Genomic DNA, 57,671 nt, shown 5'->3' with positions numbered 1-57,671 from the left:
CGTCATGCCACACGCGCGGGAAGTCGGAGCGGACGCGCGCCGGGGCCGCTTCGTCGGGATGCAGCCAGGTGGGGTCCGCGTGCGCGCCCAGGTCCCAGGGCGACGCGGACGTGTCCTTCGGGTCGTAGCACTGGGCCACCTCCGTGAGCGCGCGCTGCACGGCGAGCTTCGCGTCGAAGTGGCAGCCGCACCCGGCCCAGACCCGCCCGTGCGTGGACGACCCCACCAGCGCGGCGAACACCGGGATGCCCAGGTCGTGCGTGAGATCGATCACCCACAGCCGCAGGCCCAGCGTCCGGTAGTGCGCCTCCACGGACGTGAACCACGGCTCGTCGAAGCTGGCCAGCGCCACCCGGGGACGGCGCAGGCGGTTGTACCACCAGAGCGCCACCGCATCGCGCTCCACCAGCTCCAGGAACCCCTGGAGGATGGCCTCCTCCACGCAGTTGCCGGCCGCGTTCCCGTTGGAGTTGAAGTGGCAGAAGGGCCCGCCCTCGGGCGTGGGCGCGAAGAGGTACGCGAACGACGTGGGCACGTAGCGCCGCGCGCCGTGCGTGAGCGACCACGCGGGGCTCCAGTCCATGGGCTCATCCGCGTAGGGCCGGGGCACCGCCAGGCGCGCGTCGCGGTGCGCGGCGCCGTCAGGCCGGTTCGCGAGCTGCGTGGCGCCGTCAGGCCGGTTCGCGAGCTGCGTGGCGCTGAAGTGCTGGAGCACGGCGGGCGGCACGGCCTGGGGGCCCAGCGAGGACGCGGTGGCGTGGACGCGGGGCTCGTCGCCCTGGAACACGGCGCTGTAGCGCTCCAGCGCCTCGCCCAGGGCGCCCGCGCGGGCCTGGACCTCGGTGCGGCCCTTGCCGCTGGCCACGCGGTGGAAGTCGTCGGAGGCGGGCGCGTCCGTCCACGGACACACGCGGAAGATGGCGGACTGGATGTGGCCCAGCGGCGCGTCCCCCGGCACCGGGCGCAGGTCGCTCACCACGCCCGTCACCGGGCTCACGAGGTGGCGGTGGCGCTCCCACGTCTCCTCGGGCGTGAGGACGCGGTGGCCGCCGTCGTCGGTGAAGCGCTTGGGGCGCGAGACGAGCTCCAGCGGCTGACGGGCCCGCGCCTCCATCCAGCCCGGGTCCCCGCAGTCCGGGCACTGCGGGCGCCGCGTCACCGCGTGCGAGTCCAGCTTCCAGGTGGCGAAGTCGAGCGTCCACAGCCGCGAGTGCCGCGCCGCGTCCGCGCCCGCCTCCACCACCCAGCGCGCCACGAGCGTCGCCGCGAAGGACAGGCCCGCCTGCACCGTCGTGGGCAGGGCCGTCCGCGACGGCCGCGTCCGTCCTCCCCGCCGCGCGAGGTACTGCTCGATGGGGCGGTTGGCCCGAAGCCGCGCCGTGAGGCACGTCCAGCACGCGCCGTCCCCGGGGGCGAAGACGGGGCCCGCGTGACAGGCGGTGCCCGCGACCTTCACCGGCAGGAACGCCGCCCCGGCAGCGCGGGCCGCGCGCGCGAGCCCGAGCGCCTCCGGTGACAGGTAGTCATCCACCAGCAGGACGTGGCGCTCCGCGTCCTCGCGCACGTCCAGGCCGGTGTCTCCCAGCGCGTCCACCAGCCGCTCGGCGTCCTCGCCCGCGACGGCGCGCACGGCGACGGGCGTGTCCAGCAGCCGCCCGGCCGCGAACGCCGCGTCGATGCCCAACGCCTCCCAGAAGCCGGCGACCTCCGCGTCGAACACGTCCGCCGCCTCCTCCACGTGCCCGCGCTCCTCCAGGAGCGACAGCACGTAGAGCACCTCCGGCGCGGACAGCTGTCCCTCCACCTGGGCGATGACCTGGGCCACGGTGCGCTCGCCATCCAGCAGCGGGACGACGCGCGCGTGCGGCTCTCCCTCCAGCAGGAACTGGGCGCGCTCACCGACGAGGAAGACGCGCCGCGCATCGAGCACCTCGGCGCGCAGGTGGGGCTTGATGCGGAGGACTCGGTTCATGAGCGGGAGCCCGAGCCTACCTGTCGCGCGAGTCGGTGGATACGACCCGGGACGTGCGGGGGCCGCGCGGGCCCGCGTGCTAGAAAGCCGCGCATGGCCCGCATCCCCCCGGCGCAGCGCGAGCGCGTGTCTTCCTTCCCCGTCCCCGTCCGCCCCGCGCGCCTGCCTGGCCGCGTGGAGGTCACCCTGGTGCTGCGCCCCGGCGTGCCCCTGCCCACGGTGGAGGAGCTGTGCGCGGCGCCCCCGCGCCCTCCGCTCAGCCACGAGGCCTTCGAGGCGAAGTACGGCACGGCGAAGAAGGACTTGGCGGCGGTGGAGCGCTTCGCGAAGGAGCACCGCCTGCGCATCCTCTCCGTGCAGCGCGACCGGGGGCTCGTGCGGCTGGAGGGCCCGGCCGCGGCGATCCGCAAGGCCTTCGGCGTGGACCTCAAGCGCTTCGCCCAGGGCAAGCGGTCCTTCCTCTTCCACAGCAAGCCCGTCACGCTGCCGCGCGCCCTGCGCGACGTCGTGGAGGGGGTGCTCGGCCTGGACACCCGCCCGCGCGTCACCCACAGCTCGGCGTCGCTGCCCGTGCCCGCGGAGTCGGCGAAGCAGCTCGGGCTGCGCTCGTATCCGGCCGGGCAGGTGGCGAACCTCTACCGCTACCCCTCCACGCAGGGGGCGGGGCAGTGCGTGGGCGTCATCGAGCTGACGGGCGGCTACAAGCCGGAGGACCTGGAGGCCTACCTGTCCTGGATGGGCGTGGAGCGCGAGCCGCCGGTGAACGTGGGCCCCAACAAGCCGGGCCTCGGCGTCTCCTCCAACGCGGAGGTCACGATGGACGTGGAGCTGGTGTCCGCGGTGTGCCCGCAGGCGCGCGTCGTCGTCTACAACGCGGGCTCCAAGGACTACTCGCTGAGCGACTACCACCGCGTCTTCGCCATGGCGATCAGCGACCGGACGAACCGGCCGTCGGTGCTGACCACCAGCTGGTCCTTCTACGAAGGCACCCTCATCCAGCAGGACGAGGAGGCCGCCTTCGAGCGCCTCTTCAAGGAGGCGGCGCTCCTGGGCATCACGGTGTGCGCGGCCTCCGGAGACCTGGGCTCGCAGGTGCCCGTGGAGGGCGGCTCGCCCACGGGGGCCATCACGCTGGCGGCGCCCAGCTACCCGGCCGCGAGCGCGCTGGTGCTGGGCTGCGGCGGCACGACGCTGGAAGCCGAAGGCGACCGCATCGTCGCGGAGTCGGTGTGGAACCGCCTGGGCGAGGCCATGACCATGGGCTCCTTCGGCCCGACGGTGTCGGCGGGCGCGAGCAGCGGCGGCGTCAGCATGATGAACGCGCTGCCCCCGTACCAGGAAGGCATGCCCGTGCCCGTGCAGGTGACGACGGCCTGGAAGGACGGCGTGTTCCAGCGCACGACGCGCACGCCCGGACGGGGCGTTCCCGACGTCGCGGCCAACGGCGACCTGCACACCGGCTATCAAATCGTCTTCAAGGGCCAGCGGGGCGTGGCCGCGGGCACCAGCGCCGCGGCGCCCATGTGGGCCGCGCTCGTCACCCGCCTCAATGAGGCCCTGGGCGAGCGCGTGGGCTTCCTCAACCCCCGGCTGTATGCGTTGGTCCGCGCGGGCGAGCCCGTCGTCCGCCCCATCACCCGGGGCGGCAACGGCGCGTTCTTCGCCAGCGAGCGGCAGGTGTGGAACGCCTGCACCGGCCTGGGCTCACCGGACGGTGAGGGCCTGCTCGCGGGCCTGCGCAAGCTCCAGGCCCGCGAGGCCTGAGGGACGCGGCGCCGTGGGGCGGCCGCGTCCTTCCCCGTGGCTATTCGAGGATCCGCTCCATGCGCAGGTACGGGCGCTCGGCGGGGATGTTGCGGCCCCGGCAGACCTCCAGGAACTTGTTCGATTCGATCATCTGCGGCGCCGTCTCGTCGTACTGGAGCACCATGACGTGGCGCAGCCAGGGCTCCTGGCCCATGGCGTAGACGAAGGACTCGCGCGGCTTCAGGTGGTTGAGGATCTCCGTGGCGCGCGCGGAGTCGGAGCCGTTGAGCCGGCGCGACTGGTCCATCTTGCGCGGCAGGGGGTTGCTGAGCAGCGGGCCGTACATCCAGCTCATCGGGCCGCCCTCGCACTCCATGCCCAGGTAGAGCGCGTCCAGCGGGCCCACCAGCTCCTGGAGGTGCTCGTACATCCGGGGCTCCAGCGCGTTGGAGTCCGCGGCCATCAGCATCGCGCGGCCGCCCAGGCGCACCAGGTGCGCCGTCTTCGCCTGCACGGACAGGTCGCTGTGCTCGCCGATGAAGGGGATGCCCATCAGCGAACCGCCGGGGATGCGGATCTCCTGCAGGTCGTCGATTTCAACGACGTTGCGGAAGCCCGTCTTCTCCAGCATCAGGCGCAGCGACGGGTCCGCCAGCGAGAACGCGTTGGAGCGCGGCACGACGATGGTGCCGATGCGGTGACGCAGCTGGATGAGCGTCTCCATCATCAGGTGGTCGGCGTGGCCGTGGGTGATGAGGACGTAGTCGATCTTCTCCGGCAGGTCCGCGTGGGTGAAGCGCGCGTGCTCGGTGGGGAACTCGTAGCTGATGACGGGGTCGGTGAGGACGGACACCTCGCGCGTCTCCATCAGCACGCACGCGTGGCCGAAGTAGCGCACGCGCACGCCGGGGCCCGTGTACGGCTCCGGCTTGCGCGGGGCGGCGTCCGTGAAGAGGTCCGCGAACGCGTCCGCCGCGGAGGTCGGCACGCCCAGCATCTCCGCCACCTGCCCGGGGCTGCCCGGCGTGTGGCGCATGCGGAAGAGGGCGTCCAGGCCCTCGTGCCGGAAGGGCACCTGGAGCCACAGCGGCGTGTCCCCTTCGAGCCGGGGCGTGCTGAAGACGTACTTGCGCGCGTCGCCCGTGACGCGCATCAGCGACACGCTCTGCGACGACTCCTTGTAGAGGCCGCTGCGGTAGAGCAGGGGCTCCATGATGCGGGCGTTGGCCCGGTGGGCCAGGTCGTACGTGAGCTCCACGTAGCCCCGGAGCATGTCCGGCACCTTCGCGTAGAGCGGCTCCAGCGACTCACCCTTGGAGCTGGCCAGCAGCTGCTCCAGGTCCGCCAGCGCCTTGGCGTAGGCCAGGAAGTCCGCGTGGTCCTTCATGGTGCGGTCCAGCAGCGCCTTCACGTCCCCCACGCGCGACACGGGGTGGTTGATGAAGGGCCCGCCCATCAGCGCCGGGTTCTGCAGCGCGGCGACGTGCACGTCCGGGTTCGCGACGAACGACTGCATCAGCTTCAGGTGCAGCCGCGTGACGAACAGCGGCGCCGTCGCGGGCGACAGCAGGTACCACCAGACGTACCACTGGTTGAACAGTGGCTCGATGGCGACATCGGGCTTCAGGTACATGGGGCGCTCGAGCATGAGGAGGTCTCTCGGGTGCCGTCCGGAGCTTCATGACCCGGAGCGGATGGGATGTTGCTGCGAGTGAGGGGGAGCAGGCATCCGGCTTCCTCCGGAACCCGCTCGCACCCCGCCAATGTTGATGATTCACGGGATGACTTCAAGGCGGGAACACCCCGCCCGGGTGCACGGCTTCTCCGAATCCATGTTTCACGTCGGGGATTTTGACCGCTATTTCCTGGAAACACGGGGTTATCGCTGAGTTCGCATGCAGATTCCCAGAGAATAGCAAGAAGCACCGGCATGACATTTCTCGCTGGGTTTGTTTGCGGATACCATTATCCCCCTTGTGCGTGGGCGTGACCGACCTCCCCCGGTTCCTGCCCGGCGCCGCCAGCCATCCAGAGGAAGTCCACCATGCTTTTGGCGAGCCACGCGCCTGCCCATGCGACGTTGCTGGACCTGCTTGACGAGCGGGTCCTCCAGGCAGCGGAGAAGCGGCTCTACACCTTCCTGGAGGACGGCGAGGAGTCGGCGCTGACGTACGCGGGCCTGCGCGAGCGCGCGCGGGCCATTGGCGCGGCGGTGCAGGAGCACGGCGGGGCCGGTGAGCGGGTGATGCTGCTCTATCCGCCCGGGCTGGAGTACGTGGCGGGGTTCTTCGGGTGCCTGGCCGCGGGAGCGGCGGCGGTGCCCGCGTACCCGCCGGACCCCATGCGGCTGGAGCGCACGCTGCCCCGGCTGCGGGCCATCATCCAGGACGCGCGGGCGACGGTCGTGTTGACCACGTCGTTCGTGCTGTCGATGGTGGAGTACCTGTTCGAGCAGGCCCCGGAGCTGCGGGGGCTGAAGTGGGTGGCGACGGACACGGTGCCGAACGACGCGGCGGCGGCGTGGAAGGCGCCCGCGCTGAAGTCGGACTCGCTGGCGTTCCTCCAGTACACGTCCGGCTCCACGGGCACGCCCAAGGGCGTGATGCTCACGCACGGCAACCTGGTCCACAACCTGGGGCTCATCCAGCACGCGTTCGAGGCGCGGACGGACAGCGTGGCCATCATCTGGCTGCCGCCGTACCACGACATGGGGCTCATCGGCGGCATCATGCAACCCCTGTACGGGGGCTACAGCGCGGCGCTGATGTCGCCCCTGAGCTTCCTCAAGCGGCCCATGGCGTGGATGGAGGCCGTGAGCCGCTTCGGGGGCACCATCAGCGGCGGGCCCAACTTCGCCTTCGACCTGTGCGTGCGCAAGAGCACGCCCGAGGAGCGGCAGGCGGTGGACCTGAGCCGCTGGGAGGTCGCCTTCACCGGCGCGGAGCCCATCCGCCCGGAGACGCTGGAGCGCTTCCTGGAGGCGTTCGGCCCCAGCGGCTTCAAGCGCGAGGCCTTCTACCCCTGCTACGGGCTGGCGGAGGGGACGCTCATCGCCTCCGGAGGCCGCAAGTCGGCGCCGCCGCTGTTGATGACGCTGTCGAGCAGCGCGCTGGAGCAGCACCGCGCGGTGGCGGTCGGCGCGAGCGAGCCCGGGGCCCGGACGCTGGTGGGCTGCGGCCAGACCATCCTGGAGCAGCAAATCGCCATCGTGGATCCGGACACGCGCGAGCGGCGCGCGCCGGGGGAGGTGGGCGAGGTCTGGGTGTCCGGCCGGAGCGTGGCCATCGGCTACTGGGGGCGGGAGGAGTCGTCCCAGGAGACGTTCCAGGCGCGCATCGCCCAGGAGGACTCGCTGCCGTACCTGCGCACGGGCGACCTGGGCTTCCTCATGCCGGACGGTGAGCTGTACGTCACCGGGCGGCGCAAGGACCTCATCATCCTGCGCGGCCGCAACCACTACCCCCAGGACATGGAGGCGACGGTGGAGGTGGGCCACCCCGCGCTGCGGCCCGGTGGCGGCGCGGTGTTCTCGGTGGACGTGGGCGGCGAGGAGCGCGCGGTCGTCGTGCAGGAGATCGACGTGCGCAAGCTGGGCGGCCTGCGCCAGCAGTTCGAGGCGGCGGACGCGGCGATCGGCGTCATCCGCCAGCGGCTGGCGGAGCTGCACGAGGTGCAGGCGTACGCGGTGGTGCTCATCGAACCGGGGAGCCTGCCCAAGACGTCCAGCGGGAAGGTGCAGCGCCACGCGTCCCGCGCCGCGTTCCTCAACGGGACGTTGCAGGAGGTGATGGCGTGGCGGGAGCCGCCGCCCGAGCCGCCCTCCGGCTCCGGCCCTGGATCCGGTTCGGGTCCGGGCTCCGCGGGCACTGGCGGCGCTGGTGGCGCTGGCGGCTCCGCGGGCTCCGGAGCCACCGGGGCGCCTTCGCGCGGAAGCACCGCGGCGGCCGTGGCGCCGGTGACGAAGGCGGGCGCGGAGACGGCGGAGGCGCTGGAGGCCTGGCTGCGCGACGTGGTGGCCCGGCACCTGCGCGTGCGCCGCGAGGAGCTGGACCTCCAGGCGCCGGTGACGCGCTACGGGCTGGACTCGCTGGCGGCGGTGGAGCTGGCGCACGAGGTGACGACCGGCACGGGCCTGACGGTGCCCATGGAGGTGATGCTCCAGGGGCCGAGCATCGCGTCGCTGGCGCGGCAGCTCATCGCGCTCCGCGAAGCGCAGGGGCCGGGCCGCACGGCGCCGCGCCGCCTGGACGTGACGGGCGACCGCGAGGTGTCCTTCGCGCAGGCGCGGCTGTGGTTCCTGGATCAGTACGCGCCGGGCGACGTGGCCTACAACCTCCCGGCGGCGGTGCGGCTGGAGGGCGCGCTGGACGTGGTCGCGCTGGAGGAGACCCTCGCGGCGCTCGCCCAGCGGCATGACGCGCTGCGGACCACCTTCCGCACGGAGGATGGACGTCCGTTGCAGGTCGTCGCTCCGCACGCGGCGCTGCCGCTGGAGCGCGTGTCCTTCGAATCCCTGCCGGAGGCGGAGCGCGAGGCCGCGGCGTCGTCGCGGGCCCATGAGGAGGCGCGCCGTCCGTTCGACCTGTCGCGCGGGCCGCTGGTGCGCGCCACGCTGCTGACGCTGGACATGCGCACGCACGTGCTGGTGCTGGTGATGCACCACGCGGTGTCGGACGGCACGTCGATGGCGGTGCTCGTGCGTGAGCTGTCCGCGCTCTACGCGGCGCTGCGCGAGGGCCGACCGTCGCCGCTGCCGGCGCTGCCGCTGCGCTATGCGGACTACGCCGACTGGCAGCGGGAGGGGCTGGACGGGCCCGCGCTGGAGAAGCGGCTCACGTACTGGAAGCGGCAGCTCTCGGGGGCGCCCCGGCTGCTGGAGCTGCCCACGGATCGGCCGCGCTCCGTCGTGCGCGACGCGCGCGGTGAGCGCCTCCCGGTGGTGTTGGAGCGGACGCTGACGGACGCGGTGCGGACGCTGGCGGTGCGCGAGGGGGTGACGCCCTTCATGGTGCTGCTCGCGGGTTTCCAGGCCGTGCTCGCGCGCCATGCGGGGCAGGACGACGTCAGCGTGGGCACCGCCATCGCGGGAAGGGACCGGGCGGAGTTCCAGGGGCTGGTGGGCTTCTTCGTCAACACGCTGGTGATGCGCACGCGGCTGTCGGGCGCGCCCACGTTCCAGCAGCTCCTGGGCCGCGTGAGGGAGACGGCGCTGGGGGCGTACGCGCACCAGGACGTGCCGTTCGAGAAGCTGGTGGAGGCGCTCCAGCCCGCGCGCGAGCGGGGCCACACGCCGCTGTTCCAGGTGATGTTCATCCTGCAAGGCGCGCAGGTGGGCGCTCCAGTGCTGCCGGGCCTCCAGTCGCGCCTGCTGGACGTGCACACCGGCACCGCGATGTTCGATCTCACGCTGTCGCTCTCCGAGTCCGCGCAGGGCCTGGAGGGCTTCCTGGAGTACGCCACCGACCTGTTCGACGCGGACACCGTCGCGCGGCTGGCCGGACACCTGCGCGTGCTGCTCAAGGCCGCGGTCGCGGATCCGTCGCGCCCGGTGGACGCGCTGCCGCTGCTGGACGCGGCGGAGGCGAAGCACCTGCTGGCGCTGGCCCAGGGGCCCGTCACCGACTTCCCGGCGGAGGCCACCATTGCCTCCCTCTTCGCGGCGCAGGTCCTCCGCACGCCCGACGCGGTGGCGCTCATCGTCGGGGACACCCGGCTGACGTACCGCGAGCTGCGCCAGCGTGCGCGGGCCGTGGCGCGGGAGCTGCGCGCGCGCGGCGTGGGTCCGGAGTCGGTGGTGGGCCTGTGCGTGGACCGCTCGGTGGAGCTGGCGGTGGGGCTGCTCGGCATCCTGGAGGCGGGCGCGGCCTACCTGCCGTTGGATCCGGGATACCCGGCGGAGCGGCTCGTCTCCATGTGGCAGGACTCGGGCGCGCGGGTGCTGGTGGGCCCGCGCCACCTGGACGGCGTGCTCCCCGTCGCGGAGGCCCAGCGGCTGGTGTTGGAGGCGGGGCCGGAGGCAGGCGAGGCGCCAGCGGGCGACTTCCCGGACGCGGCCCCCCGCGAGTCGGACTCCGGCACGCTCGCGTACGTCCTCTACACCTCCGGTTCGACGGGGCGGCCCAAGGGCGTGCTCGTGCCGCACCGGACGGTGATGAACTTCTTCCGCGCGATGGACGCGCACGTCTCGCCGCGCTCGGGCACCTGGCTGGCGGTGACGAGCATCTCGTTCGACATCTCCGTGCTGGAGCTGCTCTGGACGTGGACGCGCGGCTTCCAGGTGGTGCTCGCGCCCGTGGGGCTGGAGCCCGTCGCGCTCGCCCAGACGCTGGAGCGGCACGCGGCCACGCACCTGCAATGCACGCCGTCGTATGCGCGCGCGCTCGCGGAGGAGCCCCGCGCGCTGGAGGCGCTCGGCGGTCTGGGCCAGCTGCTGGTGGGCGGTGAAGCACTCCCGGGTGCGCTCGCGGCACGCTTGCGGGCACGGGTTCCAGTATTGCTCAATATGTACGGGCCCACCGAGACGACGGTGTGGTCCTCGACGCATCGCGTGGAGGCGGAGCGCTCCGGCACGGTGTCGTTGGGGAGGCCGCTGGCCAACACCGGCCTGCACCTGTTGGACGCGCACCTGCGGCCCGTGCCCATGGGCGTCCCCGGCGAGCTGTTCATCGGGGGCGACGGCGTGGTGCGCGGCTACCTGGGCCGCCCGGACCTGACGGCGGAGCGCTTCGTTCCGGATGCGTTCGGTGGGACGCCGGGAGCGCGGCTGTACCGCACGGGGGATCGCGCGCGGTGGCGGACGGACGGGACGCTGGAGTTCCTGGGCCGCGTCGACCATCAGGTGAAGGTGCGCGGCTTCCGCATCGAGCCGGGCGAGGTGGAGTCCGTGCTGGGGCAGCACGCGGGCGTCGCGGCCTCGGTGGTCGTCGCGCGCGAGGACGTGCCGGGCGACGCGCGGCTGGTGGCCTACGTGGTCGCGAAGCCCGGACCGTCGCTGGTGGAGTCCGCGGTGCGCGAGCACGCACGGCGCCTGTTGCCGGAGTCGATGGTGCCGTCGGTGGTGATGGTGCTGGACGCGCTGCCGCTGACGCCCAACGGCAAGGTGGACCGCGCCGCCCTGCCGGTGCCGGAGGCCCCGCGCGCGGAGCACGGCTTCGTGGCACCGGGCACGCCCACGGAGGTGCTGCTCGCGGGACTGTGGGGGCAGTTGCTGCGCGTGGAGTCGGTCGGCTTGCACGACGACTTCTTCGCGCTCGGCGGCCACTCGCTGCTGGCCACGCGGTTGTCCTCCGCGGTGCGGGCCGCCTTCCAGGTCGAGCTGCCGGTGCGCGAGCTGTTCGACGCGTCCACGCTGGGAACGCTGGCGGCGCGCATCGACGCCATCCGGCTGGGACAGGCCGGGGTGCTGGGGCCCGCGCTGCACGCGGTGCCCCGCGACGGCGCGCTCGTGCCGTCCTTCGCGCAGCAGCGCCTGTGGTTCCTGGAGCAGCTGGAGCCGGGCAATCCCGCGTACCACATCCCCGTGGCCGTGGAGCTGGAGGGCGCGCTGGACGTGGGCGCGCTGGAGCGCGCGTTCGAGGCGCTGGTGCAGCGGCATGAAGCGCTGCGCACCACGCTGGTGGCGCCGGAGGGGCAGCCGTTCCAGGTCGTGGCCGCGCCGTCGCCGGTGCCGCTGGTGGGAAGGGACCTGTCCGCGCTGGAGGACGCGAGCGCGGAGGTGCGGCGCCTGATGGCGGAAGAGGCGCGCCGTCCGTTCGACCTGGCGCGCGGGCCGCTGCTGCGCCTCACGCTCTTGAAGTGCGCGCCCACGCGGCACGTGCTGCTGCTCACGATGCACCACGTCGTCTCCGACGGCGGCTCCATGCTGGTGCTGGTGCGGGAAGTGGCCGCGCTCTACGAAGCCTTCGTGGCGGGGCACGCGTCGCCGCTGCACCCGTTGCCGCTCCAGCCCGCGGACCACGCGGCGTGGCAGCGGGCGTGGCTCCAGGGTGAGACGCTGGAGGCCCAGCTCGCGTGGTGGCGGACGAAGCTGGAGGGCGCGTCGCACGTGCTCGCGCTGCCCACGGACCGGCCGCGTCCGGTGGTCCAGACGGCCGCGGGGGCGACGTTGCCGGTGCGCCTGTCGCCCGGCCTGACGGACGCCGTGCGCGCGCTGGCCCGGCGCGAGGGCGTGACGCCCTTCATGGTGCTGCTGGCGGCGTGGCAGGTGTTGATGGCGCGCCACGCGGGGCAGGACGACGTGCTGGTGGGCACGCCGGTGGCCGGGCGGGATCGCGCGGAGCTGGAAGGGCTCATCGGCCTGTTCGTGAACACGCTGGTGCTGCGGGCGAGGCTGGGGGAGGACCCGTCGTTCCGGGAACTGCTCCAGCAGGTGCGTGAGACGACGCTGGGCGCGTACGCGCACCAGGCGGTGCCGTTCGAGAAGCTGGTGGACGCGTTGCAGCCCCAGCGCGACCTGAGCCGCTCGCCGCTGTTCCAGGTGATGCTTGCGCTCCAGGAGGATCCGCTGCCGGAGCTGCGCCTGCCGGGGCTGTCGCTGCGGATGCTGGAGGAGGAGGGCGCGGGCGCGCAGTTCGACCTGAAGCTGTCGCTCACCGACGCGGCCTCCGGCTTCACGGGCACGCTGGAGTACAACACCGACCTCTTCGACGCGACGACGGTGGCGCGGTGGGCGGAGCACCTGGACGTGCTCCTCACCGCCGCCGTGGCCCATCCGGAGACGCGGGTGAAGTCGCTGCCGCTGATGTCGGGCGCGGAGCGCCACCTGCTGCTGGTGGACTGGAACGCCACGCAGCGTGACTACCCGTCGGACGTCACGCTGCACGGGCTGGTGGAGGCGCAGGTCGCGCGCACGCCGGACGCGGTGGCGGTCGACTTCGAGGGCCTGCGGCTGACGTACCGGGAGCTGGACGCGCGGGCCAACCAGCTCGCGCGGCACCTGCGCGAGCACGGCGTGGGGCCCGAGGTGCGCGTGGGCGTCTGCGCTGAGCGCTCGCTGGAGCTGGTGGTCGCGCTCCTGGGCGTGCTCAAGGCGGGCGGCGCGTACGTGCCCATCGACCCCTCGGCTCCGGCCGAGCGCCTGACGTACCAGGTGCAGGACTCGGCGGTGGCGGTGCTGCTCACGCAGCAGCACCTGGTGGACGTGCTCTCCGTGGGGGGCACGCCCGTGGTGTGCCTGGACTCGGACTGGGCCCACGTGGAGCGCCTGTCCTCGGAGCCGGTGGAGTCGGGCGTCGGGCCGGAGCACCTGGCGTACGTCATCTACACGTCAGGCAGCACGGGCCGCCCGAAGGGCGCGATGAACACCCACGCGGGCATCTGCAACCGGCTGCTCTGGATGCAGGAGGCCTACGGGCTGGAGCCCCGGGACGTCGTGCTGCAGAAGACGCCCTTCAGCTTCGACGTGTCGGTGTGGGAGTTCTTCTGGCCCCTCCTCACCGGAGCGCGGCTGCTGGTCGCCCGGCCCGGTGGGCATCAGGACGCCGCGTACCTGGTGGACGTGATGGCGCGCGAGGGCGTCACGACGCTGCACTTCGTGCCGTCGATGCTCCAGGTGTTCCTGGAGCAGCCGGGGCTGGAGCGGTGCACGGCGCTCCGGCGCGTGGTGTGCAGCGGTGAAGCGCTGCCGCTGGAGCTGAAGGACCGCTGCCTGGAGCGGCTGGGCGTGCCGCTGCACAACCTCTACGGCCCCACCGAGGCCGCGGTGGACGTGACCTTCTGGGCGTGCGAGCGCGACGACGGGCGCCGCAGCGTGCCCATTGGTCGGCCGGTGGCGAACACGCAGATCCTCATCCTGGACACGGCCCTGGAGCCGGTGCCGGTGGGGCTCGCGGGCGAGCTGTACATCGGCGGTGTGCAGGTGGGCCGGGGCTACCTGGGCCGCCCGTCGCTGACGGCGGAGCGCTTCGTGCCCAACCCGCACGGGGCCCCGGGGACGCGGCTGTACCGCACGGGAGATCAGGCCCGCATCCTGGCCGACGGCAGCATCGAGTACCTGGGCCGCCTGGACTTCCAGGTGAAGGTGCGCGGCTTCCGCATCGAGCTGGGCGAGGTCGAGTCGGCGCTGGGCCAGTGCGAGGGCGTGCGCGAGAGCGTGGTGGTGGTGCGCGAGGACGCGCCGGGCATCAAGCGGCTGGTCGCGTACGTGGTGGGACAGTCCGACGCGCGGGTGTCGGTGGAGGGCCTGCGCGCGGAGCTGAAGGCGCGGCTGCCGGAGTACATGGTGCCCGCGGCCTTCGTCGTCCTGGAGGCGCTGCCCCTGTCGTCGAACGGCAAGGTGGATCGCAAGGCCCTGCCCGCGCCGGAGGCAGGGACAGAGGTCACGGAGTCCTACGAGGCACCGAGGACGCGGACGGAGGAGACACTGGCCGGAGTCTGGGCCCGTGTGCTGGGCGTGGAGCGCGTGGGCGTGCGGGAGAACTTCTTCGCGCTGGGCGGCGACTCCATCCTGAGCATCCAGGTGGTGGCGAAGGCAGGGCAGGCGGGCCTGAAGGTGACGCCGAAGCAGTTGTTCCAGCACCCTACGGTGGAGCAGCTGGCGAAGGTGGTGGAGGCGGTTCGCGGGGCGGTGGGGGAGCAGGGGCTGGTGGAAGGCGAAGTGGCGCTGACGCCAATCCAGCGCTGGTTCTTCGAGAAGGAGATGCCGCGGGCGCACCACTTCAACCAGGCAGTGCTGCTGGAGGCGAAGGAAGGGGTGGAGGCGGAGCGGCTGGAGGAGGCGCTGCGAGCGTTGGTGGCGCATCACGACGCGCTGCGGATGCGCTACGTGCGCGGAGACTCCGGCTGGACGCAGCACAACGCGGGCCTTGAGAAGGCGCTGGTGCTGGAGCAGGTGGACCTGTCCGCGCTGTCCGAAGCCGAGCAGGCCCAGGCGCTCGCGGACGCGGTGGCTAGGACCCATGCGAGCTTGGATCTCCAAGAGGGCTTGCTGCTGCGTGCGCTGCTGATGGAGCGCGGAGCGGGGCGGACGTCGAGGCTGCTGCTGGTGGTGCACCACCTGGTGGTGGACGGCGTGTCATGGCGGGTGCTGCTGGAGGACCTGGGCACGGCGTACGTGCAGCGCAGCCAGGGCCGAGCGGTGGAGCTGCCGGCGAAGACGACGTCCTTCCAGGCGTGGGCGCGCAAGCTGGAGGCGTACGCGCGCGGACCGGAGCTGGAGAAGGAAGCGGCGTGGTGGCTGTCGCAGGCGCGTGAGGTGCCGGCGCTGCCGGTGGACACGTCGGGCGAGAACACGGTGGCGTCGGCGCGGGGCGTGGTGGCGGGGCTGGACGCGGAAGAGACGCGGGTGCTGCTGCAGGAGGTGCCCGCCGCGTACCGGGCGACGGTGAACGAAGTGCTGGTGGCGGCGCTGGCGCGGGTGCTGACGCGGTGGACGGGGCAGGGGCGGGTGCTGGTGGACGTGGAGGGGCACGGGCGTGAGGAGCTCTTCGCGGACGCGGACGTGACGCGGACGGTGGGGTGGTTCACGTCGCTGTACCCGGTGGTGCTGGAGGTGCCGGAGGCGGGGACGGCCGGAGACGCGCTGCGAGCGGTGAGGGACACGCTGCGGCAGGTGCCGGGCAAGGGCGTGGGCTACGGGCTGTTGCGCTACCAGGGCCCGGAGGCGGTGGCGGCGAAGCTGAAGGGGGGGCCGAAGGCGCAGGTGGCCTTCAACTACCTGGGGCAGTTCGACGCGCTGGCGACGGGTGCGGGAGGCTTCACGCTGGCGAAGGAGCCCTCGGGCCCCGCGGTGGGCGAGGGCGGTCCGCGCGGGCACGTGCTGGAGGTGAACGGGCTGGTGGTGGGAGGCCGGCTGGAAGTGACGTGGACGTACAGCGAAGCGCTGCACGCGCGGGCGACGGTGGAAGGGCTGGCGCAGGCGTACGCGGAGGCGCTGCGAACGCTGGTGGCGGGCCGGCAGACGGAGGACGCGGCGAGGTACACGCCGGCGGACTTCCCGCTGGCGAAGCTGGACGCGCGCACGCTCTCGCAGGTGCAGGCGAAGGTGGACGGCTTCGAGGACGTCTACCCGCTGTCGCCGATGCAGCAGGGTCTGCTCTTCCACACGCTGCTGGCGCCGACGTCCGGCATGTATTTCGAGCAGCTCTCCTGGTCCTTCCATGCGCCCCTGGACACGCAGGCGCTGCGACGGACGTGGGAGGAACTGGTGCAGCGGCACGCGGTGCTGCGCACGACGTTCCTCTGGGAAGGCCTGGAGGAGCCGTTGCAGGTGGTGCGCCGGCAGGTGGTGGTGCCGTGGCGCGAGCTGGACTGGCGAGGCCAGACGGAAGAGGCGCAGCGGCAGCAGTTGGAGACCTTCCTGGAGGAGGACCGGGTCCGGGGCTTCGACCTCGCGGAAGGTCCGCTCCTGCGCATCGCGCTGGTGCGGCTGGACACGAACATCCACCGGTTCATCTGGAGCTTCCACCACACGGTGCTCGACGGCTGGAGCATGGCCCTGCTGCTCAAGCAGGTCTTCGCGCTCTACCAGGCCCGGGTGCAGGGCCGCGTGCTCCCGAAGGGGCCCGCGGGCGCGAGCTACCGGGACTACATCGCGTGGCTGCGACAGCAGGACACGGAGCGGTCGGAGTCGTTCTGGCGCACGGAGCTCGCGGGCATCCAGGCCCCGACGCCCCTGCCGGGTGACACGCACGCGGCGGTGACCATGCCCCAGGGGCACGCCGAGCGTTCCATCCACCTCTCGTCGCAATCCACCGCCGCGCTCCAGGCCTTCGCGCGCCGTCAGCAGCTCACGTTGAACACGCTGGTGCAGGCGGGCTGGGCGTTGGTGCTCGCCCGTCACAGCGGCGAGTCCGACGTCGTCTTCGGCGCCACCGTGTCCGGCCGGCCCCCCGCGCTCCTGGGCGCGGAGGACGCGCCCGGTCTCTTCATCAACACGCTGCCGGTGCGCATGCACGTCCCGGCGGATGCCCCCGTGGTGTCGTGGCTGCGGCAGCTGCAGCTCCGTCAGACGGAGTCGCAGGCGCACGAACACGACTCGCTGGTGCGGGTGCAGGGCTGGAGCGAGGTGCCGCACGGAACGCCCCTGTTCCAGAGCCTCTTCGCCTTCGAGAACTACCCGCTGGACGCGTCGCTGATGGCGCAGGGCAACCCGCTCGGCATCCGCGATGTGCGGGGCATCGAGCGCAGCAACTATCCCCTCACGGCGCTGGCGCTCCCGGGCCGTGAGCTGGCGCTGAAGCTGTCGTTCGACACGCCCCGGTACTCCGCGGCGGGGGTGGATCGGCTGCTGGGACAGTGGATGCAGGCCGTGGAAGGCCTGGTGGCGAGCGAGGCCGGGCGGGTGTGGGAGGTCGGAGTCCTGTCGGTGGAGGAGCGGCAGCGGGTGCTGGTGGAGTGGAACCAGACGCAGGCGCCGTTCCCCGGCGACACGACGCTGCCCCAGCTCTTCGAGGCGCAGGTGGCGCGCACGCCGGAGGCGATCGCGGTCATCAGCGGCACCCGGCGCCTGACGTACCGGGAGGTGGAGGCGCGCTCGAACCAGCTCGCGCACCGGCTGCGGAAGCTGGGCGTGGGGCCGGAGTCGCCGGTGGGGTTGTGCGTGGAGCGCACGGAGGACCTCATCATCGGCACGCTGGGCATCCTCAAGGCCGGGGGCGCGTACGTGCCCCTGGACCCGAGCTACCCGAAGCAGCGCCTGGGCTACTTGCTGGAGGATGCGCGCGGCCCGGCGCTGGTGGCGCACTCGCACCTGCTGGACGCGCTGCCCGCGTTCAGTGGCCAGGCGGTGTGCCTGGACCGCGAAGCGGACTGGGCGGATGAGTCCACCTGCCCGGCGCCGGTGGCCGTGCAGCCGCAGAACGTCGCGTACTTCATCTACACGTCCGGCAGCACAGGGCGTTCGAAGGGCGTGGCGATTTCCCATCGCAGCGCCGTGGCCTTCCTGACGTGGGCCCTGGAGACGTTCAGCGCGGAGGAGACGCGCGCCGTGCTGGCGTCGACGTCGCTCAACTTCGACCTGTCCGTGTTCGAGCTGTTCACGCCGCTGGCGCGAGGCGGCACCGTGGTGGTGGTGCGCAACGCGCTCCAACTGGCGGAGGACAAGCCCGAAGCGGACGTGACGCTCATCAACACCGTGCCGTCCGCGATGGCGCAGCTGGTGCGGCTGGGCGCGGTGCCCCCGTCGGTGCGGGTGGTGAACCTGGCGGGTGAAGCGCTGCCGGAGTCGCTGGCGAAGCAGGTGTACGGCATCCCGACCGTGCAGGCGCTCTACAACCTCTACGGCCCCTCCGAGGACACGACGTACTCGACGTGGTCGCGCGTGGGGCGCGACGAGGTGCCGAACATCGGCCGGCCCGTGGCGAACACGCGGGCGTACGTGCTGGATGCGTCCTTCCAGCCCGTGCCCGTGGGCGTCGCGGGAGAGTTGTACCTGGCGGGCGACGGACAGGCGCGCGGCTACTTGCTGCGCCCGGACCTCACCGCGGAGAAGTTCCTGCCGGAGCTGCACGGCCCCGAGGGCGGCCGCATGTACCGCACGGGCGACCTGGCGCGCTGGCGCGAGGACGGCGTGCTGGAATACCTGGGGCGCGCGGACACGCAGGTGAAGGTGCGCGGCTTCCGCATCGAGCTGGGCGAGGTGGAGACCGCGCTGGCCCGGTGCGAGGGCGTGCGCGAGTGCGTGGTGGTGGCTCGGGACGAGGGGACGGTGGGCAAGCGGCTGGTGGCGTACGTGGCCGGAGAGGCCCTGGACGTCGCGAGCGTGCGCTCGGCACTGAAGGACGCGCTGCCGGAGTACATGGTGCCGTCCGCGTTCGTGGTGCTGCCGGCGCTGCCGCTCACCCCCAACGGCAAGGTGGACCGCAAGGCCCTGCCCGAAGTGGATGCGGTCGCGGACACGCGGCACACCTACGTCGCGCCCAGGACGCAGACGGAAGAAGTCCTGGCCGCGGAGTGGGCGCAGGTGCTGGGCCTTGAAAGGGTGGGGACGGGCGACAGCTTCTTCGATCTGGGAGGCCACTCGCTGCTGGCGACCCAGGTGATCTCGCGCATCCGCTCCACCCTGGGCGTGGAGCTGCCGCTGCGGGCGCTCTTCGAGGCGCCGACGGTCGCGGAGCTGGCCGCGCGCATCGACGAAGCGCGGCGGGGCACCGTGGGCGATGGGCCGCCTCCGCTGGTCGCGGCGCGGACGGAGGGCCCTGCGCCGTTGTCCTTCGCGCAGCAGCGGCTCTGGTTCATCGACCAGTTGGAGCCGGGCACCGCCACCTACAACATCCCCGCCGCCGTCCGGTTGGAAGGGCCGCTGGACGTGCCCGCGCTGGAGCACGCGCTCCAGTTCCTCCTCCTGCGCCATGAGGCGCTGCGCACGCAGGTCCGCTCCGACGACGGTCATCCCGTGCAGGTCATCCTGCCGGCGTGGGCGCTGCACCTGGTGCCCGTGGACCTGGGCGCGGTGGACGCAGCCGAGCGCGAGACCGAAGCGCAGCGGCTCGCGGGAGAGGAAGCCCGCCGGCCCTTCGACCTGTCCCGGGGCCTGCTGTTCCGGGCGACGCTGCTGCGGCTCGACGAACAGAAGCACGTGCTGCTGCTGACGGTGCACCACATCGTCTCCGACGGTTGGTCCATGGGCGTCCTCGTGCGCGAGCTGACGGCGCTCTACGAGGCGTTCCGCACGGGCCAGCCCTCGTCGCTGCCCGAGCTTCCGGTGCGCTACGCCGACTATGCGACGTGGCAGCGCGGCTGGTTGCAGGGGGACGCGCTGGAGGCGCGGCTCGGTTGGTGGCTGCGGCAGCTTGGCGAAGGTCCCCAGGCGCTGGAGCTGATGACGGATCGCCCGCGTCCGGCGGTGCAGACCTTCCGGGGCGCGCGCCTGCCCCTCGCGTTGCCCGCGAAGTTGTCGGAGGCGTTGCGAGCCCTGGGCCGTCGCGAGGGCGTGACGCCGTTCATGACCCTGCTCGCCGCGTGGCAGGTGTTGCTGTCGCGCTACAGCGGGCAGGACGACATCCGCGTGGGCACGCCCATCGCGGGGCGGGATCGCACGGAGCTGGAGGGGCTGTTCGGCTTCTTCGTCAACACGCTGGTGCTGCGCGCGAAGCTCGGGGGCGAGCCCACGTTCCGCGAACTGCTCAAGCAGGTGCGCGAGACGACGCTGGGCGCGTTCGCCCATCAGGAGGTGCCGTTCGAGAAGCTGGTGGACGCCCTGGCCCCTGAGCGGGACCTGCGCCGGCCGCCGCTGTTCCAGGTGATGTTCGCGCTCCAGCAGGAGACGCTGTCCGAGCAGAAGCTGCCCGGTGGCCTGTCCCTGTTCCCGATGGAGGCGGACGACCGCACGGCCAAGTACGAGCTGACGCTGTCGCTGACGGACACCCCGAAGGGGTTCCTGGGGTCGATTGAGTACAACACCGACCTGTTCGACGCGGCGACGGTGGAGCGGATGGCGGGGCACCTGGAGGTGCTGCTGGAAGGCATCGCGGCGAACCCGGACGCGAAGGTGGGGCGGCTGGAGCTGCTGACGGCGGAGGAGCGCCAGCGGCAGGTGGTGGCGTGGAACGCGACGCGCACGGCGTACCCGAGGCAGCAGTGCGTCCACACGCTGGTGACGGCGCAGGTGGAGCGCACGCCGGACGCGGTGGCGCTGGACTTCGCGGGGACGCAGCGGACGTACCGGCAGGTGGAGACGCGGGCGAACCAGCTCGCGAACCGGCTGCGGAAGCTGGGCGTGGGGCGAGGCTCGCGGGTGGGGCTGTGCGTGGAGCGGGGCGTGGGGATGGTGGAGGGGATGCTGGGCATCCTCAAGGCGGGGGCGGCGTACGTGCCGCTGGACGCGGCGTACCCACGCGAGCGGCTGGCGTTCATGGTGGAGGACGCCGGGGTGGAGGTGCTGGTGACGCAGGCGTCCCTGCGAAGCGCGCTGCCGGAGGGCGCGTCGCAGGTGGTGGACCTGGACGAGGGTGAGCTGGACGCGGAGCCGACGCACGCGCCGGAGAGCGGCGCGGGTGCGGAGGATCCGGCGTACGTCATCTACACGTCGGGCAGCACGGGGAAGCCGAAGGGCGTGTGGGTTCCGCACCGGGCAGTGGTGCGGCTGGTGGTGGAGACGAACTTCATCCAGTTGACGGCGGAGGACCGCGTCGCGCAGGCCTCGAACGCGTCGTTCGACGCGGCGACGTTCGAGGTGTGGGGCACGCTGCTGCACGGCGGCCGGCTGGTGGGGATGTCGCGGGACGTGGCGCTGTCGCCCGCGGCGTTCGCGGCGTACCTGCGCGACGAGTGCATCAGCGTGCTCTTCGTCACGACCGCGCTGTTCAACCAGTTGGTGGCGCAGTCGGCGGAGACGTTCCAGACGCTGCGCCAGCTCCACGTGGGCGGCGAGGCGGTGGACCCTGGGGCGATGCGCACGGCCCTGGCGAAGGGCGCGCCGCGCAAGCTGATGCACGTCTACGGCCCCACGGAGAGCACGACGTTCGCGACGTGGCACGAAGTGACGCAGGTGCCCGGGGACGCGGTGACGGTGCCCATTGGCAAGGCGCTGTCCAACACGGAGCTGTACGTCCTGGACGCGCGGTCGCAGCCGGTGCCCGTCGGGGTTCCTGGCGAGCTTTACATCGGCGGTGACGGTCTGGCGCTGGGCTACCTGGGCCGGCCGGAGCTGACGGCGGAGAAGTTCGTGCCGCATCCGTTCCACACGGAGCCGGGAGCGCGGCTGTACCGCACCGGCGATCAGGTGAAGCAGTTGCCGGACGGCAGCGTGGTGTTCCTGGCCCGCCTGGACTCGCAGGTGAAGGTGCGCGGCTTCCGCATCGAGCTGGGCGAAGTCGAGTCGGCGCTCCTGCGCTGCGAGGGTGTGCGCGAGAGCGTGGTGATGGTGCGCGAGGACACGCCGGGCCACCGTCGGCTGGTGGCCTACGTGGTCGGGCGCACGGACGCGCAGGTCACGACGGAGGGCTTGCGCACGGAGCTGAAGGCGAGGCTGCCGGAGTACATGGTGCCGGCCGTCCTCGTGGTGCTCCCCGAGCTGCCGTTGACGGTGAACGGCAAGGTGGACCGCAAGGCCCTGCCCACGCCGGAGCAGGTGGGCTCCATCAGCGAGTCCTACGAAGCGCCGAGGACGCGGACGGAGGAGACGCTGGCGGGAGTCTGGGCCCGCGTGCTGGGCGTGGCGAGGGTCGGCGTGCGAGAGAACTTCTTCGCGCTGGGCGGCGACTCCATCCTGAGTATCCAGGTGGTGGCGAAGGCGGGCCAGGCAGGCCTGAAGGTGACGCCGAAGCAGTTGTTCCAGCACCCGACGGTGGAGCAGCTGGCCAAGGTGGTGGAGGCCGTCCAGGGCGCCGTGGGAGAGCAGGGGCCGGTGGAAGGCGAAGTGGCGCTGACGCCGATCCAGCGCTGGTTCTTCGAGAAGGAGATGCCACAGGCGCACCACTTCAACCAGGCGGTGCTGCTGGAGGCGAAGGAAGGGGTGGAGGCGGAGCGGCTGGAGGAGGCGCTGCGGGCGCTGGTGGCGCATCACGACGCGCTGCGGATGCGCTACGTGCGCGGAGACTCCGGCTGGACGCAGCACAACGCGGGCGTGGGCGCCGGTGCGGTCCTGCGGCGGCTCGACCTGTCGTCGCTCGCGGGGGACGACGAAGCCCAGCAAGGGGCGATGGCCGCCGCCGCGAAGGAACTCCATGCGAGCTTGAGGCTGGAGGAAGGGCTGCTGCTGCGTGCGCTGCTGATGGAGCGCGGAGCGGGGCGGACGTCGAGGCTGCTGCTGGTGGTGCACCACCTGGTGGTGGACGGGGTGTCGTGGCGGGTGCTGCTGGAGGATCTGGGCACGGCGTACGTGCAGCGCAGCCAGGGCCGAGCGGTGGAGCTGCCGGCGAAGACGACGTCCTTCCAGGCGTGGGCGCGCAAGCTGGAGGCGTACGCGCGCGGACCTGAGCTGGAGAAGGAAGCGGCGTGGTGGCTGTCGCAGGCGCGTGAGGTGCCGGCGCTGCCGGTGGACACGTCGGGCGAGAACACGGTGGCGTCGGCGCGGGGCGTGGTGGCGGGGCTTGACGCGGAAGAGACGCGGGTGCTGCTGCAGGAGGTGCCCGCCGCGTACCGGGCGACGGTGAACGAAGTGCTGGTGGCGGCGCTGGCGCGGGTGCTGACGCGGTGGACGGGGCAGGGGCGGGTGCTGGTGGACGTGGAGGGGCACGGGCGCGAGGAACTCTTCGCGGACGCGGACGTGACGCGGACGGTGGGGTGGTTCACGTCGCTGTACCCGGTGGTGCTGGAGGTGCCGGAGGCGGGGACGGCCGGGGACGCGCTGCGAGCGGTGAGGGACACGCTGAGGCAGGTGCCGGGCAAGGGCGTGGGGTATGGCCTGTTGCGCTACCAGGGTCCGGAGGCGGTGGCGGCGAAGCTGAGGGGAGGGCCGAAGGCGCAGGTGGCCTTCAACTACCTGGGGCAGTTCGACGCGCTGGCGACGGGGGCGGGAGGCTTCACGCTGGCGAAGGAGTCCTCGGGCCCGGCGGTGGGCGAGGGCGGGCCGCGCGGGCACGTGCTGGAGGTGAACGGGCTGGTGGTGGGAGGCCGGCTGGAAGTGACGTGGACGTACAGCGAAGCGCTGCACGCGCGGGCGACGGTGGAAGGGCTGGCGCAGGCGTACGCGGAGGCGCTGCGGACGCTGGTGGCGGGCCGGCAGACGGAGGACGCGGCGAGGTACACGCCGGCGGACTTCCCGCTGGCGAAGCTGGACGCGCGCACGCTTTCGCAGGTGCAGGCGAAGGTGGACGGCTTCGAGGACGTCTATCCGCTGTCGCCGATGCAGCAGGGCATGCTCTTCCACGCGCTGCTGGCGCCGACGTCGGGCGTCTACTTCGAGCAGCTCTCCTGGGCCTTCCACGCACAGCTCGACACGAGCGCGCTGCGACAGGCGTGGGAGGCGTTGATTGCCCGGCACCCCGTGCTGCGCACGACGCTGTTGTGGGAAGGCCTGGAGGAGCCGTTGCAGGTGGTGCGCCGGAAGGCGTCGCTGCCGTGGCGGGAGATCGATTGCCGGGGCCTGTCTCCCGCGGAGCAGCAGGCGCGGTTGGAGACGTACCTGGAGCAGGACCGCGCCCAGGGCTTCGACCTGATGCAGGGGCCCCTGATGCGCGTGGCGATGGTGCGGCTGGACGCGCACGTCCACCGCATCGTCTGGAGCTTCCACCACACCATCCTGGATGGCTGGAGCCTGGGGCTGGTGGTGCAGGATCTGTTCGGTTGCTACGACGCGCTCACGCGAGGGCAGCCCGCGCTGGCGCCCGTGCGTCCGTTGTTCCGGGACTACATCGAATGGCAGCGGCGACAGGACCCGGCCCGCTCGGAGGCCTACTGGCGGGAGCGGCTGGCGGGCTTCACCGCGCCCACGCCGTTGCCGCTCGACAAGGGCACCGGCGGCGACGACAGCGAGTCCGTCCACCGGCACGGCTCCCAGGAGATCGCGCTCTCCTCGGAGGTGACGTCCGCGCTCGAAGCCTTCACGCGCCGCCACCAGCTCACGCTGGGCGCCGTGGTGCAGGGGGCGTGGGCCCTGCTGTTGCTGCGCTACAGCGGTGAGTCGGACGTCGTCTTCGGCACCACCGTCTCCGGGCGCCCCTCGGAGCTCGCCGGGGTGGACGGGATGATGGGCCTGTTCATCAACTCGCTGCCGCTCCGGGTGCGGCTGGAGTCGGACGACACGCTCGTGTCCTGGCTCCAGGCGCTCCAGACGCAGCAGGTGGCCCTGGTCGCCCACGAGCACTGCCCGCTGGTCCAGGTGCAGGCCTGGAGCGAGCTGCCTCGGGGCAAGCCCCTCTTCGAGAGCCTCGTCGTCGTGGAGAACTACCCGCTCGACGCCTCCCTCCGGGAGCGCTTCCGGAACCTGGACGTGCGCGACTTCGACGGACGGGAGCGGATGACGCTGCCGCTCGCGCCCGCGGTCATCCCCGGCGAGAAGCTGGGCCTGCGGCTGTCGTACCAGTCGTCTCGCTTCGACACGGAGGCCATGACCCGGCTCCTGGGCCACTGGCGCACGGTGCTGGAGGGCATCGCCTCCGCGGCGCCGGACCTGCGCGTCACCCACCTCCCGCTCCTCACGGCGGACGAGCGGCGCCAGGTGCTGAAGGACTGGAACGAGACGCGGGCGCCCCTGGAGGACGAGGCGTCCCTGCACGGCCTCTTCGAGGCGCAGGTCGCGCGCACGCCGGACGGTATCGCGGTGGAGTGGAACGACACGCGCTGGACGTACCGCGAGCTGAACGCGCGGGCCAACCAGCTGGCCCGGCACCTGCGGGGCCTGGGCGTGGGCCCGGAGGTCCGCGTGGGCGTGTGCCTGGAGCGCTCCCCGGAGCTGCTGATGGCGCTGCTGGGCATCCTCAAGGCGGGCGGCGCGTACGTGCCCATGGATCCCGCCTATCCGGCACACCGGCTCGCCTTCCTGTTGGAAGACACGCGGGTGCCCGTGCTCGTCACCCGCGAGGAGATCGCGGACGAACTGCCGTCGCGCGGTGAGCAGCTGGTCTGCGTGGACTCCGATGCGGCGAGCCTCGCGCGCCAGTCCTCCGACGACCTGCCCCGGCACGCCGGAGGCCGCAACCTGGCGTATGTCATCTACACGTCGGGCAGCACGGGGCAGCCCAAGGGCGCGCTCGTCGAACACCGGGGCATCGTCAACACGCTGGCCCGCGCCGTGCCGGACTTCGACGTGCGCCCTGGCACGCGCACGCTCCAGTTCGTGTCGATGAGCTTCGACGTGTCGCTGCTGGAGATCTTCGCCACGCTCACGGGTGGAGGCACGCTGGTGCTGGCGCCCCGCGAGGCGCTGCAACCCGGCCCGGAGCTGACGCGGCTGATGCGCGAGCGGAACATCACCACGTCGGTGCTGCTGCCCTCGACGCTGGCGGTGCTGTCCTCCGAGGACTTCCCCACGCTCCAGACGGTGGTGACGGGCGCGGAGGCGTGTTCGGCGGAGCTGATGGACCGCTGGGCACACGGCCGGCGCTTCGTGAACTCCTACGGTCCCACCGAGGCGAGCATCACCGTGACGAGCGCCGTCTGCGCGCCGGGCTCGGGGACGCCGCCCATTGGCCGGCCGTATCCGAACGTGCACGTCTACGTGCTGGACGCGGGGCGGTCGCCGGTGCCCGTGGGCATCCCGGGCGAGCTGTTCATCGGCGGAGCCGGCGTGGGCCGGGGCTACCTGGGCCGCCCGGAGCAGACGGCGGAGCGCTTCGTGCCGGATCCGTTCAGCGAGGAGCCGGGAGCGCGCCTGTACCGCACGGGCGACCTCGTGCGCTACCGCGCGGGTGGACAGCTGGAGTTCGTCGGCCGCACCGACCATCAGGTCAAGGTGCGCGGCTTCCGCATCGAGCTGGGGGAGATTGAAGCGGCGCTCGCGGGCGCGGGGTCCGTGCGTGAGGCCGTCGTGCTCGCCCGCGAGGACGTGGCCGGAGACCGGCGCCTCGTGGCCTACGTCGTGCCCCTGGAGGACGAACAGGTGGAGGCCGGGGCCTTGCGGCGCTACCTGGACGACAAGCTGCCGGAGCACATGGTGCCCTCGGCCTTCGTCGTCCTGGACGCGATGCCGCTCACCCCGAACGGCAAGGTGGACCGCAAGGCCCTGCCCGCGCCGGACGCGGTGCGCACCGAACAGGGACCGACCTACGTCGCCCCGCGCACGCCCGTGGAGGAGACGCTGGCCGCGACGTGGAAGGAGCTGCTGGGCGTGTCCCAGGTCGGCATCCACGACGACTTCCTGGAGCTGGGAGGCCACTCGCTCCTCGCGACGCAGGCCATCTCCCGCATCCGCGCCGCGCTCGGCGTGGAGCTGCCGCTGCGCGCGTTGTTCGAGGCCCCCACCGTCGCCGCGCTCGCCGCCCGGGTGGAAGCCGCCCGGGAGCAGGCGCTGCCCCGCGTGCCGCCGCTGACGCCCGCGCCGCGCACCGGAGCGCTGCCGCTGTCGTTCGCGCAGCAGCGCCTGTGGTTCCTGGAGCAGCTGGACCCCCAGGCCGCGCTGTACAACATCCCCAGCGTCCTGCGGCTGGAAGGCCCCCTGGACGCGGGCGCGCTGGAGCAGGCGTTCAACGCGCTCATCCGCCGCCACGAAACCCTGCGGACGACGTTCCACGCCGAGGACGGAAAGCCGTTCCAGCGCGTCTCCGACGCCCCGGCGTTCCTGCTGGAGGCGGTGGACCTGCGGGAACTCGGGGAGGCGGAGCGCGAGCAGGAGGCCTGGAGGCTGGCCCGGGCGGACGCCGTGCGCCCGTTCGATCTGCTTCACGGCCCGCTGCTGCGCGTGACGCTGCTGCGAACCGGTGAGCACACGCACCTGTTGCTGCTGACGATGCACCACATCGTGTCCGACGGCTGGTCCGCGGGCGTGCTGGTGAGGGAGCTGGTGGCGCTCTACGCCGCGCGCCTGGAGCAGCGCGACGCCGAGCTGCCCGTGCTGCCCGTGCAGTACGCGGACTACGCCGTCTGGCAGCGGGACTGGCTGCAAGGCGAGGCGCTGGAGGAGCAGGTCGGTTGGTGGCGGCGGCAACTGGACGGAGCCCCCGCCGCGCTGGAGGTGCCGACGGACAAGGCGCGCCCGGCGACGCTGTCGGCGCGCGGAGGTTCGGTCCCGGTGCGGTGGTCGAAGGACCTGACCGACGCACTGAGGGCCCTGGGCCGTCGCGAGGGCGCGACGCCGTTCATGGTGCTGCTCGCGGCCTGGCAGGTGTTGCTGTCGCGCTACAGCGGGCAGGACGACGTCAGCGTGGGCACGCCCGTCGCGGGCCGCACGCAGGCGGAGGTGGAGGGACTCGTCGGCCTGTTCCTCAACACGCTGGTGCTGCGCACGCGGCTGGCTCCGGACGACAGCTTCCGGACGGTCCTCGCGCGCGTGAAGGAGACGACGCTGGGCGCGTTCGCGCACCAGCAGGTGCCCTTCGAGCGGCTGGTGGATGCGCTGCGGCCGGAGCGTGACCTGGGCCGCACGCCGCTGTTCCAGGCGATGCTCGTGCTCAACACGGAGGTCGATACGGAGCTGACGCTGGGAGACCTGTCCCTGCGCCGGGTGGACATCGAAACCCAGACGGCCAAGTTCGAACTCAACCTGTCGCTGAGCGATGCCCCGTCAGGCTTCCAGGGCGCGCTGATGTACAGCGCCGACCTGTTCGAGCACTCGACGGCGGAGCGGATGGTGGAGCACCTGCGGACGCTGCTGGAGGGGCTCGCCGCGGACCCGGAAGTGTCCGTGGGCGCGTTGCCCCTGCTGGGCGCCGCCGAGCGGCAGCAGGTGTTGAAGACGTGGAACCAGACGGCGGAGGCCACTCCGTCGGAGTGCATCCACGCGCTCTTCGAGGCGCAGGCGAAGCGGATCCCCAACGCCGTGGCGGTGGTGGCGGACGGACGTCAGCTCACCTACGCGGAACTCGACGCGCGCGCGAACGGCGTGGCGAAGCGGCTTCAGGCGCTGGGAGTCGGTCCCGAGTCCCTGGTGGGCCTCTACGTGGAGCGCACGGTGGAGTCCATCGTGGGCCTGCTGGGCATCCTCAAGGCGGGTGGCGGCTACGTGCCCATGGACACGTCGTTCCCGACCGCGCGCGTGAAGGCGATTGTCGATGACGCGAGCTTGAGCGTGGTGGTGACGCAGCGGGCGTACGCGAACGCGGTGGCGAACCTGGACCGCCAGACGCTGATCGTGGAGGACGTGGTCGCGGAGGCGACGCGCATGGAGTCGGGCGTGCGCGGTGAGAACGCTGTCTACGCCATCTTCACGTCAGGCAGTACGGGGCGGCCCAAGGGCGTGGTGGTGGAGCACCGGCAGCTGGGCAACTACGTGGCGAGCATCCAGGGGCGGCTGAAGCTGACGGAAGGAATGAGCTTCGCGTCGGTGACGACGCTGGCGGCGGACCTGGGGCACACGGCCGTCTTCCCGATGCTGTGCGGGGGCGGGACGCTGCACCTGGTGGGCAAGGACGTGGCGTCGGACGCGGAGGCGCTGGGCGCGTACATGCAGGCGCACCGGGTGGAGGGCTTGAAGGTGGTGCCCTCGCATTTGAGGGCGTTGCTGAGCGGGCCGAGTGCGAAGCAGGTGCTGCCGCTGAAGCGACTGGTGGTGGGCGGTGAGGCGTCGGACAGGGCGCTGGTGGAGACGGTGCGTCGGCTCGCGCCGGAGTGCGCCGTCTTCAACCACTACGGCCCGACGGAGACGACGGTCGGCGTGCTGACGAACGCGGTGGAGGGTGCGTGGGAGGAGGGCGCGGGGACGCTGGCGCTGGGCCGTCCGATTGGGAACGCGAGGATGTACGTGCTGGACGCGAGCGGGCGTCCGGTGCCGCGAGGGGTGGCGGGGGAGCTGTACGTGGGTGGTGCGGTGGTGACGCGCGGGTACGTAGGGCGCCCGGAGCTGACGGCGGAGCGGTACGTGCCGGACGCTTACAGCGAGGAGGCGGGAGCGCGGCTGTACCGGACGGGAGACAAGGTCCGGCAGCGGGAGGACGGGAAGCTGGAGTTTTTGGGTCGCGTGGACTTCCAGTTGAAGGTGCGCGGCTACCGGGTGGAGTTGGGCGAGGTGGAGGCGGGGCTGGGGGCGTGCGAGGGCGTGCGCGAGGCGGTGGTGGTGGCGCGGGAGGACGTGCCCGGGGACAAGCGGCTGGTGGGGTACGTGGTGGGGAAGGCGGGCCACGCGGTGGACGTGGCGACGCTGCGAAGCGAGCTGAAGGGTCGGCTGCCGGAGTACATGGTGCCCTCGGCGCTGGTGGTGCTGGAGGCGCTGCCGCTCAACGCCAACGGCAAGGTGGACCGCAAGGCCCTGCCCGCACCGGATGCGGACGCGGAGCCGCGTGCTCGGGAGTTCGTGGCCCCGCGCAGTGAGCTGGAGCAGCAGCTCGCGAACATCTTCTCGGAGCTGTTGAACGTGAAGCAGGTGGGCATCCACGACGGCTTCTTCGAGCTGGGTGGCCACTCGTTGTTGGCGACGCAGGCCATCTCCCGCATCCGCCAGACGTTCGAGGTGGAGCTGCCGCTGCGCGAGCTGTTCGAGTCGCCCACGGTGGAGACGCTGGCGGTGCTCGTGATGGAAGCCCAGGCCGCACAGGTGGATCCCGAAGAGCTGGCGGCGTTGATGGCGGAGATGGAAGAGATGTCCGGAGACGAGGCGCAGGCCCTCCTGGACGCGGAACTGGCGAACGGCAGGAAGACCTCCAATGAGTGACTCGTCGAAGCGTTTCTCCTCCCTGTCGCCCGAGAAGCAGGACCTGCTGATGCGGAAGCTGCGCCAGAAGAGCGCGGCCACTCCGGCGGCGACCCTGGTGGCGCGTCCCAGGAACGCGCTCTCCTTCCCGCTGTCGTTCGCCCAGCAGCGGCTGTGGTTCCTCGACCAGTTCGAGCCCCAGAACCCGCAGTACAACATCCCGCTCGCGGTCCGCCTGGACGGCCCCCTGGACGTGCCGGCCCTCCAGCGCTGCCTGGACGAGCTCGTGCGCCGTCACGAGGTCCTGCGCACGACGCTGCGCGCGGAAGAGGGCGGCGCGGTGCAGGTCATCTCGCCTCCGGAGCCCCTGACGCTCACCCAGGTGGACCTCCAGGCCCTGCCCGCCGAAGCGCGCGAGGCCGAGGCCCGCCTGCGGGTGTACCGCGACGTGCAGCAGCCCTTCACGCTCTCCGTGGGGCCGTTGCTGCGCGCGATGCTGCTCAAGCTCTCCGCCACGGAGCACGTGCTGCTCCTGACGTTGCACCACGTCATCTCCGACGGCTGGTCGCGCGGCATCTTCCTGCGGGAGTTCCTGGCGCTCTACGGAGCGTTCAGCCAGGGGCAGCCGTCGCCGCTGCCGGAGTTGAAGATCCAGTACGTGGACTACGCGGCCTGGCAGCGTGAGTGGCTCCAGGGGCCGGTGCTCGACGCGCAGCTGGAGTACTGGCGCAAGCAACTGCACGGGGCCACCCAGGCCATCGAGCTGCCCACGGACCGGCCCATCCCGGCGGTGCCTTCGGTCAATGGCGCGGTGGTGACGGCCCACTATCCCCGCGAGGTGGAAGCGGCGCTGAAGGCGCTGGGCCAGAAGGAAGGCGCCACGCCGTTCATGGTGCTGCTCGCCGCGTGGCAGGTGCTGTTGTCGCGCTACAGCGGACAGCAGGACGTGAGCGTGGGCTCGCCCATCGCGGGTCGCAACCGCGCGGAGCTGGAAGGCCTCATCGGCTTCTTCGTCAACACGCTGGTGCTGCGCGCGAACCTGGAGGGCAACCCCACGTTCCGGGACCTGCTCAAGCAGGTGCGTGAGACGACCCTGGGCGCCTATGCGCACCAGGAGGTGCCGTTCGAGAAGCTGGTGGAGGAGCTCAAGCCCGAGCGCAACCTGAGCCGCTCGCCGCTGTTCCAGGTGATGTTCTCCGTCGTGAACGGGGCGCCGTCCTCCACGGCGGTGACCGGAGCCGGGCTGTCCCTGCGCGCCCTGGAGACCGAAGGCAGCACCGCCAAGTTCGAGCTGTCGCTGGACATGGTGGAGACGGGCCAGGGACTGACGGCCGCGCTCGAATACAACACGGACCTCTTCGACGCGGCGACGGTGCAGCGCCTGCTGGCGCACTTCGGCGTGCTGCTGGAAGGCATCGCTTCGAGCCCGGATGCGCGGGTGCTGGACCTGCCGATGCTGGGCGAGGCGGAGCGGCGCAAGGTGCTCGTCGAGTGGAACGACACCGACGTGGCGCTGCCGGCGGAGCAGGGGATTCCGGAGCGCTTCGCGGAGCAGGCGAAGCGGACGCCGGGAGCGCAGGCGGTGGTGGCGCCGGGAGAAGCGGCGCTGACGTACGGGGAGCTGGAAGCGCAGGCGAACCAGTTGGCGCACCACCTGCGAAGCCTCGGGGTGGGCCCCGAGGTGCTGGTGGGCGTGTGCCTGGAGCGCACGCCGAGGCTGCTGGTGGCGCTGCTGGGCATCCTGAAGGCGGGTGGCGCGTACGTGCCGTTGGACCCGTCGTACCCGGCGGACCGACTGGCGCTGATGGTGTCCGAGTCGAGGATGTCGCTGCTGCTGACGCAGCAGTCGCTGGAGGGCACGGTGGAGGCGCCGGGCCTGCCGCGCTACCTGCTGGACGTGGAGGCCGCCGCCCGCGCGGGCCTGCCCACGGAAGCGCCGACTCGGAGGGCTTCGTCGGAGAACCTGGCGTACGTCGTCTTCACGTCGGGGAGCACGGGGACGCCGAAGGGCGTGATGGTGTCGCACCGAAGCTGGGCGAATGCGTACCTGGGGTGGGAGCGAAGCTACGGGCTGAAGGAGGCGTGCCGCAGCCACCTGCAGATGGCGAGCTTCTCCTTCGACGTCTTCGGCGGAGACTTGTCCCGGGCGCTGTGCTCGGGAGGCAAGCTGGTGCTGAGCCCGCGCGAGTGGCTGCTGGAGCCTGGGAAGCTGCACGGGTTGATGGAGGCGGAAGGCGTCGACTGCGCGGAGTTCGTGCCGGCGGTGCTGCGAGGGCTGCTGCAGCACCTGGAGGAGACGGGGCAGCGGCTGGAGGCGATGAAGGTGCTCATCGCGGGCTCGGACGCCTGGTACGTGAATGAGTATCGGCGCATCCGAGGGGTGATTGGAGCCACCACACGCCTCATCAACTCGTACGGCATCAGCGAGACGACGATTGACAGCACGTGGTTCGAGAGCGACGCGCTGGCAGCGGGAGACAACCGGCTGGTGCCGATTGGGAAGCCCTTCGCGAACGTGCGGATGTACGTGCTGGACGGTGCACTGAAGCCGGTGCCGTCGGGGGTGGCGAGCGAGCTGTACATTGGCGGAGAGGGCGTGACGCGCGGGTACTGCCACCGTCCGGAGCTGACGGCGGAGCGCTTCGTGCCCAACCCGTACGGGGCACCGGGCTCGCGGCTGTACCGCTCGGGAGACAGGGCGCGGCACCTTTCGGACGGGAACATCGAGTTCCTGGGCCGGGCGGACACGCAGGTGAAGCTGCGTGGCTTCCGGGTGGAGCTGGGCGAAATCGAGTCGGTGCTGGGCAAGCACCCGGCGGTGCGCACGGCGGTGGTGCTGCTGCGGGAGGAGCCGCGTCGGCTCATCGCGTACGTGGTGGCGCCGGAGGGGACGGAGGCCGTGGGGCTGCGCGACTTCCTGCGCGAGCGGCTGCCGGAGTACATGGTGCCGGCGGCGTTCGTGGTGCTGGAGGCGCTGCCGCTGACGCCGAACGGGAAGGTGGACCGCAAGGCGCTGCCGACGCCGGACGGGGCGCAGGAGGCGGGGCAGCACGTGGCGCCGCGGACGCCGACGGAGGAGTTGCTGGCGCAGGTGTGGGCGCAGGTGCTGGGCGTGGCGAGGGTGGGGGCGGAGGACAACTTCTTCGACTTGGGCGGGCACTCGCTGCTGGCGACGCAGGCGATGTCGCGGGTGCGCAGCGCCTTCGGCGTGGAGCTGCCGCTCCGGGCCCTCTTCGAGGCGCCGGCCATCGCGGCCCTCGCGTCGCGCGTGGACGAAGCGCTGCGGGCACGGCAGGGCGTGAAGGTGCCGCCGCTGACCCCCATGGTGCGCACCGGCGAGCTGCCGCTGTCGTTCGCGCAGCAGCGCCTGTGGTTCCTGGATCAGCTCCAGCCGGGCAGCGCCTCCTACAACGTGGCGACCGCCGTGCGTCTGGAGGGGGAACTGGACGTGGCGGCCCTGGAGCACGCGCTGACGGAGCTGGTGCGTCGGCATGAGGCCCTGCGGACCACCATCCAGTCCCAGGATGGCCTGCCGTTCCAGGTCATCTCCCCCCCGGGGGCCCTGGCGTGGGACGTCATCGACGTGAGCGGACACGCGGAGCGCGATGCCGAGGCCCGGCGTCTCGTCGATGCGTCAACCCGCGCGCCGTTCGACCTTGCCCGGGGACCCTTGCTGCGCACGCGGCTGGTGCGCCTGGGTGAGCGCGAGCACCTGCTCGCCATGGTCATGCACCACATCGTCTCCGACGGTTGGTCCATGGGCGTCCTCGTGCGCGAGGTCGTCGCGCTGTACACCGCGCACCTGGCGGGCCGTCCCGCGCCCCTGCGGGAGCTGGCGGTGCAGTACGTGGACTACGCCGCGTGGCAGCGCGGGTGGTTGAAGGACGAGGTGCTCGACGCGCAGGTGGCGTGGTGGCGGCAGCAGCTGGAGGGCGCGCCCCGCGTCATCGAGCTGCCCACCGATCATCCGCGCACGGCCGCCCCGCTGCTCGGTGGGGCTCGCCGCTCCATGACCATCTCCCCGGCGCTGCGGGACGCGCTGTGGAACCTGGGCCGCAAGGAGGGCGTGACGCCCTTCATGCTGCTGCTGGCGGCGTGGCAGGTGATGCTGTCGCGCTACAGCGGCCAGGACGACGTCAGCGTGGGCACGCCCGTCGCGGGCCGCAACCGCACGGAGCTGGAAGGGCTCATCGGCTTCTTCGTCAACACGCTGGTCCTTCGCGCCCGGCTGGGCGGCGAGCTCACCTTCCGGGACCTGCTCAAGCAGGTGCGGGAGACGACGCTCGGCGCGCAGTCGAACCAGGAGGTGCCGTTCGAGAAGCTGGTGGAGGCGCTGCGCCCGGAGCGCGACCTGTCCCGCCCGCCGCTGTTCCAGGTGATGTTCACGTTCCAGAACGCGCCCCCGCCGGAGGCGATGCTCCCCGGTGGCTTGCGCTTGAGCCCGGTGGAGACCGCCACCCACGCGGCGAAGTTCGAGCTGTCGCTGTCCCTGGCGGACTCCGCGGACGGCCTGCTCACGGCCATCGAGTACAGCCCGGAACTCTACGACGACGCCACCGCCACGCGGATGCTCTCCCACCTCCAGGTCCTCCTGGAGTCCATCGTGGAGGAGCCCGGCCAGCGCGTGAGCGACCTGCCGCTGCTCGCGGACGCGGAGCGCCAGCAGGTCCTGGTGCAGTGGAACGCCACCGCGCGCGACTACGCGCGGGACACGAGCGTGAATCACCTGTTCGAGGCCCAGGCCGCCCGGACGCCGGATGCGGAAGCCGTGCGCTTCGAGGGCGAGGTCCTCACGTACGCGCAGCTGGACCGTCAGGCCAACCAGCTCGCGTGGCACCTGCGCGAGCTGGGCGTCGGGCCCGAAGTGCGCGTGGGCCTGTGCGTGGACCGCTCGCCGCAGATGGTGGTGGGCCTGCTCGGCATCCTGAAGGCCGGTGGCGCGTACGTGCCGCTGGACGCGACGTACCCGGCGCCGCGACTGCGCTTCATGCTGTCCGACGCCAGCGTGGCCGTGGTCGTCACGTTGCAGCGGTTCGCGGACACGCTGCCGCTGGCGGACGAGCGGGTGGTGCTGCTGGATGCCCATGCGGTCGGGGTGCGCTTGCGTCCGGTGACGCCGTGCGACGCGGGCGTGGACGCGGGACACCTCGCGTACGTGCTCTACACGTCCGGCAGTACCGGTCAGCCCAAGGGCGTCATGGTGCCGCATGGCGGGTTGAACAACTACGTCTCCTGGGCCCTGGAGGCGTATGGGCTGGAGCAGGGCATTGGCGCGCCGGTGCATTCGCCGGTGGTGTTCGACCTGACGGTGACCAGCCTCCTGGTGCCGCTCGTCGCGGGCCGGGGCGTGTGGCTCCTGCCGGAGTCGGATGGCGTGGAGGGCCTGGCCCGGTCGCTGCGGGCCCGGGCGGACTACAGCCTGGTGAAGCTGACGCCAGCGCACTGGGAGCTCCTGCGCCAGACGCTGCCGGCCTCCGAGGCGGCGGGGCGCGTGGGTGCGCTCGTGGTGGGCGGCGAAGCCCTGCCTCCCGCGAGCCTGGACTTCTGGCGGCAGCACATGCCGGGCACGCGGCTCATCAACGAGTACGGCCCCACGGAGACGGTGGTGGGTTGCGCCGTCTACGACGTGCCGCGTGACGCGGACGTGTCGGCGGGGGTGCCCATCGGGCGGCCCATCGCGAACACCCGGCTGTACGTGCTGGACGCGCGCCTGCGTCCCTCGCCGCTGGGCGTGGCGGGCGGGCTGTACGTGGGTGGCGACGGCGTGACGCGCGGCTACCAGCAGCGGCCGGAGCTGACGGCGGAGCGCTTCATCCCGGATCCGTTCAGCACGGAGCCGGGCGCGCGGATGTACCGCACGGGCGACGTGGCCCGGTGGCGGGCGGACGGACAGCTGGAGTACCTGGGCCGGGCGGACTTCCAGGTGAAGGTGCGTGGCTATCGCGTCGAGCTGGGCGACATCGAAGCGGCGCTGTCGCGGCAGCCCTCGGTGCGTGAGTCGGTGGTCGTGGTGCGCGAGGACGTACCCGGGGACAAGCGGCTGGTGGGCTACGTCACGGGCGAAGCGGTGGACGTCGCCGCCGTGCGTGCGTCGCTCCAGGAGCAGTTGCCGGCGTACCTGGTGCCGTCCGCCCTGGTGGTGCTGGGAGCGCTGCCGCTCACGTCGAACGGCAAGGTGGACCGCAAGGCCCTGCCGGTGCCGGAGGGAGAGGCGCGCAAGGACGCGGACCTCGGGAGCCTCCGCACGCCGACCGAGGAGCTGATCGCCGGTCTCTTCGCGCAGGTGCTGGGCGTGGAGCGGGTGGGGCCCCGGGACGACTTCTTCGAGCTGGGCGGGCACTCCCTGCTGGCGACGCGCGTGGTGGCGCGGCTGTTCGGCCTCTTCGGCGTGGAGCTGCCGTTGCGCGAGCTGTTCGACGCGCCCACGGTGGAGAAGCTGGCGCGCCGGGTGGATGCACGGGCCCAGGCGGGTGACGCGCGGCCGGCTCCGGCGCTGGTGCGGGTGCCGCGCACGGAGGCGCTGCCCCTGTCGTTCGCGCAGCAGCGGATGTACTTCCTGGAGCAGCTGGAGCCGGACAGCCCGCTCTACAACATCCCGAACGCCATCCGGCTGGAGGGCACGCTGGACGCGGACGCCCTGGAGCGCGCGTTCGATGCGCTGCTCCAGCGTCACGAAGGCCTGCGGACCACCTTCCACGCCGACGCGGAAGGGCGCCCCTCGCAGCGCATCGCCGCGGAGCTGAAGGCGGGGCTGGTGCGGGTGGACCTCCGCGACCGTCCCGAAGCCGAGCGGGAGGCCGAGGCCGGGCGGCTCGCTCGCGCCGAAGCGCTGCGTCCCTTCAACCTGGGACAGGGCCCGCTGCTGCGCGCGACGTTGCTTCGCACGGGTGAGCGCCAGCACCTGCTGGTGGTGTTGCTGCACCACATCGTGTCCGACGGCTGGTCCGCGGGCGTGCTGGTGCGCGAGCTGGGCGCGCTGTACGCGGCCTTCAGCGCGGGCCGGCCATCACCGCTGCCCGAGCTGCCGTTGCAGTACGCGGACTACGCGGCGTGGCAGCGCGAGTGGCTGCGCGACGAAGCGCTGGAGGAGCAGGTCGGCTGGTGGCGGCGCGAGCTGGAGGGTGCCCCCGCCGCGCTGGAGCTGGCGACGGACAAGGTGCGTCCCGCGACGTCAACGTCCCGGGGAAGCTCGGTGCCGGTGGAGCTGTCGAAGCCGCTGTCGGACGCGCTGAAGGCCTTGGGGCGCCGTGAGGGTGCGACGCCGTTCATGGTGATGCTCGCGGCGTGGCAGGTGTTGCTGTCGCGCTACAGCGGACAGGACGACGTCAGCGTGGGCACGCCCGTCGCGGGTCGGTCGCGCGCGGAGGTGGAGGGGCTCATCGGCCTGTTCCTCAACACGCTGGTGCTGCGCACGCGCCTGTCGCCGGAGCTGGGCTTCCGGCAGGTGCTGGGCCGGGTGCGCGAGACGACGCTGGGAGCGTTCGCGCACCAGCAGGTGCCGTTCGAGAAGCTGGTGGAGGCACTGCGCCCGGAGCGCGACCTGGGCCGCACGCCGCTGTTCCAGGCGATGCTCGTGCTCAACACCGCGGTCGATACCGCGCTGGCCCTGCCAGACCTCACGCTCCGTCCGGAGCCCGTCGAGGGCGAGCACACCAAGTTCGAGCTGAGCCTGTCGCTCACCGCGTCGGACGAGGGCTTCCGCGGTGCGCTCGGGTACAGCACGGAGCTGTTCGAGCGGACGACGGTGGAGCGGATGGTGGAGCACCTGCGGGTGCTGCTGGAGGGCGTGGCCGCGAACCCGGACGTGCCCGTGGGTGCGCTGTCGCTGTTGGGCGACACCGAGCGCCTGTTGGTGCTGAAGACGTGGAACCAGACGGCGGAGGTCGTGCCGTCGGAGAGCATCCACGAGCGCTTCGAGGCGCAGGTGGAGCGGGTGCCGGGCGCGGTGGCGGTGGTGGCGGACGGGAAGCAGCTCACGTACGCGGAGCTGGACGCGAAGGCGAACCGGCTGGCGCGGGCGCTGGTGAAGCAAGGCGTGGGCCCCGAGGTGCTGGTGGGCCTCTACGTGGAGCGCACGGTGGAGTCCATCGTGGGCCTGCTGGGCATCCTCAAGGCGGGCGGCGGGTACGTGCCGATGGACACGTCCTTCCCTGCGGCGCGAGTGAAGGCGATTGCGGAGGACGCGAGCCTGCGGGTGGTGGTGACGCAGCGGGCGTACGCGCAGGACGTGGCGGGGCTGGGCTGCACCACCGTCGTCGTCGAAGCGGTGGAGGAAGCGGGCGGGAGCACCGAGCGCGTGGCGTCGGGCGTGCGCGGTGAGAATGCCGTCTACGCCATCTTCACGTCGGGCAGCACGGGGCGCCCGAAGGGCGTGGTGGTGGAGCACCGGCAGCTGGGCAACTACGTGGCGAGCATCCAGGGCCGGCTGATGCTGACGGAGGGAATGAGCTTCGCGTCGGTGACGACGCTGGCGGCGGACCTGGGGCACACGGCCGTCTTCCCGATGCTGTGCGGGGGCGGGACGCTGCACCTGGTGGGCAAGGACGTGGCGTCGGACGCGGAGGCGCTGGGCGCGTACATGCAGGCGCACCGGGTGGAGGGCTTGAAGGTGGTGCCCTCGCACTTGAGGGCGTTGCTGAGCGGGCCGAGTGCGAAGCAGGTGCTGCCGCTGAAGCGACTGGTGGTGGGCGGTGAGGCGTCGGACAGGGCGCTGGTGGAGACGGTGCGTCGGCTCGCGCCGGAGTGCGCCGTCTTCAACCACTACGGCCCGACGGAGACGACGGTCGGCGTGCTGACGAACGCGGTGGAGGGTGCGTGGGAGGAGGGCGCGGGGACGCTGGCGCTGGGGCGTCCGATTGGGAACGCGAGGATGTACGTGCTGGACGCGAGCGGGCGTCCGGTGCCGCGAGGGGTGGCGGGGGAGCTGTACGTGGGTGGTGCGGTGGTGACGCGCGGGTACGTAGGGCGCCCGGAGCTGACGGCGGAGCGGTACGTGCCGGACGCTTACAGCGAGGAGGCGGGAGCGCGGCTGTACCGGACGGGAGACAAGGTCCGGCAGCGGGAGGACGGGAAGCTGGAGTTTTTGGGTCGCGTGGACTTCCAGTTGAAGGTGCGCGGCTACCGGGTGGAGTTGGGCGAGGTGGAGGCGGGGCTGGGGGCGTGCGAGGGCGTGCGCGAGGCGGTGGTGGTGGCGCGGGAGGACGTGCCCGGGGACAAGCGGCTGGTGGGGTACGTGGTGGCGAAGGCGGGCCACGCGGTGGACGTGGCGACGCTGCGAAGCGAGCTGAAGGTGCGGCTGCCGGAGTACATGGTGCCCTCGGCGCTGGTGGTGCTGGAGGCGCTGCCGCTCAACGCCAACGGCAAGGTGGACCGCAAGGCCCTGCCCAAGCCGGAGCGCACGGAAGCGGAGGCCCGGGACTACGTCGCGCCGCGCACGCCCACCGAACAGACCCTGGAGCGCATCTGGGCCCAGGTGTTGCGGCTGGAGCGCGTGGGCATCCACGCCAACTTCTTCGAGCTGGGCGGCGACTCCATCATCAGCCTCCAGATCGTCGCGCGCGCCGCGCAGGCCGGCCTGCGCATCACCACCCGACAGCTCTTCCAGCACCAGACGATCGCCGCGCTGGCGGTCGTCGCCACGACGGCCCAGCTCGTCGTCGCGGAGCAGGGTGAGGTGCGCGGGTCCGTCCCGCTCACGCCCATCCAGCGCCGGCTCTTTGAAGAAGACGTCGTTGATCCGCATCACCTCAACCAGTCGTTGATGATTGAGGTCCGCCGTCCGGTGGACGCCGCGCTCCTGGAGCAGGCGCTCCGTCACCTCGTCGCGCACCACGATGCCCTGCGATTGCGCTTCACCCGCGAGCCCCAGGGTTGGTCACAGGAGAACGTCGGCGTCGAACAGCCCCTGACGCTGCGGCGGCTGGACGTCTCCGCGCTGGACGAAGCCGCGAAGGCGCAGGCCCTCCAGGAAGCCGCGGCCCAGGTGCAGGCGAGCCAGGTGCTGGAGGAGGGCCTGCTGCTGCGCGCGATGTTGATCGAGCGTGGGGAAGGCCACACGGCCCGCCTGCTGCTGGCGGTGCATCACCTCGCGGTGGACGGTGTGTCCTGGCGCGTGCTCCTGGAGGACCTGGAGACCGCCTATCAGCAGCTCGCGTCGGGCCGCCCGGTGCGGCTACCCGCGAAGACGACCTCATTCCAGACGTGGGCCCGCAAGCTGGAGGCCCATGCCGGCACCCCCGAGGTGCTGGCCGAGCGTGCCTTCTGGCTGGACGGCACCCGGAGCGTCGCGCCGCTGCCCGTGGACCGGGCCGGCGGTGAGAACATCGTGGCTTCGACGAAGAGCGTGTCGCTGTCGCTCGACGTGGAGGAGACGCGACTGTTGTTGCAGGAAGTGCCCGGCGCGTGGCGTGCGCAGATCAACGACGTGCTGCTCGCGGCGCTGGTGCAGTCCATGGCGCGCTGGACGGGGCAGCCCCGCGTGCGCGTCAACCTGGAAGGCCACGGCCGCGAGGAGCTGTTCGCGGACGCGGACATCTCCCGCACGGTGGGTTGGTTCACCGCCGTGTATCCCGTGCTGCTGGAGGTGCCGGTGTCCGGCAGCCCCGGTGACGGCCTGCGCGCGGTCCGCGACACCCTGCGGCGCCTGCCGGGCAACGGCCTGGGCTACGGGCTCCTGCGCTTCATGGGCGATGACGCGACCGTGGAAGCCCTGCGCGCCGCGCCCCCCGCGCAGGTGTCCTTCAACTACCTGGGACAGTTCGACGGCGTCGCGTCCGGAGCAGGGGACACCGCCTTCGGCATCGCCCGCGAGGGCAGTGGTCCAGTGCGCAGCCCCCGTGCTCCGCGCCGACACGTCCTGGACGTCAGCGGACTGGTGCTGGACGGACAGCTCCAACTGAGCTGGGGCTACAGCGAGAACCTCTACGACCCGGCGACCATCGAGTCCCTGGCCCGGGACTTCGTGGCCGCGCTGCGCACGCTCATCTCGACCCGCGCGTCGGAGGACGCGGCGCGCCGCACGCCCACCGACTTCCCGCTCGCCCGGGTGGACGCGTCCGGGCTGGAGCGCGTCCTCGCGGCGGTGCCCGACCTGGAGGACCTATACCCCCTGTCGCCCATGCAGCAGGGCATGCTCTTCCACACGCTGCTGGAGCCGGCGTCGGGCGCGTACTTCGAGCAGCGCTCGTGGAGCTTCCACTCAGCGCTGGACCTGGGCGCCCTCAAGCAGGCCTGGGAGGACGTCCTCGCGCACCACCCGGTGCTGCGCACGTCCTTCTTCTGGCAGGGCCTGGAATCCCCCCTCCAGGCCGTGCACGCCCGCGTGACGCTGCCGTGGATGGAGCTCGACTGGCGCGGGCTGCCCGCCGCGGAACAGCAGTCGCGGCTGGAGTCGTTCCTCGCGGAGGACCGGGCGCTCGGCTTCGAGCTGTCCCGAGCGCCCCTGATGCGGGTGGCGCTGCTCCGCACGGAGGAACATGCGTACCGCCTGGTGTGGAGCTTCCACCACCTGCTGACGGACGGCTGGAGCTCGGCGCTCCTGCGACAGGCCGTCTTCCTCCGCTACGCCGCGCTGGTGAAGGGCCAGGCCCCGGCCCTGGCGAAGGGCCCCCCGTATCGCGAGTACATCGCCTGGCTCCAGCGCCAGGACCTCGCGCGCACGGAGTCCTTCTGGCGTGACACCCTGGCGGGCTTCACCGCCGCCACGCCGCTCCCGGCGGGCGCCGCGTCCCGCACCCTGGCCAGCGGGGGCCTGTCGGAGCAGGCGGTGCTCCTGCCGACCGCGACGACCGAGGCGCTCCAGGCCTTCGCGCGCCGGCACCAGCTCACCCTCAACACCCTGGTGCAGGCCGCGTGGGCGCTCGTGCTCGCGCGCCACGCGAACACGTCCGACGTCGTCTTCGGCGCGACCGTCGCGGGACGTCCGTCGGAGCTGGCCGGCGTCGACACGATGCTGGGCATGTTCATCAACACGCTGCCCGTGCGCGTCCGCCTGGAGGAGCAGGCCACCGTCGTCCCGTGGCTCCAGCGGTTCCAGTCGCAGCAGGTGGAGCTGCGCAACCACGAGCACAGCCCGCTCGTGCAGGTGCAGGGCTGGAGCGACGTGCCCCGGGGAACGCCCCTCTTCGAGACGCTGCTCGTCTTCGAGAACTACCCCGTCGACACCGCAGTGGACACGCAGGCCCGCCAGTTGGACGTGCGCGACTTCCACGCCTTCGAGCGGACGAACTACCCGCTCACCGCCGTGGCCGCTCCCGGCCGCGAGCTGCTGCTCAAGCTCGCGCATGAGACGCCGCGCTTCGACGAGGCCACGGCGAAGGCCCTGCTCGGCCAGTGGCGCCGGGCCCTGGAGGCGCTGGCCGCGCGGGACACCCAGCGGATCGCGGAGGTGACGCTCCTGTCGTCGGAGGAGGCGCACGCGCTGCGCGACGCCTGGAACGCGACGCACGCGGAGTACCCGCGCACGCTCGCGGTGCAGCAGCTCTTCGAGTCCCGCGCCGCGCAAGCCCCCGACGCGGAGGCCCTGCGCTGGAACACCGGCCGCATGACGGCCGGTGCCCTGGATGCGCGCGCGAACCAACTGGCGCACCACCTGCGCACGCTGGGCGTGGGCCCGGAGTCGCGCGTGGGCATCTGCCTGGAGCGTGGCCCCGACCTCATCGTCGCGCTCCTGGGCGTGCTCAAGGCGGGGGGCGCGTACGTGCCCCTGGATCCGACCTATCCCGAGGACCGCTTGGGCTACATGGCCCGCGACGCCGGCCTCTCCGCGCTGCTGACGCACCAGCACCTGGAGGCGCGCCTGCCCGGCGTGAGCACCCCGGTCGTCCGCATGGACGCGCTGGAGGCCGTGCTCGCGGCGCAGCCGACCACCCGCCCGGAGGTGGCGGCGCTCCCGGAAGCGCTCGCCTACGTCATCTACACGTCCGGCAGCACCGGCCGCCCCAAGGGCGTGATGGTGACGCACGGGGGCGTGGTCAACTACCTCGTCTGGACGCTGGGCGCGTACCGCGTGGCGGAGGGGCAGGGTGCGCCGGTGCACTCGTCGTTCTCCTTCGACCTCACGGTGACCAGCCTCCTGGCCCCGCTCGCCGCGGGCCGTCCCGCCGTGCTGGTGGACGAAGCCGTGGGCGCGGTGGAGGGCCTGGGTGATGCCCTGCGCCGTCAGGCCGACCACAGCCTCGTGAAGCTGACGCCCGCGCACCTGCGCCTGCTGGAGGCGCAGCTCGGGGAGCAGGACGCCGCCGGCCGGGCCCGCGCCTTCGTCATCGGCGGCGAGGCCCTGGGCTACGAGGCGCTGGAGCACTGGCGGCGGTACGCGCCGGGCACGCGGCTCATCAACGAGTACGGCCCCACGGAGACGGTGGTGGGTTGCTGCATCCACGAGGTGCGGGAGGATGAGCCGCGCACGGGCCCCGTGCCCATCGGTCATCCCATCGCCAACACGCGCCTGTACGTGCTGGACGCGGCGGGCCGGCTCGCGCCGCTGGGCGCGGTGGGCGAACTCTTCGTCGGTGGCGACGGCGTGGGCCGGGGCTACCTCGGGCGCCCGGACCTGACCGCCGAACGCTTCGTGCCGGATCCGTTCAGCACGCAGCCCGGTGCGCGCCTGTACCGCACGGGCGACAGCGTGCGTCGCCGTGCCGACGGCGCGCTGGAATACCTGGGTCGCCAGGACGACCAGGTGAAGGTGCGCGGCTTCCGCATCGAGCTGGGCGAAATCGAGGCCGTGCTGACGGCCCTCCCGGACGTCGCCGCGGGCGTGGTGCTCGCGCGCGAGGACGTGCCCGGGGACAAGCGGCTGGTGGGCTACGCGGTGCCGAAGGCCGGCGCCACGCTGGACGCCGCGTCGCTGCGGGCCGCGCTGCGCAGGACGCTCCCGGACTACCTCGTCCCGGTGGCCTTCGTGGTGCTGGACGCGCTGCCCGTGGCGGTGACGGGCAAGGTGGACCGCAAGGCCCTGCCCGCGCCGGAGGCCGCACGCCCGGGGGAGGACTCGGGCTTCGTGGCGCCGCGCACGCCGGAGGAGGAGCTGCTCGCCGGACTCTTCGCGCAGGTGCTGGGCGTGGAGAAGGTGGGCCTGCACGACGACTTCTTCGCGCTGGGCGGACATTCGCTCCGGGCGACGCAGGCGGTGTCGCGTGCTCGGGACGTGTTCCAGGTGGAGCTGCCCCTGCGCGACCTCTTCGAGGCGCCCACCGTCGCGGGGCTCCTGCCGCGCCTGCTGGACGCCAAGGCGAAGGACGCCGAGGGCCCGCGCGTGCCGCCCCTGGTGGCCGTGCCGCGCACGGATGCGCTGCCGCTGTCCTTCGCGCAGCAGCGCCTGTGGTTCCTGGACCAGTTGGAGCCGCAGGGTGCGTTCCACAACGTGCCCGCCGCGCTCCGGCTCCAGGGCACGCTGGACGTGGCCGCGCTGGAGCGGGCGTTCGCGGAGCTGTTCCGCCGCCATGAGTCGCTGCGCACCGTCTTCCGCTCCGAGGAGGGCCGGCCGCTCCACGTCATCCTGCCGGTGCCGGAATCGCCGCTGCCCATGCAGGACCTGCGCTCGCTGCCCGGGTCCACCCGCGAGGAGGAGGCGCTCCAGCGGGCCCAGGACGAGGCGAAGCGCCCCTTCGATCTCTCGAAGGGACCGCTGCTGCGCGTGACGTTGCTACAGCTCGCGGAGCAGGAGCACCTGCTGCTCTTGACCATGCACCACATCGTCTCCGACGGCTGGTCCATGGGCGTGCTCGTGCGCGAGGTGGTGGCCCTCTACGAGGCCTTCCGCCTGGGCCAGCCGTCGCCGCTGCCGGAGCTGACCCTCCAGTACGCGGACTACGCGGCCTGGCAGCGCAAGTGGTTGGAAGAGGGCGCCCTGGCCCGGCAGCTCGCGTGGTGGCGCAAGCAGCTGGACGGCGCGCCGCAGACGGTGGACCTGCCCACCGACAGGCCCCGGCCCACCGTGCAGTCGCACCACGGCGAGCAGCTCCAGGTGCTGGTGCCGCCTTCGGTGATGGCGGAGCTCCAGGCCCTGTGCCGCCGTGAAGGCGTCACGCTGTTCATGGCGCTGCTCGCGGGCTTCCAGGTGGTGCTGTCGCGCTACACGCGCCGCACGGACATCGTGGTGGGCACGGACATCGCCAACCGCAACCGCGCGGAGACCGAGGGCCTCATCGGCTTCTTCGTCAACCAGCTCGTCCTGCGCGGCGACCTGGGCGGCGACCCCACCGTGCGCGAGCTGCTGGCGCGCGCGCGGGAGACGGCGCTGTCCTCCTACGCGCACCAGGACCTGCCCTTCGAGGAGCTGGTGAAGGAGCTGAACCCCAAGCGCAGCCTGGGGCAGGCCCCGCTGTTCCAGGTGAAGCTGGTGCTCCAGAACACCCCCGCGTCGCGGCTGGAGCTGCCCGGCCTGAAGCTCACCCAGGTGGGCCAGGAGGCCACGCGCGCCAAGCTGGACCTGACCGTCGCGGTGCAGGAGACGCCCCAGGGGCTCGCCTGCGTCTGGGAGTTCGCCACCGACCTGTTCGACACGTCGACCGTGGCCCGGATGGCGAAGCACTTCGAACAGGTGCTGGAGGGCCTCACGCGCGAGCCCTCCCGCCGCCTGTCCTCGCTGTCCCTGCTCACCGGCGAAGAGCGCCGCACGCTGCTGGAGACGTGGAACGACACCCGCACGGCGGAGCTGCCGGGCCCCACGGCCACCGCGCTGTTCGAGGCGCAGGCCGCGCGCACGCCCCAGGCGCTGGCGGCGGTGTTCGGCGCGGAGTCGCTGACGTACGCGCAGCTCGACGCGAAGGCCAATCAGCTCGCGTGGCACCTGAAGCAGGGCGGCGTGGGCATCGAGTCCCGGGTGGGACTGTGCGTGGAACGCTCGCTCGACATGGTGGTGGGCATCCTGGGCATCCTCAAGGCGGGCGCGGCGTACCTGCCCCTGGACCCGTCGTACCCGGCTGACCGCCTGGCCTACATGCTGGCGGACGCGGCGGTGCCCGTCATCGTCACGCAGGACGCCCTGGCGGATGAGCTACCGTCGCAGGGTGAGCTGCTGGTGTGCCTGGATTCGGATGCGGCGCGCATCGCGAAGCATCCCGTGACGGCGCCCCCGGTGCAGTTGGAGCCGGAGCACCTGGCGTACGTCATCTACACGTCGGGTTCGACGGGAAGGCCGAAGGGGACGTTGCTGCACCACCGTGGCTTGTGCAACACGGCCACGGCGGCCATCGCGGCGCTGGGCATCACGCCTTCCAGCCGCGTCCTCCAGTTCGCGGCGTTCGGCTTCGACGCGTCCGTGTGGGAGACGTTCTCCGCGCTGCTGGCCGGCGCGGCCCTGCATCTGACGCCGCGCGATGAGCTGCTGCCCGGCCCCCCCCTGCACGGCCTGCTGAAGTCGCGGGGCATCACCACGGTGACGCTCACCCCGTCGGTGCTGGCGCAGCTCTCCCCGGAGGATCTGCCCGCGCTCACGTCCGTGGCCGCCGCCGGTGAGGCGTGCTCCGCGGAGCTGGTGCGCCGCTGGTCCCCGGGCCGCCGCTTCCTCAACGCGTACGGCCCCACGGAGGTGACGGTGTGCGCCACCGTCCGGGCGAACGTGGATCCGGAGCGGCCCACCATCGGCACGCCGCTGCCGAACGTGCGGGTGTACGTGCTGGACGACCACGGGCAGCCGGTGCCGGTGGGCATCCCCGGCCAGTTGCACGTGGGCGGCGTGGGACTGGCGCGGGGCTATCTGCACCGCGCGGACCTGACGGCGGAGCGCTTCGTGCCGGACGCCTTCGGCCCCGACGCGGGAGGGCGCCTGTACGCGACGGGCGACCTGGTGCGCTACCTGCCGTCCGGGGACATCGAGTTCCTGGGCCGCATCGACCACCAGCTCAAGCTGCGCGGCTACCGCATCGAGCTGGGCGAGGTGGAGGCGGCCATCGCGGACCATCCCGCCGTGGAGGCCACCGTCGTCCTCCTGCGCGAGGACGTGCCCGGCAACCCCCGGCTCGTGGGCTACGCGGTGCCCCGCGAGGGCGAGGTGCTGGACGTGCGCGTGCTGAAGGACGCGCTCCTCGCGCGCCTGCCCGAATACATGGTGCCCACCGCCTTCGTGTCGCTCCCGGCGCTGCCGCTCACGCCCAACGGCAAGCTGGATCGCCAGGCGCTGCCGGCACCGGACTCCGAGCGGCCCGAGCTGGAAAAGGGCTACGTGGCGCCGCGTGACGCGCTGGAGGAGGAACTCGCCGGCATCTGGGCGGAGCTGCTCGGCGTCAAGCAGGTGGGCGTCCACGACGACTTCTTCGAGCTGGGAGGCCACTCCCTCCTGGGCACCCAGCTCATCTCACGCATCCGCACGACGTTCGACGTGGAGCTGCCGCTCCGGGACATCTTCGAGTCCCCGACGGTGGAGAACCTCGCCGTCCACATCGTGCAGGCCCAGGCCGCGCAGACGGATCCCGCGGAACTCGAACGACTCATGGGGGAGCTGGAGAACCTTTCCGCCGAAGAGGCGGAGGCGCTCCTTTCCTCTGACGAAGTGCTCCCCCAGGACGACAGCAAGAAGGTTTCCAGCAATGAGCAGTGACGCAGACAAGCGCATCGCAGCCCTGTCCCCCGAGAAGCGCGCCCTCCTGCTCAAGCAGCTGCGCCAGCAACAAGCCCAGCAGGGCAAGCCCGCGCGCGCGCCGGTCATCGCCTCGCGTCCCCGGGATGGGTCGCCGCTGCCGCTGTCCTTCGCCCAGCAGCGCCTGTGGTTCCTGGACCAACTGGAGCCGGAGAGCGCGCTCTACAACATCCCCCTGGCCATCGAGCTGAAGGGCGAGCTGAAGCGCGACGCCCTGGAGCGGGCGTTCACGGCCCTCCAGGAGCGCCACGAATCGCTGCGCACCACCTTCCGCACCACGGAGGCGGGGCCCGTGCAGGTCATCGCGCCGCCGTCGCCCATGACGCTGGACGTGGTGGACCTGCGCGCCCTGTCCGGCGCCGCCCTCCAGGACGAGCTGCAACGGTTGGTGCGCGAGGGGTCGCTGCGCCCGTTCCACCTGACCCGGGGCCCGCTGGTGCGCGCGTCGCTCCTGCGCACCCAGGAGCGCGAGCACGTCCTGCTCGTGACGATGCACCACGCCATCTCCGACGGCTGGTCCATGGGCGTCGTCATCCGCGAGCTGGCCGCGCTCTACGACGCGTTCCTCCACGGCCGCCCATCCCCGCTGCCCCCGCTGGCGCTCCAGTACGCGGACTACGCCGCGTGGCAGCGCGAGTGGCTCCAGGGCGAGACGCTGGAGGCGCAGCTCAAGTGGTGGAAGGAGCAGCTCTCCGGCGCGCCGGACGTCATCGCCCTGCCCACGGACCGGCCGCGTCCTGCGGTCCAGAGCTCGCGCGGCGCGAAGCACTTCGTGCAGTTCCCGCGGGAGGTGTCCGAAGCGCTCAAGGCGCTCGGGCAGAAGGAGGGCGCGACGCCCTTCATGACGCTGCTGGCGGCGTGGCAGGTGCTGCTGGCGCGCTACACCGGCCAGGAAGACCTCCGGGTGGGCACGCCCATCGCGGGCCGCAACCGGGCGGAGCTGGAGGGGCTCATTGGCTTCTTCATCAACACCCTGGTGCTGCGCGCTCGGGTGACGCCGGAGATGACCTTCCGGCAGGTACTCGCGCAGGTGCGGGAGCGGGCGCTCGGCGCGTTCGCGCACCAGGAGGTGCCGTTCGAGAAGCTGGTGGATCTGCTCCAGCCGGTGCGCTCGCTCAGCCACTCGCCGCTGTTCCAGGTGATGTTCAGCCTGCAGAACGCGCCGGTGTCGGAGCTGGTGATGCCGGAGGTGGCCCTGCGCACGCTGCGCGTGGAGGCGCAGACGACGAAGTTCGAATTGACGCTGTCGCTGTCGGACACGCCGGCCGGCTTCTCCGGGTCCATTGAGTACAACACCGACCTGTTCGACGCGGCGACGGTGGAGCGGATGGCGGGGCACCTGGAGGTGCTGCTGAAGGGCATCGCGGCGAACCCGGACGCGAAGGTGGGGCGGCTGGAGCTGCTGACGTCGGAGGAGCGCCAGCGTCAGGTGGTGGCGTGGAACGCGACGCGCACGGCGTACCCGAGGCAGCAGTGCGTCCACGCGCTGGTGACGGCGCAGGTGGAGCGCACGCCGGACGCGGTGGCGCTGGACTTCGCGGGGACGCAGCGGACGTACCGGCAGGTGGAGACGCGGGCGAACCAGCTCGCGAACCGGCTGCGGAAGCTGGGCGTGGGGCGAGGCTCGCGGGTGGGGCTGTGCGTGGAGCGGGGCGTGGGGATGGTGGAGGGGATGCTGGGCATCCTCAAGGCGGGGGCGGCGTACGTGCCGCTGGACGCGGGCTACCCACGCGAGCGGCTGGCGTTCATGGTGGAGGACGCCGGGGTGGAGGTGCTGGTGACGCAGGCGTCCCTGCGCAGCGCGCTGCCAGAGGGCGCGTCGCGGGTGGTGGGCCTGGACGACGGTGAGCTGGACGCGGAGCCGACGCACGCGCCGGAGAGCGGCGTGGAGGCGACGGACCCTGCGTACGTCATCTACACGTCGGGCAGCACGGGCAAGCCGAAGGGCGTGTGGGTGCCGCACCGGGCGGTGGTGCGGCTGGTGGTGGAGACGAACTTCATCCAGCTGTCGGCGGCGGACCGCATCGCGCAGGTGTCGAACGCGTCGTTCGACGCGGCGACGTTCGAGGTGTGGGGCGCGCTGCTCAACGGCGGCCGGCTGGTGGGGATGTCGCGGGACGTGGCGCTGTCGCCCGTAGCGTTCGCGGCGTACCTGCGCGACGAGCGCATCAGCACGCTGTTCGTGACGTCCGCGCTCTTCAACCAGTTGGTGGCGCAGTCGGCGGAGATGTTCCAGACGGTGCGTCAGCTCCACGTGGGCGGTGACGCGGTGGATCCGGGCGCGGCGCGGGCGGTGCTCGCGAAGGGCGCGCCGGGGAAGTTCGTCAACGCGTACGGCCCCACGGAGAGCACGACGTTCGCCGCGTGGCATGCCGTGGACGCGCTGTCCGACGACGCGGTGACGGTGCCCATCGGCCGGCCGCTGGCCAACACGGAGCTGTACGTCCTGGACGCGGAGCTCCAGCCGGTGCCCGTGGGCGTGCTGGGCGAGCTGTACATCGGCGGTGACGGCCTGGCGCTGGGCTACCTGGGTCGGCCGGAGCTGACGGCGGAGAAGTTCGTGCCGCATCCGTTCCGCACGGAGCCGGGGGCGCGGCTGTACCGCACCGGCGATCAGGTGAAGCAATTGCCGGACGGCAGCGTGGTGTTCCTGGGGCGCTTCGACTCGCAGGTGAAGGTGCGTGGCTTCCGCATCGAGCTGGGCGAGGTGGAGTCCGCGCTCAGCCGCTGCGAGGGCGTGTCGGAGAGCGTCGTGGTGGTGCGGGAGGAGACGCCCGGCATCAAGCGGCTGGTGGCGTACGTGGGCGGCGCGGAGGCGACGCGTCCCACGGTGGACGCCCTGCGCACCGCGCTGAAGGGCCTGCTGCCGGAGTACATGATCCCGGCCGCGTTCGTGATGCTGGAGTCCCTGCCGCTGACGCCCAACGGCAAGGTGGACCGCAAGGCGCTGCCGGCGCCGCAGGGTGAGCGGCCGGATTCGGGCAGCGCCTTCGTCGCGCCCCGGACGCCGGAGGAGCAGACGCTGGCGGCCATCTGGGCGTCGGTGCTGGGCGTGGAGAAGGTGGGCATCCACGACAACTTCTTCGCCCTGGGCGGCGACTCCATCATCAGCATCCAGATCATCTCGCGCGCCAACCAGGCCGGTCTGCGCCTGATGGCGAAGCAGCTCTTCCAGCACCAGACGGTGGCGGAGCTGGCCCAGGTGGCCACCGCCGCGCTCGCCTCCCAGGCGGAGCAGGGCGTCGTGCGGGGACCGCTGCCGCTCACGCCCATCCAGGCGTGGTTCTTCGAGCGAGACCTGACGCAGCCGCACCACTTCAACCAGGCGGTGATGATCGAAGCGCGCCAGCGCGTGGACGCCGGGATGCTGGAGAAGGCCCTGGCGCGGCTGGTGGAGCACCACGACGCCCTGCGCCTGCGCTACGTGCGGGGCGAGGCCGGGTGGATGCAGGAGAACGCGGGCCTGGAGCAGCCCGTGTCCCTGCGGCGTCAGGACGTCTCCGCGTTCGCGGGGGATGAGGACGCGCAGCGGCGGGCCATCCAGGCCGCCGCCACCGGGCTGCACCAGAGCCTGCGCCTGGACGAAGGGCTCCTCCTGCGCGCCATGCTGTTCGAGCGCGGCGAAGGCCAGACGGAGCGCCTGCTGCTCGTGGTCCACCACCTCGCGGTGGACGGCGTGTCGTGGCGCGTGCTGCTGGAGGACCTGAACACCGCGTACCAGCAGCTGCGTCGCGGCGTGCCCGTGGCCCTGCCGGCGAAGACGACGTCGTTCCAGGCCTGGGCGCGTCGACTGGAAGCCCACGCGAGCAGCCCGGAGCTGGAGTCGGAGCGGGCCTTCTGGCTGGGCGGGACCAGGGAGGTCGCGCCGTTGCCGGTGGACCGCACGGGTCCCAACACGCTCGCGTCGGCGGACAGCGTCCGCGCGGTGCTGGAGGTGGAGGAGACGCGCGCCCTCTTGCAGGAGGTGCCGGCGGCGTACCGGGCGCACATCAACGACGTGCTCCTGGCGGCGCTGACGCACGCGCTGACGCGCTGGACGGGGCAGGACCGCGTGCGCATCAACCTGGAGGGCCACGGCCGCGAGGAGCTGTTCGCGGACGCGGACATCTCCCGCACCGTGGGCTGGTTCACCACGGTGTACCCGGTGCTGCTGGAGGCCCCGGCGGGAGGCTCGCTGGGTGACGGGCTGCGCTCGGTGCGCGACACGCTGCGGCGCCTGCCCAACAAGGGCCTGGGGTACGGGCTCCTGCGCTACCTGGGTGACGGGGCGGAGGCCGCGAAGCTGCGGGCGGTGCCCCCGGCGCAGGTGGCTTTCAATTACCTGGGCCAGTTCGACGCGATGGCCGCCGGGGAGTCGATGTTCGGCCTCGCCAAGGAGCCCGCGGGCCCGGGGCAGGGCGAGGGAGGGCTCCGCACCGCGCTGCTGGAGCTGAACGGCCTGGTCATCAATGGCCGACTGGAGCTGTCCTGGACGTACAGCACCCACGTCCACGAGCGCGCCACCGTCGAAGCGGTGGTGGAGTCGTTCCTCGGGGCGCTGCGGAGCCTCATCGCCAACCGCCAGTCGGACGACGCGAAGCGCTACACGCCCGCGGACTTCCCGCTGGCGAGGCTGGACGCGCCGGGACTCGTGCGCCTGCAGTCCGGCGCCCCCGACCTGGAGGACGTGTACCCGCTGTCCCCGCTCCAGCAGGGCATGCTCTTCCACGCGCTGCTGGAGCCCGCGTCGGGCATGTACTGCGAGCAGATGGCGTGGAGCTTCCACGGCACCGTCAACCTGCCGGTGATGCGCCGCGCGTGGGAGCTGCTCGTGGCGCGCAACCCCGTGCTGCGCACGTCGTTCGTGTGGGACGGGCTGCCGGAGCCGTTGCAGGTGGTGCACGCCTCGGCGGAGCTGCCGTGGCGGGAGCTGGATTGGCGCGGCCTGTCGTCCGAGGAGCAGCAGGAGCTGTTCCAGCAGTACCTGGTGGAGGACCGCGCGCGAGGCTTCGACGTGGGCCGCGCGCCGCTGCTGCGGCTGACCGTCGTCCGCCTGGATGAGCAGGTGCTGCGCTGCCTGTGGAGCATCCACCACCTGCTGCTGGACGGGTGGAGCATGTCGCTGCTCATCCAGGAGCTGTTCGCCCTCTACCGCGCGTTGGACCAGGGGCTGGCGGTGCCCACGGAGCGCGCGGTGCCGTACCGCGAGTTCATCGGCTGGCTCCAGCGGCAGGACGCGTCCCGGATGGACGCGTTCTGGAAGCGCGAGCTGGCGGGGCTGCACGCCCCCACGCCGCTGCCGTACGATGACCGCGCGGCCCAGGCGAAGCTGCACGCGCAGGACCACGCGGAGAAGTCCATCCGCCTGTCCGCCGCCTCCACGGTGGAGGTGGACGCGTTCGTCAAGCGCCACCAGCTCACGCTGAACACCCTGGTGCAGGCGGCGTGGGCGCTGGTGCTCGCGCGGCACAGCGGCGAAGCGGAGGTGGTGCTGGGCGCCACCGTGTCCGGCCGCCCGTCTGACCTTCCAGGCGTCGAGCGCATGACGGGCATGTTCATCAACACGCTGCCGGTGCGCGTGCCCGTGCAGGCGCGGGAGCCGGTGGTGGCGTGGCTGCGCCAGCTCCAGGCGCGGCAACTGGAGCTGCGTCAGTACGAGCACAGCCCGCTGGTGCGGGTGCAGGGCTTCAGCCAGGTGCCGCGAGGCACGCCGCTGTTCCAGAGCCTCTTCGTCTTCGAGAACTACCCCATCGACTCAACGCTGAGCCAGCGCGCCAGCGTGCTGGAGGTGCGTGACGTCCAGGGCAGCGAGCGCAGCAACTTCCCGCTGACGGCGTCGTCCAGCCCCAGCCGGGAGCTGCTCCTGAAGCTGGCCTTCGACACGCCGCGCTTCGACGTGGCGACCATCGAGCGGCTGCTGGGGCAGTGGAAGCGCGCGGTGGAAGGACTGGTGGCGGCGGAGTCGGGGCGCGTGTGGCAGGTGGGCGTGCTGTCGGCGGACGAGCAGCGCCGGGTGCTGGTGGAGTGGAACCAGACGGCGGTGCACTACCCGCGCGAGGCGAGCATCGGTGACGTCTTCGCCGCGCAGGTGGCGCGGCGGCCGGACGCGGTGGCGTTGGAAGCGGGCGACGTCCAGCTGACGTACGCCCAGTTGGACGCGCGGGCCAACCAGCTCGCGCACCTGCTGCGTGCGCGCGGCGTGGGCCCGGAGTCGCGGGTGGCGCTGTGCCTGGAGCGCGGCATCGACCTGGTGGTGGCGCTGCTCGGCATCCTCAAGGCGGGCGGCGCGTACGTGCCGCTGGAGGCGGACTACCCGCGCGACCGGCTGGCGTTCATGCTGTCGGAGGCCGGACCCCGGGTGCTGGTGACGACGCGCGAATTGGGCGCGCGGCTGCCCACCGAAGGCCTGGACGTGCTGTGCGTGGAGGAGGAGCGCGAGGCGCTCTCGCGCCAGCCCACCGCTCCGGTGGTGGGCGGGGTGGGGGGCGGCAACCTGGCCTACGTGGACTTCACGTCGGGCAGCACGGGCCGTCCCAAGGGCGTGTGCACGGAGCACGCGAGCGTGCTGCGCACGGTGCTCCACCCCAACTACGCGCGGCTGGAGGCGGAGGACACGCTGCTGCTGGTGGCGCCGGTGTCCTTCGACGCGTCGACGCTGGAGGTCTGGGGCGCGCTGCTCAACGGCGCGCGGCTGGTGGTGTACCCGCCGGTGCCGGTGGGTGACGTGAAGGAGATGGAGGGGGTGCTGAAGCGGCACGGGGTGACGGTGCTGCACCTCACCGCCGGCCTCTTCACGCAGATGGTGGAGGGCAACCTGGAGGGGTTGCGCGGGGTGAAGCAGCTCCTGACGGGTGGCGACGTGGTGTCGGCGCCGCACGTCAAGCGCGCCCTGGAGACGCTGGGCGTGACGGTGACGGCCTGCTACGGGCCGACGGAAGGCACGCTCTTCACGAGCTGCCACCGCATGGAGACGGCGGAGTCCGTCGGGGCGACGGTGCCCATCGGCCGCCCCATCGGCAACACGCAGGTGTACGTGCTGGACGGGCAGTGGCAGCCGGTGCCCGAGGGCGTGGCGGCGGAGCTGTACGCGGCGGGCGACGGCCTGGCGCGCGGCTACCTGGGCCGGCCGGAGCTGACGGCGGCGGCCTTCCTGCCGAACCCCTACGGCCCTCCGGGCAGCCGCATGTACCGCACGGGCGACCTGGCGCGGTGGCGCGCGGACGGCGTGCTGGAGTTCCTGGGCCGCGGCGACACGCAGGTGAAGGTGCGCGGCTTCCGCGTGGAGCTGGCGGAGGTGGAGGCCGCGCTGGGCCGCTGCGAGGGCGTGCGCGAGTGCGTGGTGGTGGCGCGCGGCGAGGGCGCCGGCAACAAGCGGCTGGTGGCGTACGTGGTGGGCGAAGGCCTGGACGTCGCGAGCGTGCGGACGACGCTGAAGGACGCGGTGCCGGAGTACATGGTGCCGTCGGCCTTCGTCGTCCTGCCTGCGCTGCCGCTCACGGCCAACGGCAAGGTGGACCGCAGGGCCCTGCCGGAGCCGCGTGAGGCGGGCGTGGAGGTGTCCGGCAGCTACGTGGCGCCCCGGACGCCGACGGAGGAGGTGCTCGCGGGCGAGTGGGCCCAGGTGCTGGGCGTCGGGCGCGTGGGCACGCGCGACAACTTCTTCGAGCTGGGCGGACACTCGCTGCTGGCCACGCAGGCCATCTCGCGCATCCGCTCCTCGCTGGGCGTGCAGTTGCCGCTGCGGGCCCTCTTCGAGGCGCCCACGGTCGCGGAGCTGGCGCTGAAGGTGGACGCCGCCGCGCTGGGAGCGAAGGCGCCCCCCCTCCTGCCCGTGGCGCGCTCGGAGGCGCTGCCGCTGTCGTTCGCGCAGCAGCGTCTGTGGTTCCTGGACCAGCTGGAGCCCGGCTCCACGGCCTTCAACATGTTCACCGCCCTCCGGCTGGAGGGCACGCTGGACGTGGCCTCGCTGGAGCGCGCGTTCCAGGAGCTGGTGCGGCGGCATGAGTCGCTGCGCACCACGTTCCAGGCCGTGGGCCAGGAGCCGGTGCAGCGCATCTCGCCCGTGCCGGAGCAGGTGCTCGCGCGGGTGGACCTGCGCGCGCTGGAGGAGAGCGAGCGCGAGCTGGAGGCCCGGCGCATCTCGGGCGTGGAGTCCCGCTGGCCCTTCGACCTGGGCCGGGGGCCACTGTTCCGGGCCACGCTGCTCCAGTTGGGAGAACGGCAGCACCTGCTGCTGCTGGCCAAGCACCACATCATCTCCGACGGCTGGTCCATGGGCGTCCTCGTGCGCGAGGTGACGTCCCTCTACGAGTCGTTCCGCACGGGCCAGCCCTCCACGCTGCCGGAGCTGCCGGTGCAGTACGCGGACTACGCGGCCTGGCAGCGCGGCTGGCTGAAGGGCGACGCGTTGGAGGCGCAGCTCGCCTTCTGGCGCTCGCAGCTCGGGGGCGCACCGCGCCTGCTGGAGCTGCCCACGGACCGTCCGCGTCCGGCGGTGCAGGGCACGCGCAGCGCCATCCTCCACCGGATGCTCCCGGAGCGGCTGCTGCACGCCCTGCGCGCGTTGGGACAGCGCGAGGGCGCGACGCTGTACATGACGCTGCTCGCGGGCTTCCAGGTGTTGCTGTCGCGCCACAGCGGCCAGACGGACATCGTGGTGGGCGCGGACATCGCCAACCGCCACGTCGCGGAGACCGAAGGCCTCATCGGCTTCTTCATCAACCAGCTCGCCCTGCGCGCGCGGCTGGAGGACGACCCGACCTTCCTCACGCTGCTGGGCCGGGTGAAGGACACGGCGCTGGGGGCGTACGCGCACCAGGACCTGCCGTTCGAGGAGCTGGTGAAGGCGCTCAACCCCGAGCGCAGCCTCGCGCACGCGCCGCTGTTCCAGGTGAAGCTCATCCTGCAGAACACGCCCACGTCCGCGCTGGAGCTGCCGGGGCTGAGCTTCCGCGCGTCGGGCGCGGAGTCGGTGTCCTCGAACCTGGACCTGACGCTCTCCATCACGGAGACGCCGCAGGGCCTGTCTTGCCAGTGGGTCTACAGCACGGACCTGTTCGACGCGGCCACCATGGACCGCATGTCCACGCGGCTGCGCGCCCTGCTGGAGTCCGCGGTCGCCGCACCCACGGCGCGCGTCTCGTCGCTCACGGTGCTGCCCGCCGAGGAGCGCCGCACGCTGCTGGAGGATTGGAACGACACCGCGCTGGCCCTGCCCGAGGAGGGCGGGCTGCACGGCCTGGTCGAGGCCCAGGTGGAGCGCACGCCGGACGCGGTGGCGGTGGAGTTCCAGGGCGAAGCGCTGACCTACCGCGAGCTGAACGCGCGGGCCAACCAGCTCGCGTGGCACCTGCGCGGCCTGGGCGTGCGCGCGGAGACGCGCGTGGGCGTATGCCTGGAGCGCTCGCTGGACCTGGTGGTGGCGCTGCTCGGCGTGCTCAAGGCGGGCGGCGCGTACGTGCCGCTGGATCCGTCCTATCCCTCCGAGCGGCTGGGCGCGATGTTGGAGGACGCCCGCGTCCCGGTGGTGGTGACGCAGGACACGCTGGCGGATGAGGTGCCCTCGCGCGGCGAGTGGCTGCTGTCGGTGGACGCCGAGGCGGCGGTCATCGCGCGCAAGTCGAAGGAGAATCCCCCGTCGCTGACGGACGCCCGCAACGCGGCCTACGTCATCTTCACCTCCGGTTCGACAGGGCGGCCCAAGGGCGTGCTCGTGGAGCACCGGGGCATCCGGAACACGATCCTCCGCACGGTGGCGGACTTCGACATCCAGCCGGGCCGGCGCGTCCTCCAGTTCACCGCGTTCGGGTTCGACGCCTCCGTCCTGGAGATCTTCGGCACGCTCGTGGGCGGAGGCACGCTGGTGCTCGTGTCGCGCGACGCGCTGCTGCCAGGGCCGGAGCTGACCGCGCTGCTGCGCGACCAGCACGTCACCACCTCCGTGCTGCTGCCGCCGGTGCTCGCGGCCCTGCCGCAGGAAGCGCTGCCGGAGCTCCAGACGATCATCTCCGGCGCGGAGGCCCTGCCGTCGGAGCTGGTGGAGCGCTGGGGCGTGGGGCGCCGGTTCGTCAACTGCTACGGCCCCACGGAGATCAGCGTCACCGCGACCAGCGCGGAGTGCGCGCCGGGCGAGGGGCGGCCCGGCATCGGTCGGCCGTACCCGAACACGCGGCTGTACGTCCTGGACGTGGCGGGGCAGCCGGTGCCCACGGGCGTGCTGGGCGAGCTGTTCATCGGCGGCGTGGGCGTGGCGCGTGGCTACCTGGAGCGCCCGGACCTGACGGCCGAGCGCTTCGTGC

6 protein-coding genes (1 of these 6 running past the window's edge) are annotated in these 57,671 nt (G+C 72.3%); 4 read left to right on the top strand and 2 right to left on the bottom strand.

The window, feature by feature from the left end:
• A protein-coding gene (locus OV207_RS04120) for a TOMM precursor leader peptide-binding protein (protein ID WP_267552820.1) crosses the window boundary here: on the bottom strand, positions 1 to 1,972 show its 5' portion. The gene continues 242 nt to the left of window position 1, outside the view; the window shows 1,972 of its 2,214 coding nt (coding positions 1-1,972); the start codon lies at positions 1,970 to 1,972; its stop codon lies off the left edge, out of view.
• Between the two features lie 93 nt (positions 1,973 to 2,065).
• On the opposite strand from OV207_RS04120, the gene OV207_RS04115 reads away from it, so the two are divergent.
• Positions 2,066 to 3,736: a S53 family peptidase gene (locus tag OV207_RS04115; protein WP_267552819.1), complete on the top strand. Its 1,671-nt coding sequence runs from the start codon at positions 2,066 to 2,068 to the stop codon at positions 3,734 to 3,736.
• 40 nt (positions 3,737 to 3,776) lie between these two features.
• Here OV207_RS04115 and OV207_RS04110 read toward each other — a convergent pair whose 3' ends face one another.
• Positions 3,777 to 5,366, bottom strand: coding sequence for an MBL fold metallo-hydrolase (locus OV207_RS04110; RefSeq protein WP_193430735.1), 1,590 nt, complete (start codon positions 5,364 to 5,366; stop codon positions 3,777 to 3,779).
• 396 nt (positions 5,367 to 5,762) lie between these two features.
• On the opposite strand from OV207_RS04110, the gene OV207_RS04105 reads away from it, so the two are divergent.
• From OV207_RS04105 to OV207_RS04095, 3 genes are all read left to right on the top strand, one after another.
• Entirely contained in the window at positions 5,763 to 29,837 is a 24,075-nt protein-coding gene (locus tag OV207_RS04105; protein WP_267552816.1) for a non-ribosomal peptide synthase/polyketide synthase, read from the top strand.
• Positions 29,830 to 47,355 carry a non-ribosomal peptide synthase/polyketide synthase gene (locus tag OV207_RS04100; RefSeq protein WP_267552814.1) on the top strand — a complete coding sequence of 5,842 codons (17,526 nt, stop codon included), beginning with the start codon at positions 29,830 to 29,832 and terminating at the stop codon, positions 47,353 to 47,355. The genes OV207_RS04105 and OV207_RS04100 overlap by 8 nt, the downstream gene beginning before the upstream one ends.
• Positions 47,345 to 57,671 (top strand): non-ribosomal peptide synthetase (locus OV207_RS04095; protein ID WP_267552813.1); only part of this gene is annotated, 10,327 nt, incomplete at its 3' end. The genes OV207_RS04100 and OV207_RS04095, both read left to right, overlap by 11 nt.

Origin of the sequence: Corallococcus sp. BB11-1 (assembly GCF_026626625.1) — a bacterium.
In the GTDB taxonomy this organism is placed as follows: Bacteria; Myxococcota; Myxococcia; order Myxococcales; family Myxococcaceae; genus Corallococcus; species Corallococcus soli.
This window is presented reverse-complemented; position numbering and strand designations above follow the sequence as displayed.

Excerpts from the sequence above, each read along its gene's own strand:
- OV207_RS04110 (WP_193430735.1), bottom strand. The coding sequence starts at position 5,366 with ATGCTCGAGCGCCCCATGTACCTGAAGCCCGATGTCGCCATCGAGCCA.
- OV207_RS04105 (WP_267552816.1), top strand. The coding sequence starts at position 5,763 with ATGCTTTTGGCGAGCCACGCGCCTGCCCATGCGACGTTGCTGGACCTG.
- OV207_RS04115 (WP_267552819.1), top strand. The coding sequence starts at position 2,066 with ATGGCCCGCATCCCCCCGGCGCAGCGCGAGCGCGTGTCTTCCTTCCCC.
- OV207_RS04100 (WP_267552814.1), top strand. The coding sequence starts at position 29,830 with ATGAGTGACTCGTCGAAGCGTTTCTCCTCCCTGTCGCCCGAGAAGCAG.